This is a genomic window from Cupriavidus sp. 01L45 (assembly GCF_056399885.1).
The window spans coordinates 57,672-103,992 of sequence record NZ_JBFTSG010000031.1 but is presented as its reverse complement, the minus strand read 5'-3'; the positions used below and the strand labels follow the sequence as shown (position 1 = coordinate 103,992).

Sequence of the window (46,321 nt, the reverse complement as noted above, 5' to 3'; positions counted from 1 at the left end):
CAGGCCTCGGGCCCGAAGGACAGCAGCTTCGCCGGCGACAAGTACGGCTATGTGTTCCGCAGCGCCACGCCCGACRCGTTCACCGACGGCGCGCGTAGCGGCAAGGCCGACCCGTTCACCGACGGCGCCCGCGTAGGCAAGGCTGACCCGTACACCGACGGCGCCCGTATCGTCGCCGGCCTGGACCGCACCGGTGTGTCGGCTTCCCCGGCCCGCAGCGTGGATGGCTATACCGATGGCGCCCGCAGCGGCAAGTTCGACCCGTTCACCGAAGGTGCCCGCGTCGGCAAGGCTGATCCGTACACCGACGGCGCCCGTATCGTCGCCGGCCTGGACCGTACCGGCGTGTCGGCTTCCCCGGCCCGCAGCGTGGATGCCTATACCGATGGCGCCCGTAGCGGCAAGTTCGACCCGTTCACCGAAGGTGCCCGTGTCGGCAAGTTCGACCCGTACACCGACGGCGCCCGCATCGTCGCTGGCCTGGACCGTACCGGCGTGTCGGCTTCCCCGGCCCGTAGCGTCGATGCCTACACGGATGGCGCCCGTACCGGCAAGTTCGATGTATTCACCGAAGGCGCCAACGCCTGAACGCGATGCCGTGAAGTGAATCAACCTGTCAGCCAATGAGTCTGGTGGTGCATGCAAAGAGCCGGTAGCACCGGCTTTTTGCCATTGATACCGGGAACAACCTCCGGCCAGGGCACCGCCAACGCTTCCCGAGGGTCCGCCGAAAGGTGGATGTATGCCATATGACCACCCAATCCGTACGCGAACAACTGCTTGAGCACACCCTGGTGCTGGTGCGGCAGCGGGGCTTCAATGGCTTCAGCTATCGGGACCTCGCCGAGAAGGTGGGGGTCAAGACCTCCAGCATCCATTACTACTTCCCCTCCAAGGAGGACCTGCTGACGGCGGCGGTGACGGAATACAGCGCGCGCATCTCCGGGTATGTGCGCGACATCGACACCAGCCTGCCCGTGGCCGAACAGGCTCGCGCGTATCTGAGGCCCTGGCAAGCTACGGCGGGCGGTGACGCGATCTGCCTGGTCGGCATGCTTTCCACGGAAACCTTGCTGCTGCCCGAGGCGGTGCATCGCATCCTCAAGGATTTCTATCGGCTGAATGAAAGCTGGCTCACCCGCTTGCTCGAAAGCGTGCCGCGGAACGGGCGGGCTACGCAGAGCCATGCCATGCCATTGCCTCCTCAGTCGATGGCGCAAGCGGTCTTCGGCGCCCTGCAGAACGGGCTGGTGGTGGCGCGCCTGTTCGGCGCCCCCCAGCGTATCGAAGCCGCGTCGGATCTGCTGATGGCGTCCGTTGCCGCCTAAGCGGTCAGTTGGCGCCGCCGGTTCAGCCAGAGCGGCACGGCACCGGCGGCGATGCCGCCCAGGGCAACCACGCGCGTGGCCAGGTCGAAACTCGGGATGCTGTAAAGCGCGATAAACCACAGGAACGCTGCGCTGCCGGCCGGCCAGAGCACCCGCAACAACAGCCTGGCCGGCGTGCGTGCGGCATGGTGCAGGGAGTGCCAGGCGCAGGCGAATCCTGCCAGTCCGTAATAGAATGCCACCTGGAAGCCGATGGCGTTGACCGAGTCCTGGATGATCTGGCCCACGCTGCTGAAGCCCGCGGACAGGGCCAGCAACAGCAAGCCGAACGATGCAATCGCGGTTGTCGCCACCCACGGCGTGCGCCAGGTGCGATGCAATGCGGCATAGCGCGGGTGCAGCAAGCCATCGCGGCCTTTGGCGTAAAGGGTGCGGGTGAACTGCAGGATCGAGGTTTCCAGCGTACCCACGGTGCTGAGCATGACGGCCAGTACGGCCAGGTAGTCCCACGGGCGCGGCAAGAGCCGGGCGGCGAGGGCGAACACGGTATTGGTGCCGGCACGGCGAATCTCCTCGTCGCTCAGCACCGCCAGGCTGGCGACGACGAAGGCCAGGAACAGCGCAAGGACGATGAGCATGGAAAGCACGGCCCCGTGTCCGGGCGCGTGTTCGGGATCGCGTGTTTCCTCTGTCAGGTTGGCCGTCACGTCCCAGCCCCAGAAGAAGAACAGCGCCACCAGCGCGCCGTTGGCAAACAGTTGCGGCGTAAAGCCGGTTGGCGATAACCATGACAGCGAGATCGGATGCGCAAGCGGCAACGGCGCCCGCAGCAGGGCTGCGAGCACGATTGCCGCCAGCACACCCACCTCGGCCAGCGTCATCGCCACCTGGGTATAGCTGGTCAGCTTGATGCCCTTGATCACGACGGCGCTTACCGCCAGCAGCCAGCCCGCTGCGACCAGCGTGACCACGGGCGGACGTTCGGCCAGCGCCGGATCGAACAGCAGCAAGGTGGCGGTCGCGGCGGGAATGGTGCCCGACACCATGAATACCGCCGAGGCCACCAGCAGCGTCCAGCCCGCGAAGAAACCCAGCACGGGATGAAAGATCTCGGACACCCAGGTATAGCAGGCGCCAGCGTTGGGATGCAGCTTGTTCAGTTGCTGGTAGGACAGCGTCACGCCGAACATGATCAGCCCGCAGTACAGCAAGCTGGCCGGCGCCAGGACCCCCACCGTGGCGACCAGGGTGGCCGTGGTTGCCGCCAGGCTGAAGGCGGGTGCCGTGCCCGCCACGCCCATCACCACGGATTCGCCCAGCCCGAGCGCGCCTGCATCCAGCTTTGCCGGTGAGTCCCGGTCCATGGTGGTGCTCCCGGTGCGGCCGGCTTGCCGGGGGCGGCAGGCCGGCTGGCCAATCATCGCAATGAGCGCGCTACCCGCGCCACGGCGCGTGCCGGCGTGCATTAGCCAACTATACTGCCTGCCCCCGCGCTTTCAACGGATTCCGCCGCCACGGGCGGCATCGGCCAGCGTCCAGGTTGCAAGGTTCAAGGACATTGCCGCAACTCCCCGGCCAGCCAGTCGATGACCGGCCGGAACCGTGAAGCGCCGCGAAATTCCTGCGGATAGGCCAGCCAGATCTCCCGCACCACCTCCGGCACCTCGCGCACCATCGTGAGCCGCGCATCGTCGCGCGCCAGATAATGCGGCAGCAGGCCGATACCTAGGCCGGTGCGGATTGCCTCATGCACCGCCAGCAGATTGTTCGACTGGAAACCCTTGCGCGCTGCCAGCGCCCGCGTCCATTCGGCTTCCGGCAGGGCCAGGCCTTCGTCCAGCAGGCCGCACAGCGGCGCGGCAGCGAGATCCTGCTCGCTCCAGGCGCCGGCACCGGCTGGCCGTGCCGGGGCATAGAGGCCGAAGCTCATGCTGCCGGCGCGCTGCGCGATCACGTCGCTTTCCTGCGGCCGCGCCAGACGCACCGCGATGTGGGCGCGGCGCCGGGCCAGGCTGGCGATACGATTGTCCGTTTCCAGCCGGACTTCCAGTTGCGGGTGCGCGCAATAGAGCGCGAACATGCGCGGCGTCAGGAAGTTGCTGCCGAGCGTCGCGGTGCAGGCAATGCCGACTACGCCGGAAACGCCGCCGCCGGCGTCCTCCACTTCGCGTAGCAGGCGTTCGGCCGAGTTCTCCATCTGCTGCGCCGCGGCCAGTGCCGCGCGGCCGGCGGCGGACAGCGCGAAGGCGCCATCGGTGCGCGTCGCCACGGGCTTGCCGAGCGCGGTCTCCAGCCGGCGGATGCGGCGGATGGCGGTGGCGTGCGTGACCTCCAGTTCGCGGGCGCAGGCCGAATAATTGCCAGTCCGGATCAGCGTGGACAGGGTCAGCAGGTCATCCCAGTGCAGTGAGCGTTTTTGCACAATGGTTGTGAGGCAATTGAGAATTGGCGAACAGGATAGCGCGGCTTATCATCGCTTGCATGGTTGCCGCCACCGTGGCGCCTGCCTGTACCCGATCCATACCCGTTCAGTACCGGCTCACATACCGACTTCGAAAGGAATCACGATGGCCGCACCCTTCACCTTGCTCGACCTCGCCGGCGCCAGCCGCGCTCCTTCGGCCTGGGAGGCAGCCACCCTGGTCTTGATCGACCACCAGCGCGAATACGTGGACGGCAAGCTGCCGCTGACAGGCATGCCGGCGGCCATCGCGGCGTGCGGCGAACTGCTGGCGCTGGCGCGCCGCCACGGCAGCCCGGTGGTGCACGTGGTGCATCACGGCCGGGCCGGCGGCGGCGCCTTCGATCCGGAAGGACCCTACGCGGCCATCGTCGCGGGGCTGGAGCCGCAGGCCGGTGAACATACCGTGGTCAAGGGCCTGCCAAATAGTTTTGCCGGTACGACCCTGGCGGTGTTGCTGGAAAAACTTGGCCGCAAGGAGCTGATCGTGGCGGGGTTCCAGACCCATATGTGCGTGAGCGCAACGGTGCGGTCCGCACTCGATCATGGTTATCGCAGCACCGTGGTGGCCTCGGCCTGCGCCACGCGGGACCTGCCGGACCCGCTGGGCGGAGCGCCCCTCGCGGCGGCGGAAATCCACCGTGGCTCGCTGGCCGCGCTGCATGACCGCTTTGCCACGGTCGTGGCCAGCGCCGCTGCCTGGCGTTGAGCGGTGGGGCGGGCTGCGCGTTAGCGGAAGTCGAAGGAAAAGATGGCATGGCGCGGGCGCGTGGCGAGTGCCGCGCAGACCCCATTACAGGCGGGTGCACATCGGGTAATGCGTGCGCGGGCTATGGCCCTGGTGCATACTACGGCCTCGCCGCAAGCCGGCGAAGCCTGTCCGCAACCCGATCCCCGCCTTATCCATGAAACGCATCCTCCTCATCAAGATCACCTCGCTTGGCGATATGGTGCACACCTTGCCGTTGGTGTCCGACCTGCGCCGCGCTTATCCCGAGGCCAAGATCGACTGGGTGGCCGATGCTTCCTGCGCCGATATTCCCCGCTGGGCCGTGGGCGTCGACCGCGTGATCGCGCCGCCGCTGCGCGGCTTCAAGAAGTCCCGTAGCTGGGCTGACCTGCGTGCCATCTTTGGCGCACTGTGGGCATTGCGTCGCGAAAAGTACGATGTGGTGGTGGATGTGCACGGCGTGTATAAAAGCGCCATCGTGGCCTGGCTGGCGCGCTCGAGCCGGCGTCTGGGCTACGCCGCCGAGTATCTGGGCGAGGCGCGTGCCGTGTTCGCCTATACGCAGATCTTCGGGCCGCACGGAGACGCCACCGCGCGCCACAAGATGCGCATGGTGGTCGCCAACGCGCTCGGCTACGCACTGGATCCCGTTGAGCATTACGCACTGCGCGTGCCTGCGCCCGCCGCACCGCTCAATGCCGACGGCGTGCCACGCGCCATGCTGTTCCACGCTACCTCGGTCGAGGCCAAGAAATGGCCCTCGCAGCGGTGGATCTCGGTCGGCAGGACGCTGGCTGGTCGGGGCTACAAGATTCAGTTGCCCTGGGGCTCGCCCGCCGAGCGCGAGCAATCGGAGGCGCTGGCTGCCGAGATTCCCGGCGCCGAGGTGTTGCCGCGCATGACCATTACCGAATGCGCGCAGCGGGTGGATGCCGCCGCGCTGGTGGTCGGCACCGACACCGGCTTCGTCCACCTGGCCGATGCGCTGGGCAAGCCGTCGGTGATGCTGTTCACGGTGACCGACAGCCAGCATTTCGGGATCGACACGCCGGGCCAGTCTGTCTCCGTGGGCGCCCGCGGCGTGGTGCCCGAAGTTGATGAGGTGCTTGCCGCGATCGACCGGGTCACCGGCGGTCAGGCCAGGCCACAAGTGGCGGCCGCCAGCCTGGGCTGAACCGGTGCCCGATCCGCGGCTGCCCGCGTTGCGGACTGGGGTGATCAGCCAGCCGCCGCGGGCGCTTCAACACGTCACGCGTTGATCGCTTGCCCGCCCCGCGCGCCGGACGCCGGATGTGCCGGGCGGGTACCCCGCCTGGGCGATGGCTTGCCGTCGCACCGGCGCTGCCGCTAAAACTTCATCTAGCCGCCCATCAGCCGAAGCGCGTTCAATTGGTGTTCCAGGCATTCCTGGCATCACCTTCCCGTTGTCCACGTAGATCCCACGATGGCTGTAGCTGCGGCGCTGCGCGCGCAGCGGCGGTTCGCTGTCTGTCTCGACATCATATGCCCGTCCGGGTGGCTTTCACGACGCAATAGCCTGCCACGGCTTCGCACATGTGCCGATACCGCTATCTGGCCGCATTCCATCTTGATCATTTGATGAACGTTCCCCTGGTCCTCTAACGGTCATTTGCATTCACCTTGCGTTCTATATCGTCCGATATATAATCGCTTTTGTATCGTGCGATACAAAACGTATCCATCCAGATCCACCTTAGTCAGCCAAGCCGGAGCAGCAACCATGGCACGACCCCGCGAATTCGACGAACAACAGGTGCTGGAAGCAGCCGGAGATGCCTTCTGGGCGAACGGTTTCGAAGCCACCTCCACGCGCGATCTCGTCAAGTGCACGGGTTTGACGCAGCCCAGCCTCTACAACGCCTTTGGTGACAAGCGCGGGCTGTTCCTGCGCGCGTTGGAGCACTACCTGGAGCGCACGCTGCACGAGCGGATTGCGCGGCTGGAATCGTCGCAAACGCCCGGCCATGCCATCGCGTCCTTTTTCGGCGAGATCGTCGATCGTTCCGTTGCGGACGCGCGGCACCGCGGCTGCATGCTGGTCAATGCCGCGGTGGAGTCGACGCCCGGCGACGCCGCATGCCGCCAGGGCATCGCCGGCGAACTTGCCCAGATCCAGGCTTTCTTCCAGCGCTGCATGGAGGCGGGGCAGGCAAGCGGCGAGGTGCCGACGGTCCTCCCGGCAGCGGACGCGGGCGCGCACCTGCTGGCGGTCCTGCTGGGGGTGCGAGTGCTCGCCCGGGTCAGGCCGGAACGCGCGCTGCTCACCGGCGCCGTCAGTCCGGCGCTGAGCCTGCTCGGCCTGCCGCCGCTGCCCGTCGCGGCCAGCACGGCATGAGCCGCACGCCGGCACAGCGAACCACATATCGAATCCGCAGGAATGCATCATGTCTGAAAACACAGCCACGATCCCAAGCTCCATGGCGTCGACACTCGATGCCCGCGCACTGTTCGCCACCCTCGCCGGGTTGTGCGGCAGCCTGGTAGCCATCGGCCTCGCGCGCTTCGCCTACACGCCGCTGATTCCGCCGCTGATCCAGGCGCATTGGTTCACGTCGTCGCAGGCGGTGACGCTCGGCGCGGCGAATTTCGCCGGCTACCTGGCCGGGGCGCTGCTGGGTCGTCCCATTGCCAATGCGCTATCCAACCGCCATGCGTTGCGGCTGTTGATGCTGATCGCAACGGCCGCCTTCTTTGCCTGCGCGTACCCGTTCTCGGTGAGCTGGTTCTTTGCCTGGCGCTTCGCGTCCGGCGTTTCGGGCGGCGCCATCATGGTGCTGGTGGCGACCACGATCCTGCCGCATATCCCACCCGCCCGGCGCGGCTTTGCCAGCGGCATGATCTTCCTGGGGCTCGGACTCGGCATTGCGGCCTCGGGCACCATCATTCCCAGGTTGTTACAGCTGGGTCTGAAGGACACTTGGATCGGTCTCGGCGTGTTCGCGGCCATCCTGACCGCCGTGAGCTGGTTTGGCTGGCCGGGCTCGGCCCCCGCGGCGCCGGCACCGGCTGCCGGTAGGCAGCCGGTCGGGCGTGGGAACACGGCGTTGCGCGTGTTGTACGCCCAGTACGCCGCGAACGCGCTCGGGCTTGTGCCCGCCATGGTGCTGCTGGTGGATTATGTGGCGCGCGGGCTGGGCCGGGGTGCGGAGACCGGTGCCGGGTACTGGGTCTTGTACGGTGTCGCGGCCATCGCGGGACCTGTCCTGAGCGGCAATGTGGCCGATCGCATCGGCTTTGGCGCGGCTTATCGCATCGCGTTGCTGTTGCAGGCGATTGCCGTAGCCACGCTTGCCTTGTCCGGCAACCCGATTCTCATTGGCGTCGCCACCGTGGCCCTGGGCATTTTCACGCCCGGCATCGTGCCGCTGGTGCTCGGGCGTATCCAGGAAATGGTGCCGCACGACCATCTCGAGCAGCGCGCAGCGTGGAGCCGCGCCACCACGGCCTTTGCCTTGTTCCAGGCCCTCGCCGGCTACGGCTACTCCTACCTGTTCACGCTTTCGCACAACAACTATGCGCTGATCTTCCTGTGCGGCGCGGTGGCGCTGGCCCTGGCGCTGACCGCCGACATCCTCACGGGGCGCAAGCCGCAGCCAGTTGCCGCGTCCTGATGAAAACAGGAAGGCGTCCTAGAATGGACGGGCGCCACGCACGCCACAGACAAACGCCACAGACAAGTGCCAGGAAACAGCAAGGAGTCGTTCCCATGAGTCAAAGCCGGTTATTCCAACCCTTATCCATTGGCAATCTGCGGTTGGAAAACCGCATCGTGATTGCGCCAATGTGCCAGTACTCCGCCGAGGAGGGCTCGGCCGGCGACTGGCACATGATTCATCTCGGCCAGCTTGCGCTGTCCGGCGCCGGAATGATGATCATCGAGGCATCTGCCGTGTCGCCGGAAGGGCGCATCACGCCGGGGGATCTTGGCCTCTATTCGGATGCGAATGAGGCGGCCCTTGGCAAAGTGATCGGCGCAGCCAGGGCACACGCGCCGATTGCGCTTGCGATACAGCTTGCCCATGCGGGGCGCAAGGCATCCAGCCATGCCCCCTGGGACGGCGGCAGCCAGATACGGCCCGAACAGCCGCTGGGCTGGAAGACGGTGGCGCCATCCGCTGTGCCGCACGCGGAGGGCGAGGATGCGCCGCTGGCCCTGGATCGCGCAGGCATGGACAAGGTGCGCGACGATTTCGTCGCCGCCGCCGTTCGCGCGGCGCGTCTCGGGCTCGACGGCATCGAACTGCATTTCGCGCATGGCTACCTGCTGCATCAGTTTCTGTCGCCGCTGGCTAACAAGCGCGAGGACGAGTATGGCGGCAGCCTGGAGAACCGCATGCGTTTCCCCATCGAGGTGTTCGACGCGGTGCGTGCGGCATTTCCCGCCGACAAGCCGGTGTGGGCGCGCATCTCGGCCACCGACTGGGTGCCTGGCGGATGGGATATCGAAGGCACGGTGGCGCTGTCGAAGGCGCTCAAGGCGCGTGGCTGCGCGGCGATCCACGTGACTACCGGCGGCGTCTCGCCGGCGCAGGCCATCAAGCTGGGGCCCGGCTACCAGGTGCCCTATGCGCAGCGGGTCAAGGCTGAGGTCGGCTTGCCGACCATCGCGGTGGGGCTCATCACCGAGCCCGAGCAGGCCGAAGCCATCATCGCCAACGGGGAAGCGGATGCGGTTTCGCTGGCGCGCGCCATGCTCTACGATCCGCGCTGGCCGTGGCACGCCGCGGCCAGGCTTGGCGCGCAGGTCCATGCGCCGAAGCAGTACTGGCGTTCGCAGCCGCGCGAGTACAAGGATCTGTTTTTCGATGCCAGCTTCGGGCAACGCTAGTCACGGTGTCAGCGAAAAATCAACGAAAAACGGCCCGCCGGAAGGGGCGGGCCGTCATCACCTGTTCGCGTCAGTCAGCCTGGATGCCGAACTCCTTGACGATCTTTGCATAGCGCGTCGAATCGGACGCGATCAGCTTGCCCAGCGTGCCGGGTTCGCCGCCAATTGGCGTAACCGCGATGGTGGCCATGCGCGCGACCACGTCGGGCATCTTCAGGATGTCGTTGACGTGCGCGTTCAGCGTCTTCACCAGTTCCGGCGAAAGCCCCTTCGGCGCCAGCAGCGCCTGCCAGGCGCCGACGTCCACATCCTTGTAGCCCAGTTCGAGCAGCGTCGGCACGTTCGGTGCGAACGGCGAGCGCTTCAGGTCGGCCACGGCCAGCGGCACGATGCTGCCGGCCGTAATGTACTGGCCCACCGCGCCGAGCGTGGAGTAGGTCATCGGCACCTGGCCGCCCAGCACGTCGACCACCGCCGGCGCCGTGCCGCGATACGGCACCTGCGAGATCTTCACGCCAGCCGCCTTGTTGAACAGTTCGCCAAGAATGTGCATGGGCGAACCGTTGCCCGGGCTGGCATAGGTTTGCAGGCTGCCGGATTTGGCGCGTGCGACCAGATCGGGCAGCTTGGTGATCCCGGAGTTCTTATTGACGACCACGAAGAGCGACTGGATGCCGATCTGCGCAATGGGCGTGAAATCGTTGCGCACGTCGTAGGCGCCCCCGGTGCCGCTCTTGAGCACCAGCGGCGCGATGGCGACCGTGTTGGGCGCGACCAGCAAGGTATAGCCATCGGGCGCGGCCTTGGCGACGTAGGCGCTGCCGATCGTGCCGGCCGCGCCGGTGCGGTTTTCGACCACGACGGACTGGTGCAGGCGCGCTGAGAGCTTTTCCGCGAGCAGGCGAGCCAGCACGTCGGTATCGCCGCCGGCGGGGTAGGCCACGACCAGCGTAACGGGTTTGTTGGGATAGGCCTGCGCGCAGGCGGTGCCTGCCGCCATCACGGCGGCCGTGGCTGCGAGGGCAGCAAACAGGTTGCGGGTTGCAAACTTCATGATGAGACGCCTCTAGGTAGACTTCGCGCCGGATGGGACGATTCGTGCCATCCGGCTTGCGCCGCATGGCGGCGCGCGGGCTTTAGAACGTGTGCTTGATGCCGATCATCGTGCCCAGCTGGTTGCCGCCGGGCTTGGGGTTGGAGCCCGTCTGGGCGCCGCTGACCGACTGGGCGAGCTGGCCGCCGTTGTCGATGAAGCCGGCCGTGGCATACACGGAGGTGCGCTTGGAGAAGGCGTAGGTACCACGCAGCGCGTACAGCATCGCTTTGTTGTCGCTGTTGTGAAACTTGAGGTAGTAGACCTGGCCGGCCAGCGTGAACGCGGGCGTGATGTCATACGCCAGGCCGGCGTACCAGAGGTCGCTGCGCGGCGTCGGGCTGCCATCGTTGTCGCGGCGGATCACGCCCAGGCCCATCTTGGTCTTGGACAGCAGCACATAGCCGTTGAGCGAGAGCCGGTCGTCCGACTGGTTGCTCCTGGACAGGCCGCCGAATGCTCCGGGTCCGCCGCGCAGCGAGTCATAGGCCGCTGCCACGCCCCACCACTTGTTGTCGTATTGGAGCAATGCCGACCATTCGCGGCAAGCCTTTGAGTCGGCCGGGTTTTCGCCTGCGCAATTGGTGCCGGCCGGGCTCGGGCCCGCATTCACCGTATCGCGGCCAAAGCTGTAGGTGGCGCCCAGCGTGAAACCGCCAAACGTGCCCTTGTAGGAAACGGCGTTGTCGGCGCGCGCGTTCGGCAGATAGCTGTCGAGGGAGCCCGAGCCGTACACGTTGGGGCCGAGGATGTCCGGGTCCAATGTGGCCCAGAACAGCATGGTGTACTGGCGGCCCAGGGCCACCTGGCCCCAGGGGCCGGAGAGGCCCACCAAGGCTTGCCTGCCGAACAGCCGGCCGCCCTGGTTGGACGTGCCAGAGTCAGGCGCGAAACCGGATTCGAGCACGAACAGGCTCTTGAGGCCGCCGCCCAGGTCCTCCGTGCCGCGGATGCCCCAACGTGACGGCACCGTCCCGGTCAGGGTGTTCATGCGGAACACGTTGTCCTTTGCTGCGCCAATATTGTTCACGTACTCGACGCCGGTATCGACCACGCCGTACAGCGTCACCGTCGATTGGGCCGAGGCCAGCAGGGGTACCGTGGCTGCAAGCGCAGCCAGCGCAATCCGTCCAAGTTTCATTGATCGATTCCTCTTCCTTGTCCACCGTATTGTTTCGTTGGCGTCGCCATGCTTCGCCAGACCATTACCCGGTCCGGATGGGTGCATCTCTGGTTGTGCACGTTCCGGCTTTTTGTTTTATATGTGAAACATCAGATTACATAAGAAACAACGAGCAAAATATAGCCGTTCGTTTCCGGAAAAACATGGGCGGGAAATCCCTAGTGATGTGGAGACGCGACGAGATAGCGCCGCATAAGCGGCATCCGCGGCACAGCGGTGCACAAGAACGGTGCGATGGTTCGGTAGGGCAAGACTCCGCCGCGCGCCACGAACCGCACGGCCGCTGGGACCGGCGATAGCCGGCGTGCCGGGGCATGTCCGCCTGCACCAAAACGTGACAGCGCCTCGGTTTACGGAAGTTTTTTTGCGAGGGGTTAACCCTGATCAATTTCCGGCAGCAGGCGGTCTATATTTCCTAGGTTTTATTCGCAAACTACGGTTTCATATATGGAACAAAATGACCCATCCCGGGCAATCCAGCCTGCGGCAGCGCTGCTGCGGGCGCTCGACACCGGCTTTACGGAGCGGCGAGTGGCTACCGGCAGCGACGGCGCGCAAATCGCTTACCGTCGCGGCGGAAGCCACGGGCCGGTCGTGGTGCTGTTGCATGGCATCAGTTCCGGCGCGGCTTCCTGGTTGCCATGCGCGAGCCTGCTGGCGGCCGATGCCCGTGTGATTGCGTGGGATGCACCCGGTTATGGCAATTCGCAAGCGTTGCAAACCGCTGCGCCCACGGCAGCCGACTACGCCCGGAGCCTGGCGGGGCTGCTGCGCGCACTGGACGTGCGGCCCGATGTGATCGTCGGCCATTCGCTCGGCGCGTTGATGGCGGCCGCCTACGTGGCGCAAGCCGGCCCGGCGCAGCTTCCCGGACAACTGCTGCTGCTCAGCCCGGCCCAGGGCTACGGCGGCCCCGGCAAGGCTGAAAAGGCAAAAGAGGTGGCCCGCCAGCGGCTCGACGCACTTGCGGCAGTTGGGGTGGAGGGCCTGGCCGAGCGTGGTCCGGGCCGCCTGCTGAGCGCCGCGGCCGACGCCGATGCGCAGGCCTGGGTGCGCTGGAATATGCGCCGCCTGGACCCGGACGGCTACCGGCAAGCCGTGGCGATGCTGTGCGGAGACGATATCGGCGACTACCTTGCGCGCCGGGACCCGGGCGTCAGTGCGCGGGTCGGCTGTGGTGCACTGGATATCGTGACGCCGCCGCCAGGATGCGCGGCGCTGGCGGAACGCTTCGCCCTGCCGTTCGAACTGGTGCCCGATGCCGGTCATGCCTGCTATGTGGAGCAGGCAGGCTCTGTCGCCCGCTGGATTCGCAGCGCGCTCGCCTGACACGTCCACCGGGCGCGGAAACGGCTGCGCGCAGCCGCGCCGCGCCCTTCCGCACCGTTTTTCCCAGCCCGCTTCCGGCGTGCTTCCGGCCGGTCCCCGGCCCCGTGCCCAGTCCCAAGTGGCATCGGCTTATCTCCAGGGTAAACCCCACTCTATTTTTAAAGTTTCGTTGCCTATAGTGGTGTCTGTGTTCAATATTTAAATCAGCGTTTTATAGGTGGAACAAAACGCTAGATCAGCGGACTGGCAACAAGGTCAAAGGAGCAGCGCAATGGAGAACCTCGCATACAACCCGAACCTGGCGCCCTGGGAGCGTCCGGCGCCGAACAATGTCGCCGGCAAGGGCCACATCGAGCAGCCCGGCAAGGTGGCCAATATCGTGTGGCAGACCCGCGCCGCCGCCCCCACCGCTTATGAAGACGCGCTCGGCGATGCCTTGGAGGCCGCATTCGAGGGCGGTGCCAGGAGCCCGGCGGACATCGTGCGAGCGTTCAACGACGCTGGCCTGCTGGGCGCGGATGGCCTGGCCTGGACCGAAGAGCGCTTCCTCGCCGAAATGCGCCGTCTGGGCGCCTGAGAGGCTGAAGCCAAGAGGCAGTTCAAGAACATCAACGCGATTGCGTCATGACGGGCGGCGAAACAAGGCATGCCCTTCCGAGATAGCGATCCGATCCGGTACCCGCAAGAGAGCAAACAATGGAATCGAACAAGCAAGCGCGTGCTGAGGCGCGCCTGAACGCCGGCCTGCATAACTACTGGTATCCGGTATCGGCCGCGTGGGCGGTCACGCATGCACCGATCGGCATTACGCGCCTGGGCCAGGACATCGTGCTGTGGCGCGACGGCGCCGGCCAAGTGCACGCGCTGGAAGACCGCTGCCCGCACCGCGGCGCGCGCCTGTCGATGGGCTGGAACCTCGGCGACCGCGTGGCCTGCTGGTACCACGGCGTGGAAGTCGGCGGCGACGGCCAGGTCAAGAGCGTGCCGGCCGTGGACAACTGCCCGCTCGAAGGCAAGACCTGCGTGCGCAGCTACCCCGTGCGGGAAAAGGCCGGCGCCATCTTCCTGTGGTTCGGCGAGCGCGCTCCGGTGGAAGGCGAGGGCGGTGCCGATGCGCTGCGCCTGCCGGAAGAACTGGAGAGCGACGAGCACAGCAACTTCCTGTGCGTGGCGCACTGGGACTGCAACTACCGCTACGCCATCGACAACGTCATGGACCCGATGCACGGCGCCTACCTGCATGCGGTGTCGCACTCGATGGCCTCGGGTGAAAAGCAGGCCGTGATGGCCGTGCGCGAAACCGATACCGGCCTGGTATTCGAGAAGACCGGCCAGCGCGGCGTGAACTTCGACTGGGTGGAATTCGGCGAGACCGGCACCCTGTGGCTGCGCCTGGCGATTCCCTACCGCGCCAAGGTGGGCCCCGGCGGCCCGTTCGGCATCGTCGGCATCGCCACGCCGGTCGACGAGGAGCACTGCATGGTGTTCTTCTGGCGTACCCGCCACGTGCAGGGCTGGGAGCGCGATGTCTGGCGCTTCCTGTACCGCAACCGCCTGGAAGGCTTGCACTGGGACGTGCTGGAGCAGGACCGCGTGGTGCTGGAGATGATGGCGCCGAACGCGCGCGAACATGAAACGCTGTACCAGCATGATGTGGGCATCACGCGCGTGCGCCGCCTGCTGCGCCGCCGTGCCGACCAGGAAGTCGCCGACGAGCCGGTCGCCATGCTGAAGCCCGTGGGCGGGGTGGCGAGCCATGCCTGAGATCGACCGCAACAACCTGCTGGCCGGCCGCCGCGTGCTGGTGACCGGCGCGGCGCGCGGGCTGGGCCTGGCCTTTGCCACCGCGATCGCCGAAGCCGGCGCCGCCGTCGCGATGGCCGACATCCTCGCCGATCGCTTGCACGAGGAAGCCGCCGCGTTGCAGGCCCGTGGCCTGACGGCGCTGCCGCTCGCGCTTGACCTCGGCAACCCCGAATCGGTGACGGCCTGCGCCGCCGCCGCCGTGGCCGGGCTTGGCGGCCTGGACGGGCTCGTCAACAACGCCGCGGTCACCGACTCCGGCGGCCGCGACGCCAGTGCCATCGACATCGCCACCTGGGACCGCGTGATGAACATCAACGTGCGCGGCACCTGGTTGATGACCACGGCCTGCCTGCCGGCACTGCGCGCCTCGCGCCGCGGCGCCATCGTCAACCTCGCGTCGGACACGCCGCTGTGGGGCGCGCCCAACCTGCTGGCTTACGTGGCCAGCAAGAGCGCCATCATCGGCATGACCCGTTCGCTGGCGCGCGAGCTGGGCGACGCCCAGGTCACTGTCAATGCCATCGCACCGGGGCTGACCATGGTGGAGGCGACGGAATACGTGCCCCAGAAGAGGCGCGACCTGTATCGCGAGCAACGCGCGATTTCCCGCGAGCAGCTACCCGAGGATGTTTCCGGGGCCGTGCTGTTCGCACTATCCGATCTGTCCCGCTTCGTGACGGGCCAGACGCTGGCCGTCAACGGCGGCTTCGTCATGCACTGAGTCAACAAGGAATCCAAATGAGCGATCTTTCCCAACAAGACAACATCAAGCGTTCCTGGGAGCAGCCGTCCGGCGCTTCCTTCGACCAGTGGATGGAGACCCGCGTCGCGCGCTTCTCCACCCGCCGCTACGACTGGGACGCTCTCAAGTTCCAGGCTGACTACGATCCCAAGTACCGCCGTGCGCAGATGCGTTACCTCGGCACCGGCGGCACCGGCGTGGCCACCGACACCAATACCGTGCCGTCCGAGAATTTCACCTTCTCGACCATGATCATCCCGGCCGGCCACGAAGGCCCGTCGCACCTGCACACGGATGTGGAAGAAGTCTTCTTCGTCATGCGCGGCAAGATCAAGCTGATCCTGGAAAAGGACGGCGAGCGTTACGAAACCATCCTGACCGACCGCGATCTGGTCTCGGTGCCCCCCGGCGTGTACCGCGAGGAAATCAACATCGGCGAGGAAGACGCGCTGATGTGCGTGATGCTCGGCGCCAAGAAGCCGATCACGCCGACGTACCCGCCCGAGCATCCGCTCACCAAGGTCAAGCGCTGAAAAGCGAAAAACCGGCGCGCCAAAGCAACCGCGGCCGTGCGCCGGACCCAGTGGAACACGAACCTCTCATGACTCAAGAACGCCTTCCGGAAGACAGCCAGGACAAGTACATCGTGCCCGGACTGGAACGCGGCCTGCGCCTGCTGGCCGAGTTCAGCCGCCGCGACCGTACCTTGTCGGCGGCCGACCTGGCGCGCCGGCTCAAGGTGCCCCGCTCCACGGTGTTCCGGCTGCTGGCCACGCTGGAGATGATGGGTTTTGTCGAACGCACCGACGGCGGCCGCGACTACCGCCTCGGCATGGCGGTGCTGCGCCTGGGCTTCGAGTACCTGGCTTCGCTGGAACTCACCGAGCTGGGACGCCCGCTGCTGGATCGCCTGCGCGACGACATCCGTTACCCGTGCAACCTGGTGGTGCGCGACGGCCGCTCGATTGTCTATGTGGCCAAGTCGGTGGCGCCCACGCCGTTCAGCAGTTCCGTCACCGTGGGGACCCGCCTGCCGGCGCACGCCACCGTGCTCGGACGCGTGCTGCTCGAAGACCTGACGCTGGCTGAGCTGCGCCAGCTCTATCCGGAGCCGCGCCTGGAAGCGTTCTCGCCCAGCACGCCGGCCACGGTCGAGGAACTGTTCGAGATGGTGCAGCGCGACCGCGAGCGTGGCGTGGTGCTGCAGGAAGCGTTCTTCGAGGCCAGCATCTCGACCATCGCGGCACCGGTGCGGGATCGTACCTGCAAGGTGGTGGCGGCGCTGGGCGTGACCATCCCGGCCTCGCGCATCGATCCGGAGCAACTGGACATGATGGAAGACAAAGTCAGAGACACCGCGGGCGAGCTGTCCCGCCTGCTGGACTACCGGCCGCGTGAGCACGGCAAGGTGGTCAACCTGTATCGGGAGTGAGGACGATGTCCATGATTGAACTCGACGGCAAGGTTGCCGTCGTCACGGGTGGATCCTCGGGCATCGGCCTGGCCACCGTCGAACAACTGCTGGAAGCGCGCGCCGCCGTGGCGCTGTGCGGTCGCAACGAAGCGCGGCTGCGCGAAGCGGAAAGCCAACTGCGCGCACGCTTCCCCGATGCCCGCCTGTACGCCGCCGCCTGCGACGTGCTGGATCCCGCGCAGGTAGCCGCCTTTGCCGCCGCCAGCGAGGCCGCGCTCGGCCCGGCCGACATGCTGGTCAATAACGCAGGGCAAGGCCGCGTTTCCACGTTCGCGAACACCGAGGACGCTGCATGGCTCGAAGAGCTGCAACTCAAGTTCTTCTCGGTGATCCATGCCACGCGCGCGTTCCTTGCCCAGCTGGAGCGCTCGGACAGCGCGGCCATCGTCTGCGTGAACTCGCTGCTGGCCGTGCAGCCGGAGCCGCATATGGTGGCGACGTCCGCGGCGCGTGCCGGCGTGCATAACCTGGTGCGCTCGCTGGCAACCGAATTCGCCCCCAAGGGCATCCGCGTCAACGGCATCCTGCTCGGCCTGGTCGAGTCGGGCCAGTGGCGCCGGCGCTTCGAAGCGCGCCCGGAATCCGAGCGCGATCTCGACTGGGCCGCGTGGACCGCGCGCCTGGCGCAGCAAAAGCATATTCAACTTGGCCGTCTTGGCCTGCCGCAGGAAGCTGCGCGCGCGATCCTGTTCCTTGCCTCGCCGTTGTCTTCGTACACCACGGGCAGCCACATCGATATTTCCGGAGGACTTTCCCGTCATGCGTAACGAACAGCAACAAGTCACGGTGGGCTACGCCATCGCCGCCTTCCTCGAACAATGCGGCGTCAAGGCTGCGTTCGGCGTCATCTCGATCCACAACATGCCCATCCTCGACGCGATGGGCGAGCGCGGCAAGATCCGCTTCGTCCCCGCGCGCGGCGAAGCGGGCGGCACCAATATGGCCGACGCCTGTGCCCGCACCACGGGTGGCCTGGGTGTGTGCCTGACCAGCACCGGCACCGCTGCCGGCAATGCCGCCGGCGCCATGGTGGAAGCGCTCACAGCCGGCACGCCGCTGCTGCACCTGACCGGCCAGATCGAAACGCCGTACTTGGACCAGAGCCTGGCTTACATCCACGAAGCACCGGACCAGCTCACCATGCTGAAGGCCATCTCGAAGGCCGCGTTCCGCATCCGCAGCGCGGATACCGCGCTCAGCACGATCAAGCTCGCCGTGCAGACCGCGCTGACCGCGCCGAGCGGTCCCGTCAGCGTGGAAATCCCCATCGACATCCAGGCCGCGCTGATCCCGATGCCGACCGACCTGCGCCCGCTGGCCGTGCCCACGCATGTGCCCTCGGCCCATGCGCTGGACGAACTGGCCGAGCGCCTGTCCCAGGCCAAGCGCCCGCTGCTGTGGCTGGGCGGCGGCGCGCGCCACGCCGGCGCGCAGGTCAAGCGCCTGCTGGCGCTGGGCTTCGGTGTGGTCACGAGCACGCAGGGTCGCGGCATCGTGGCGGAAGACGATCCGCGTTCGCTTGGCGCCTTCAACCTGCACAAGCCGGTGGAGCAGTTCTATCAAAGCTGCGACGCCATGCTGGTGGTGGGCTCGCGCCTGCGCGGCAATGAAACGCTGAAGTACGAACTGAAGCTGCCGCGCCCGCTGTTCCGCGTGGACGCCGATGCCTCCGCCGAAGGCCGCTGCTACCAGAGCGACTACTTCGCCAGCGGCGATGCGGCGCTGGCGCTCGACGGACTGGCCGACCGCCTGGAAGGCAAGCTGAAGGTCGATCCGAATTTCGCCGCCGACCTGCGCGCTGCGCATGAGGCCGCCATGAACGGCCTGATCGACGGCCTGGGCCCGTACTCGGCACTGGTGGAGGCGCTACAGGGCGCGGTAGGCCGCAACTTCAACTGGGTGCGCGACGTTACCGTCTCCAACAGCACCTGGGGCAACCGCCAGCTGCGCATCTTCGACTCCCGCGCCGGCGTGCATGCGCTGGGCGGCGGCATCGGCCAGGGCCTGGCGATGGGCATCGGCGCGGCAGTGGGCGCGGCGGTGACTTCATCGGGCAAGAAGACCTTCTGCCTGGCCGGCGACGGCGGCTTCATCCTGAACCTGGGCGAACTCGCCACCGCGGTGCAGGAACGCGCCGATGTGGTCTTCGTGCTGATGAACGACAAAGGCTACGGCGTGATCAAGAACATCCAGGACGCGCAGTACGGCGGCCGCCGCCACTACGTGGACCTGCATACGCCTGATTACGCGCAACTGTCGCAATCGCTGGCGCTGCGCCATCGCCGCGTCAGCAACCTGGCGGATGTCGGCGCCGCCCTGGACGAGGCGACCGCCGAACAAGGTCCGTTCCTGCTGGAGATCGACATGCTGTCCATCGGTACCTTCAAGACCGCATTCGCCGGCCCGCCGGTCAACAAGGAAGCCGACGCCGAGAAGACCGCGCGCGCGGCCGAACACAGCACCGTGACTGTCTGAGGGAGACGCAACATGCTGCACGTGTCGATGGTGGGGTGCGGAGCGATCGGGCTCGGCGTGCTCGAACTGCTCAAGAGCGATCCGGATGTCGTGTTCGACGTGGTGGTGGTGCCGGAAGCCCAGATGGACCAGGCCCGCCACGCCGTCTCCGCGCTGGCGCCGCGGGCGCGCGTCGCCACCAGCCTGAGCCAGGCCGACGGACGGCCCGACCTGCTGGTGGAATGCGCCGGTCACCATGCGCTGGAAGAGCACATCGTGCCGGCGCTGGAGCGCGGCATCGCCTGCATGGTGGTGTCGGTGGGCGCGCTGTCGGCGCCGGGCCTGGCGGAACGGCTGGAAGCGGCGGCACGGCGCGGCGGCACCCAGGTGCAGCTGCTGTCCGGCGCGATCGGCGCCATCGATGCGCTGGCGGCAGCGCGCGTGGGCGGCCTCGATGCGGTGGTCTATACCGGGCGCAAGCCGCCTGGCGCGTGGAAGGATACGCCGGCGGAAGCGCTGTTCGATCTCGATGCGCTGACCGAAGCCACGGTGATCTTCGAAGGCACCGCCCGCGAAGCGGCGCGCCTCTATCCCAAGAACGCCAATGTGGCCGCCACGCTGTCGATGGCCGGGCTCGGGCTGGATCACACGCAGGTGAGGCTGCTGGCCGATCCGGGCGTGGACGAGAACGTGCACCATGTGGAAGCGCGCGGCGCTTTCGGCGGTTTCGAGCTGACCATGCGCGGCAAGCCGCTGGCGGCCAATCCCAAGACCTCGGCGCTGACGGTGTTCAGCGTGGTGCGTGCGCTGGGCAACCGTGCCCACGCCATGTCGATTTAAGCAGCGCAGCAAGGCAATCATCATGAAGCAAGAGATTCTCCCCATCTGTATCGCAGGCCAGTGGCGCCTGGGCGGCGGCGAGCGCTACGCCACGCGCTACCCGGCCACCGGCGAAGTCGTCGCGGAACTGAACGCGGCCAGCCTGGACGACGTGGAAGAGGCCGTGCAGGGTGCGCATCGCGCGTTCCTCACCAGCGGCTGGGCCCAGCGCAAGCCGCACGAGCGCGCAGCCGTGCTGCATCGCGTGGCCGACCTGATCCGCGCGCGCGCCGAGCCCCTCGCCCAGCGCCAGCGCCTGGACAACGGCAAGCCCATCAGCGAGACGCGTGCGCTGGTCGCCAGCGCCGCGGGCACCTTCCAGTTCTTCGCCGCGGCTTGCGAGACGCTGGAGGAGACGCTCACGCCCGCGCGTGGTGACTTTCTCACCATGAGCGTGCATGAAGCCATGGGCGTGGTGGCGGCGATCACACCGTGGAACTCGCCCATCGCCAGCGAGGCGCAGAAGCTGGCGCCGGCGCTGGCAGCCGGCAACGCGGTGGTGATCAAGCCCGCCGAGATCACGCCGCTGATGGCGCTCGAACTGGCGGCCATCTGCGAAGAAGCCGGCGTGCCCAAGGGCCTCATCAGCGTGCTGCCCGGCAAGGGCTCGGTGATCGGCGACGCCATTACCAAGCACCCGCTGGTGCGCCGCGTGTCATTCACGGGCGGCACCACCACGGGACGCCATATCGCGCATATCGCCGCCGACAAGATGATGCCGGTGTCGCTGGAACTGGGCGGCAAGTCGCCGACGATGGTGTTCGAGGACGCGGACCTGGATCATGCCGTCAACGGTGTGCTGTACGGCATCTTCAGTTCCTCGGGCGAATCGTGCATCGCGGGCTCGCGCCTGTTCGTGGCACGTTCCTTGTATGAGCCTTTCATGGACCGCCTGGCCGAGGGCGCGGCGCGCCTGCGCGTGGGCGATCCGGCCGACGAGCGCACCCAGATGGGGCCGCTGATCAGCGACCGCCACCGCGACTCGATCGAATCGTATGTGGCGCTGGGCGTATCCGAAGGCGGCCAGTTGCGCACGGGTGGCATCCGCCCGGCGGTGGCGGGCTGCGAGAACGGCTACTTCTACACGCCCACCATCATCGAAGGGCTGGATAACAGCGCCCGCGTGTGCCAGGAGGAAATCTTCGGGCCGGTGCTGGTGGCGATGGCCTTCGACGACGAGGACGACCTGATCGCGCAGGCCAACGACAGCGTGTACGCGCTGGCGGCCGGTGTGTGGACGCGCGACTACAAGCGTGCATGGCGCTTTGCGCGCGCGGTGCAGGCGGGCAACGTGTGGATCAATACGTACAAGCAGTTCTCGATCTCGACGCCGTTTGGCGGCTGGCGCGACAGCGGCCTGGGCCGGGAGAAGGGGAGGCTGGGCATCCTGCAGTACATGGAGCAGAAGAGCGTGTACTGGGGCATGCATGAACAACCGCTGCCGTGGGCTAACTAAGTGAGCACGACGAAATTGGACGCTGCACAAGCGACACAGCAGGAGAGGGTAATGAACACGATTCTGGGCATCGACGAAATCGTCTACGGTGCCGACGACCTGGACGCCTGCCGGCGCTTCTTCGCCGACTGGGGCCTCACGCTGGTGCGCGAGGACGAGGGCGGGCTGGATTTCGAGACGCTGAACGGCTGCCGCGTGCTGGTGCGCCGCACCGACGACCCCGCGCTGCCGGTGGCGATGGAAGACGGCCCGACGCTGCGCGAAGTGGTGTGGGGCGTGGACACGCAGGCCGCGCTGGACAAGATCGCGGATGCCATTCGCGCCGAGCCAGGCTTTGTCAGCTCGGGAGAGCACGGTATGCAGGGCGAGCAAGGCGAGCGCGTGGGCTGCACCGATCCCAACGGCCTGGCCGTGCGCTTCCAGCTGACCCGCAAGCGCGACGTCGAGGTCGAATGCGCCACGATGAACACCTGGAACGACAAGCCGCGCCTGAACCAGCGCAGCCCGATCTACGAGCGTGCCACGCCGATCGAGGTGGGGCACGTGGTGTTCTTCGTCAAGGACGTGGCGGCGACCGAGCGCTTCTACACCGAGAAGCTGGGCTTCGTGCCGTCGGACCACTATCCCGGCCGTGGCGCCTTCCTGCGCTGCGCGCCGGACGGCGGCCACCACGACCTGTTCCTGCTGCAGTTGCCGCAGGCCAAGAGCGGCCTGAACCACGTGGCCTTCACCGTGCGCGATATCCATGAAGTATTCGGCGGCGGCCTGCATGTGTCGCGCAGCGGCTGGGACACGCAGCTCGGCCCGGGCCGGCATCCRATTTCCTCGGCTTACTTTTGGTACTTCAAGAATCCGGCCGGCGGCCTGATCGAGTACTACGCGGACGAGGACCAGCTGGACGCCGGATGGGAGCCGCGCGATTTCGAACCGGGTCCCACCATGTTCGCGGAATGGGCGGTGGAAGGCGGCCTGGACGGTAATACCCGCCGGCAGAAGAACGCGGGCGGCCCGCAGGGCAAGTTCCTGACCGAGAAGCGCTGAATACGGTGTGGCAGGCAGCGTAGCAATACAGGCAGCAAGGCGATACGAAGCAATACGAAGCGACACATAGCGATACAAAGCAACACAAGGAAGTGCCATGAGTACCAGCCAATCCCTTACCCTGCGCGTGCAGGCCATGCGCTTCGAAGCGCGCGGCATTGTCAGCGTGGAGTTGCGCGACCCGGAAGGGCGCGAGTTGCCGGCGTACGCGCCCGGCGCGCATATCGACCTGCATCTGGGCAATGGCCTGGTGCGCAGCTACTCGCTGTGCGGCGCGCCGGAAGTGCGCGACCGCTACGTGGTGGGGGTGTTGCTCGACCGCGCCAGCCGCGGCGGCTCGCGCTATGTGCACGAGCAACTGCGCGTGGGCAGCACGCTTGCCGTGGCGGTGCCCCGCAACCACTTCGCGCTGGAAGAGGGCGCGGCCCACACGGTGCTGGTGGCGGGCGGGATCGGTGTGACGCCCATCGTCTGCATGGCGCGGCGGCTGCATGAACTGGGGCGCTCCTTCACACTGCTCTACTGCGCGCGGTCTCGCGCGGAAGCGGCTTTCGCGGACGAGCTGGCCGCCTATGGCGACGCGGTGCGCATGCACTTCGACGACGAGGCGGGCAGCCCGCCGGACCTGTCCGCGCTGCTGGCGGGGCAAGCGGCCAGCACGCACTTCTACTGCTGCGGCCCCGGCCCGATGCTGAATGCCTTCGAAGCCGCCTGCGCCGGACACGGCTATGCCGAAGTGCATATCGAACGCTTTGCGGCAGACCCGTCGGTGGCGGCCGTGCAGGAAGGCGAGTACACCGTGGCGCTGGCAAGCACGGGCAGCGAGCTGAAAGTGCCGGCAGGCAAGTCCTTGCTGGATGCCTTGCTCGAAGCGGGCATCGCCGTCGAGCACAGCTGCAAGGAAGGCGTGTGCGGCTCGTGTGAAACGCGCGTGCTGGAAGGCATTCCAGAACACCGCGACGGCGTGCTCAGCAAGAGCGAACGCGAATCGAACCAGACCATGATGGTGTGCGTGTCGGGTTGCAAGGGCAAGCGCCTGGTGCTGGACCTCTGAGCGACCTCCAAGCGCTACCGCGCGCCGCATCGGATGCGGCGGCGGCGGTGGTGGCCAGCGCGGGGTAAATCCCGCGATGCGCCAGCGCGAGGCGGCTGCGTGCCTCGGATACTTTTGAAGAGAAACACCGTGTTGATCCAGAGACAAGAGGCCCCGTTCGCCGATGCGAACGCCGAGGGCGTGGCGACCCCATCCAGCAACATCGCGGCAGACGGCGGCGCGAATCGCGCGGCCGGCGCGCCGGCCACGGCCACGCGCGGCGAGATCATCGCGCGTATCGAGCGGCTGCCCAGCAACGGCATGCATGTCCGGGCCCGGTTGCTGATCGGCCTGGCCACGTTCTTCGACGGCTTTGATGTGATCGCGATTGCGGCCACGCTGCCGCTGCTGATCTCGATGTGGTCGCTCACGCCGGCCCAGGTCGGCTTCCTGATCGCGGCGCCGTCGGTGGGGCAACTGATTGGCGCGCTGCTGTTCCCCTATCTCGCCGAGCGCTTTGGCCGGCTGCATTCGATTGGCTGGAGCGCCGGCATCATCGGGCTGATGAGCATTGCCTGCGGCTTCGCGCCATCATTCGAAATCTTCGCCTTGCTGCGCATCGTGCAGGGCCTCGGGCTTGGCGGCGAATTGCCGGTGGCCGCCACCTATATCAACGAGGTCACGCGCGCGCACGGGCGCGGGCGCTTCGTGCTGCTGTACGAGGTGGTGTTCCCGATCGGCCTGCTGATCTCCAATGCCGTAGGCGCGTGGCTGGTGCCGAAGTTCGGCTGGACCGTCATGTACTTCATCGGCGGCGCCCCTGTCATTCTCTTCTTCATCCTGCGCCGGGCCATTCCGGAGTCGCCGCGCTGGCTGGCGGAGAAGGGCCGGTTGGAGGAAGCCGACCGCGCGCTGCAGGCCTTCGAGGCGCGCGCCAAGGGGCCGCTGGCGCCGCTGGGCGATGTGTCCGCCTACGATGCGATGACCCACAAGCACCCGCGCCGCAGCGTGAAGGACCTGCTGGGCAAGGCCTATATCGGGCGCACGCTGGCGGTGTGGATGCTGTGGGCCACCTGTGGCTTTATCCAGTATGGGTTATCGACCTGGCTGCCGACGATCTACAAGACCGTGTATCACGCGCCGCTGCAACTGGCGCTGAATCTCGCCGCCGGCGCATCAGTGCTGGGCGTGGTGGGCTCGCTGGTCTGCGCGATGATCGTCGACAAGGTGGGCCGCAAGCCGGTGATCAACGTCTCGTTTGTCCTGTGCGCGTTGTCGCTTGCGCTGGCCGGCGTGTTCCATGCGGAGTCGGTGTATGTGGTGGCAGGCCTGTGCGCGCTGGCCCTTGGCTTCCTGGCCAGCGGCTTTATCACGGCCTACGTGTACACGCCGGAACTGTATCCCACCAGCATTCGCGCGATGGGCTGCGGTTTCGGGGGCGCCTGGCTGAAACTGGCGGCGATCTTCGCGCCGACGCTGGTCGCCAATACGATCGGCACGGGCAACCTCAGCAGCGCGTTCTATGCGCTCGCGCTGGTGCCGTTCCTGGCCGCGCTGACGATTCACTTCCTTGGCATCGAAACCAAGGGCAAGGTCCTCGAGCAACTCGAGGCCTGAAGCGAGCGGTGCGAGGCCGCGGGCGCTCGGCACGCCAGCGAATGCGCGGCCTGGCTGCGGGAATACCTGAAGGGCTAGGGTCCGCGCACCGGTCTGGTGATTGAAGTGCTGGAGGATCGACGCCGGGCGTGTTATATCGGTCAGTCGCGGGATGGCGCGCCGGGGTCGGGGCGCGGGGCCCGCATCGGGCGGGGCCCGGCCCAAAGCCGGTACCATATAGCAACGCCAAAGCACTTCATTCGCAGAGATATCACCATGACAGACGCTGTCGAGCCAACCGATCTCCAGGACAAGTACATCGTGCCGGGACTTGAACGCGGCCTGCGCTTGCTGGGCGAGTTCAGCCGCAACGAGAAGACCTTGTCCGCGGCCGAACTGGCTCGCAGGCTCCAGGTCCCGCGCTCCACGGTGTTCCGCCTGCTGACCACGCTGGAGATGATGGGCTTTGTCGAGCGCACCGACGGCGGCCGCGAGTTCCGGCTCGGCATGGCGGTGCTGCGCCTCGGCTTCGATTATCTCGCTTCGCTGGAGCTGACCGAGCTGGGCCGCCCGCTGCTGGACCGGCTGCGCGACGAAATCAATTACCCCTGCAACCTCGTGGTGCGCGACGGCCGCTCCATTGTCTATGTGGCCAAGTCCGTGGCGCCCACGCCGTTCGCCAGTTCGGTCAATGTCGGCACCCGCCTGCCGGCGCACGCGACCGTGCTCGGCCGCGTGCTGCTTGAAGACCTGACATTGGAGGCGTTGCGCGAACTCTATCCCGAGCCGCAACTGGAAGTCTTCTCGGACAGCACACCCAAGACCGTGGAGGCCCTGTTCGACATGGTTCAGCGCGACCGCCAGCGCGGCTATGTGCTGCAGGAGGGTTTTTTCGAAACCAGCATCTCGACCATTGCCGCACCGGTGCGCGACCGCAGCGGCAAGGTGGTGGCGGCGCTTGGGGCTACCATCCCGGCTTCGCGGATCGATCCGGAGCGGCTGGATACGATGGTGGAGCAGGTGAGGGGGGCCGCGGCGGAGTTGTCGCGGTTGCTGGACTATCGGCCGCCGATGGGTGGCGTGGTGGCGAATTTCTAAGGTGCCGGGCGAGCGGCGCGAATTCCTGCAGGCCCATCCTGTCCCGCTGGTGGACGGGCGCGGCCAGGCAGGACGATCAGGGAACCCCGGGAAGCGAAATGGCTGAGAAGGTTGGCGGTTGGATTCTAGTGGGGAGCGAAGGCGGTTACCGCCGGCTTGCGCGATACGCAATCGAAGATGAGGGCTCGCTGAATATCCGCTTCGTCCGTGCCGGCACCGTTCAGGAAGGCGCGGGCGCCGATTCTGACCGGATCGGGCAGCCGAAAACCAGGAAGTTGTCGTATCACGCCACCGGGCAAGTCCACCTGGACCACCGGCCCGGCGAAAGCGTCTTCATGGAGCCCTTGAGCCGTATCACCGGCCTGAATCTCTTCGCGGTCTATCGTGTCCCGTCGGCAGGGCGGCTTGATGAGCATGATGAGGCCTTGGGCCCCTCGGACCTGGTGCTGGCTTGTCCTGAGCAGTCCGTCCCGACGCAGTTCCTCTTTGGGATAGGTCCTTGCACCGCGAGCGCTCCCGGCACTTGGGGGAGCATCAGATTGGAAGGCTTGTTTACGCTCAGCGTTGCAATGGCCCCAGAGGCGCCCGACTATCCTGAGCACCTGAAGATTTACTTCTCCATATTCCTGTGGAAGGGCTTGTTTGAGCAACTGCCAATCCAGGAAGATCAGGCCTGCGCGGAGTTCCACCGGAAACTGGATGCCTCGCAAGGATTGACCGTCTTTCCGGCCACGTCCGATACCGCGAAGGGCGGTGGCTGAGGCGGCGGCGCGCGTTGTTGCCGTGCTGGATATCTTCCACAGGAGGCCCTCCCGTCGCCATCCCTCTGGACCGAGGGCCTCTCTAGTGAGCCATTAGCCCTGCGTCAGCGTTTCCAGGCTATCGGCGCGGAGGCGGAGCAGGCGGCCACCTTGCCGGACCAGCTCCTGGTGGTAGTGACCTTGACTAGCTGTTCGTTGACCGGCTCGATCGGCCGTTGCCGGCGCTCGGCCAGGCTGTTGGCTACGCTGGCAAGCGCTGCCTTGCACGCCGCATCGGCCGAGCTGGATCGCACGATGAACTGCGAATAGCGATAGTTGACTATCAGGGTGAAGCCGTCTGGAACGTATTCAACCGTGTATTCGGTGTCCATGTCATACGTCGACATCTGTCGGCCAGCAGATGGCGCGGGCGTGGTCGTAGTGCATGCCGCCGATATCAGGCAGGCTACCGCTGCCAGCACCTTCTTGTATTGCACGGCATGATCTCCAAGGATTTCATTGCAGGAAGCGCGGCGCATCTTGGCTTGTGTACGAGTCTGGGGCTGGATGGTACCAAGGAATGACGGTGGAGGAATCCGGATGGCCATGGTCCCGGCGCCTTCCCGCAGTGGCCGCCGCCGCTTGGGCAATGGACGGAATCGGGGGAGTCGCAGAATCGGGCGCCCACCTGGGTTCGACGGCATCTTCAATGCAAGGTGTCGCGATGGCTTCGGCGGAAATTTTTTCACCCAAAGAAAAAAGGACTTGGGCTGTCGCCGCAAGTCCTTCATTCCTCACCGAATTTTGGTGGGTGGTACAGGGATTGAACCTGTGACCCCTGCCGTGTGAAGGCAGTGCTCTACCGCTGAGCTAACCACCCCTGCTGCTGCGTTGTTGCTGCTGTGCTGCAGAGAAACAAGATTATGTCAGCACGCTTGTATCTTGTAAAGCCCTTTCTGGAGATTTCTGCAAAAAATCGCTTCTGGCTTTCCTGGCAGGCTCACGCGGCTTCAGCCGCGGGCGCATCTTCCTGCCACACCACCTTGCCGCCGCTCGCCTTGTCCAGTTGCTTGAGCACGGCCAGGTGCGCGGTGGTCTCTTCCTCGCTGGCCATCAGCACCGGCAGGTCCAGGCGCGAGAGGTCAGTGGATGCCACGGCGTCGCTCTGCGAGCCGCCGCCGTCAAGCATATCGATGACCAGCGAGTTCTGGCCGCGCGTCATCGCGAGGTAGACCTCGGCCAGCAGTTCCGCATCGAGCAGTGCGCCGTGCAGGGTGCGGTGCGAATTGCTGATGCCGAGGCGGTCGCACAGCGCATCGAGCGAATTGCGCTTGCCGGGGAACATCTGGCGCGCTTCGCGCAGGGTGTCGATCACATTGCCCGCGTGCTCGCGGAACGGGGGCAGCCCGACCAGCTTGAATTCCATGTCGAGGAAGCCAAGGTCGAAGGGCGCGTTGTGAATGATCAGTTCGGCGTCCTGGATGAAATCCCGGATCTCGTGTACCACTTCCGCGAACTTGGGCTTGTCGGCCAGGAATTCGACGGTGATGCCGTGCACCGCGATCGCGCCTTCGTCGATATCGCGTTCCGGGTTGACGTAGAAGTGCAGGTGCCTGCCCGTGAGGCGGCGGTTGAGCAGCTCCACGCAGCCGATTTCAATCAGGCGGTCGCCGGTGGCGGCGCTAAGGCCGGTGGTTTCGGTGTCGAGAACGATCTGTCGCATGGCGGGCATTCTAACCGGAGGGGCGGGGCAGGCGGCCGTCGGGGCCTGTCCTTAACCCTTGAGCGACTCCACGCCGCGGTTGGCGAGGGCGTCGGCGCGTTCGTTGCCCGGATGGCCGTTGTGGCCGCGCACCCAGTGCCAGGAGATATCGTGCTGCTGCGCGAGCTTGTCCATTTCCTGCCAGAGGTCGGCGTTTTTCACCGGTTTCTTGTCGGCGGTCTTCCAGCCGCGTGCCTTCCAGCCCGGCAACCATTCGCCGATGCCTTTCTGCACGTACTGGGAGTCGGTGTAGACCTTGATCCGGCACGGCCGCTTGAGCGCGCGCAGGGCTTCGATCACGGCGGTCATTTCCATGCGGTTGTTGGTGGTCAGGGGCTCGCCGCCGAACAGTTCTTTTTCGTTGCTGCCGGAGACCAGCACAGCGCCCCAGCCGCCGCGGCCAGGGTTGCCTTTGCAGGCGCCGTCAGAGTAGATGATGACGTCTTCGATTTCGTTGGGTTGCATTGCGTTGTCGCTAAGGTTGGCACGGCAATGGCGCGCGGTGCCGACCGGGGTGATTGGGTGTGCGCCGGTGGCGCTCAATGCTCGTCGCCGGGCGCCTTGCCGTGGGTGCCCGTGGGCGAGGCCACCGGCGCGGCGACGGGTGACAGTGCCGTCTTGGGACTCTTCCAGGCGGGGCCGACCAGGCGGATATTGCGCACGCGCTTGACCGCCGAAATCATATAGACTGAGCCGAAGATCGGCCACCAGCGGTCGCCGGCCTTTTCCATGAAGGCGGTGCGCTGCAGCCAGCGCTCTGTGTGGTAGGGCGGGCAATAGCAGCCAAACCGGCCGCGGATGATATCGAAACCCAGCAGTTTGAGCCAGTCCTTGATCCGCACGAAACCGATCGACTGGCTGTCGTTGGGCAGGAAAGGATCGGCGCCCAGCCGCTTGAGGCCCTGGCGCGCGCCCCACAGGCTCATGGGGTTGAAGCAGGTCACCACGACGCGGCCTTCGGGCATCAGCACGCGCGATACTTCGCGCAACACCTCGTGGGGATCTTCCGAAAATTCCAGGATATGGGGCAGGGTGATCAGATCGATACTTTGCGTTTCGAACGGCAATTCGTCGAAGCGGCACAGCAGCTGGCGGGCGTCGGCCTGGGCGCGTGGGCCATGGGGGCCGCTGCCGGGAGCCAGCGCCAGTGCGGAGAACGGCATGCGGTTTTCGCGCAGCGTGTCAATGTGCGGCAGGCCAAGCTGCACCGCGTGGTAGCCGAAGATATCCACGACGGTCCGGTCGTACTGACCCTGCTCCCACTGGAGCATGTATTGCCCGGGAGGCGAGGCAAGCCAGTCTTCCCAATTTATAATCGGACGCTTGGACATAGGAGCACGCATGTTGAAGGTGGAGCCGATTCCCGCATTCCAGGATAACTATATCTGGGCTATCCACGACGGTCACTGCGCCGCCGTGGTGGACCCGGGCGAAGCCGCGCCGGTCGAGGCTTTCCTGGCACGCGCGGGGCTGGTGCTGGGCGCTATTGTAATCACCCATCACCATGGCGATCACCAGGGCGGGGTGGCCGAGCTGCTGGCGGCGCATCCGGTGGCGCCGGATGGCACGCCATTGCCCGTGATCGGGCCGGCCGGCGAACGCATCGGCGGGCGTACCGTGGCCGTGCGCGAAGGCGACACCGTGGAGGTGGCCCATCCCGCGCTGCAACTCAAGGTGCTCGACGTACCGGGTCACACCGCCGGTCACGTTGCCTACGTGGCGGATCTGCCCGGCGCCGGTCCGGCCGTGTTCTGCGGCGATACGCTGTTCGCCAGCGGATGCGGGCGGCTGTTCGAGGGTTCGCCGGCGCAGATGCTGGCCTCGCTGGACAAGCTGGCGGCGCTGCCCGGCGCCACCCGCGTGTTTTGCGCCCACGAGTACACGCGTAGCAATGTGCGCTTTGCGCGGGCGGTGGAGCCGGACAATGCCGCGCTGGCAGCCTGGGAGGCGCGTGTGGATGCATTGCGTGCCGCGGGCACGCCGACCGTACCGACCACGGTTGCGCAGGAGCGGGAGGTCAATCCCTTCCTGCGTTCGCGCGAACCTTCGGTACGCCTGGCGGTGGCCGCCCATGCGGGTGGCCCGGCAGCCAACGACGCGGCGGCCTTCGGCGCGCTGCGTGGCTGGAAAGACAATTTCCGCTGATTCCTTATTGCCATATGCCGGCGTGGCGGACCCGCCAGCCGTTGACCCCGCAAGCCGGGAGGGCGATTTCCGTGTACCCGTTATGTTCCTGGCGGCGCTGCCCTGGCGCCGCCGCAGGGAAAATTTCATTGACGCGAAAGCCGCTTTTTCTTAGCATCAGGCAAATTTTTAGCGTCACGATTTGAGAACTTAATGAAAATTGGTCGATTACTGGCGGTGGTTGCGTGTGCCGCGCTGCTCGCAGCGTGTGCCGGCACGCCAACTCCGCCCGGCGCCGCCGATGGCGTCAGCACGACCGCCTCCGCTTCCAAACCTGCGTATTCGAAGCCCGATCCGCTCAATTCGATCAACAGCGCGGCCGTGATCAACCTGGACCGCGACAGCCTCGACTGGCTGCGCGGCCCGTCAAGCGACATCTGGGACCGTATCCGCCGCGGATTCGGCATGCCGGACCTGGAAGGCACGCTGGTTGACGATCGCACGCAGTGGTACGCGCAGCGGCCGGAATACATGGAACGGATGGTCGCGCGCTCGAGCCGCTACCTCTATCACATCGTCGAGGAACTGGAACGCCGCAAGATGCCCACGGAGCTGGCGTTGTTGCCCTTCGTGGAAAGCGCCTTCAACCCGCAGGCCGAGTCCACCGCCAAGGCGGCCGGCATGTGGCAGTTCATTCCGAGCACCGGCAAGAGCTACAACCTGAAGCAGAACATGTTCCGCGACGAGCGGCGCGATGTGCTGGCGTCGACCGACGCGGCGCTGGATTACCTGCAGCGGCTGTACGACATGTTCGGCGACTGGCAACTGGCGCTGGCGGCGTATAACTGGGGCGAGGGCGCGGTTTCCAGGGCCATCGCGCGCAATCAGGCGCGCGGGCTGCCGACGGACTACGCCAGCCTGAGCATGCCCAACGAAACGCGCTACTACGTGCCCAAGCTGCAGGCGGTCAAGAACATCATTGCCAACCCCCAGATGTACGGGGTGAAGCTGCCCGATATTCCCGACCACCCGTACTTCGTCACGGTGACCACATCGCGCGATATCGACGTCTCGCTGGCGGCCAAGCTCGCCAATATGCCGCTCGACGAGTTCAAGGCGCTGAACCCGTCCTTCAACCGGCCGGTGATCCTCGGCGCGGCGAATCCGCAGATCCTGCTGCCGTTCGATAACGCCGAGCGCTTCCAGTACAACCTCAATACCTACCGGGGCGGCCTGTCGAGCTGGACGGCGGTGACGGTGGACAACCGCGAGCGCATCGAGGCGCTCGCGGCGCGGCTGAATATCGACGCGGACACCATTCGCGAGATCAACCGCATTCCCAAGGGCATGCGGCTGAAGGCCGGCTCCACCGTGGTGGTGCCGCGCTCGGAGAGCCACGGCCAGGATATCAGCGCCACGCTGGCGGAAAGCGCCATGATGGCTGTCGAGCCGGATGTGCCGGACGCGCGCCGCGTGGTGGTGCGCGCGGGGCGGCGCGACACGGTGGTTTCGCTGGCGCATCGCTACGGCGTGTCGGCCGGGCAGGTGCAATCCTGGAACAAGCTTTCCGGCACCAAGCTGGTGGCGGGGCAGAGCCTGGTGTTGATGGTGCCCGCGCGTTCGGCGGCCCGTTTCGCCAGTGCCACCGACACGCCGCCCACTGCGTCCGCCCTGGCGCCGGTTCGCGGCGAGCCGGTGCAGGCAACCGCCAAGGGCCGCGCGGCGGGCCGTCAGCGTGTGACGGTGGAGGCGGCCCCGCGCAAGGCTGCTGCCGGCGCCGGCAGGACGGCCAAAGCCGCTCCGGCGGTCCCGGCAGCCAAGGCCGGCGCCAAACCGTCCGCGAAGCCAGCCGGCAAGGCTGCCGCGGCGCCTGCCAAGACCAAGGCGCACGCGCGCTGACCGGGCTCGGGCCAACGGGTTCGAGCCAGCAAGTTTGAGCCAGATCAAGGGCGTGCCAATGGCACGCCCTTTTGCTTGGTGCGGTGCGTCAGCGGTAAGCGTTGCGTAAGCCGGCGTACCCAGACTGCAGGTACCGGTGGGCTGGCTTGGCTGCGGCAAGCCAGCCGCCATGCGCCTGGAATGGTGGCAAACTAACGGGCGACAGCAGACAGCATCAGGCGGTTCGCCCGGCCAAGACAAACTGCATATGGACAACCCGCATTCAAGCGGAGGAGACAAGCCATGACGGCTACCCGTGCCCTGCACGCACGCTCAGTGAGCGATCCCGAAGGTTTCTGGGCCGAACAGGCTCGCCGCATCGACTGGGAAACCCCGTTCGAGACCGTGCTGGACGATAGCCGTCCACCATTTACCCGGTGGTTCGTTGGCGGGCGCACCAATCTCTGCCACAACGCCGTCGACCGTCACCTGGCGGCGCGCGCGGACCAGCCCGCGCTGATCTACGTGTCGACCGAAACCGGCCAGCATCGCACTTACAGCTACGCCGAACTGCATGACGAGGTCAACCGCATGGCCGCGATCCTGCAGCAGATGGGCGTGGCCAAGGGCGACCGCGTGCTGATCTATATGCCGATGATTCCCGAGGCCGCCTTTGCCATGCTGGCGTGCACGCGGATCGGCGCCATTCACTCGGTGGTGTTTGGCGGCTTCGCCTCGGTCAGTCTGGCCGCGCGCATCGACGACGCGCAGCCGCGTGTGATCGTCAGCGCGGACTCCGGCTCGCGCGCGGGCAAGGTGGTGCCCTACAAGCCGCTGCTCGACGAGGCGGTGACGCTGGCCGCGCACAAGCCCGAACGCGTGCTGCTGGTGGATCGCCAGCTCGCGCCGATGGCGCTCACGCCCGGCCGCGACGAAGACTACGCAGCCTGGCGCGAGCGCGTGGGCGCGGCGCGCGTGCCGTGCGTCTGGCTCGAATCGAGCGAGCCATCCTACGTGCTCTACACCTCGGGCACCACCGGAAAACCAAAAGGCGTACAGCGCGACACCGGCGGCTACGCGGTCGCGCTGGCCACCTCGATGGATTACATCTTCTGCGGCAAGGCTGGCGACACCATGTTCTCCAGCTCCGATATCGGCTGGGTGGTGGGGCACAGCTACATTGTGTACGGGCCGCTGCTGGCCGGCATGGCCACGCTGATGTACGAAGGTACGCCGGTGCGCCCGGACGGCGGCATCCTGTGGCAACTGGTCGAGCAGTACCGCGTGAACATCATGTTCAGCGCGCCCACCGCCATTCGCGTGCTGAAGAAGCAGGACCCGGCCTGGCTCACGCGCTACGACCTCTCCAGCCTGCGCCTGCTGTTCCTGGCCGGCGAGCCGCTCGACGAACCCACCGCCAGCTGGATCCAGCAGGGCATTGGCAAGCCGGTGGTGGACAACTACTGGCAGACCGAGACGGGCTGGCCGATCATCGCCATCCAGCGCGGTATCGATCCGTTGCCGGCCAAGCTGGGGTCGCCCGGCGTGCCGGTCTATGGCTACGACCTGAAGATCGTCGATGAAGCCACCGGCGCCGAATGCGCGCCGGGGCAGAAAGGCGTGGTCGCCATCGACGGGCCGTTGCCGCCGGGGTGCATGACCACGGTGTGGGGCGACGATGAACGCTTCGTCAAGACCTATTGGTCCGGCGTGCCGGGCCGCCGCTGCTATTCGACGTTCGACTGGGGTGTGCAGGACGAGGACGGCTATATCTTTATCCTGGGCCGCACCGACGACGTGATCAATGTGGCGGGCCACAGGCTGGGCACGCGCGAGATCGAGGAGAGCATCTCGTCGCATCCGGCGGTGGCTGAGGTGGCGGTGGTGGGCGTGCACGATGCGCTGAAGGGGCAGGTGGCGATGGCGTTCGTGATCGCGCGCGACGCGGGCCGCATCGAAACCCAGGCCGACCGGCTGGCGCTGGAAGGCGACGTGATGAAGACCGTGGACCGGCAACTGGGCGCGGTGGCGCGCCCGGCGCGCGTGTTCTTCGTCAATGCGCTGCCCAAGACCCGCTCCGGCAAGCTGCTGCGCCGCGCCATGCAGGCGGTGGCGGAAGGCCGCAACCCCGGCGATCTCACCACGATCGAAGATCCCACCGCGCTGGCGCAACTCCAGGCGGCGATGCAAGGCTGACGGCTGTCCAGGCCGCCGCGCGCCGGAGGGCGAGCGGCGGCAGAGGCATGTTTAGGGCTTGAAACGCGGCGTATCCGCCGCTGCCGGGTTGGCTGAGCTGGCCTCCCGGGGCACGCGCTGCACCGCGTCAGAGATTGTGCTTGCACGACGGTCCGATGCGGACTAATATTTTAAGCATCAAATATTTAAGTATGATCTAGATGCGCTCCCGCGCATCGCATGTGCCGCGAGGGGCCGGGCCAGCCGGATCCGGGCCGGCGCGCAGGAGACGACAAGATGCGAGTGCTGTGTATCGGCGGAGGCCCCTCGGGCCTGTACTTCGGTTTGCTGATGAAGCTGCGGGATCCCTCCAACGAGGTCTACGTAGTGGAGCGCAACCGGCCCTACGACACGTTCGGCTGGGGCGTGGTGTTCTCCGACGCCACCATGGACAACCTCAAGCAGGCCGATCCGGTCAGCGCGCAGCAGATCAACGAGGCATTCAACCACTGGGACGATATCGACATCCATATCGGCGGGCGCACCATGCGTTCCGGCGGGCATGGCTTTATCGGCATCGGCCGCAAGCGTCTGCTCAATATCCTGCAGGCACGTTGCGAGGAGTTGGGCGTGCATCTGGTCTTCGAGACCGACGTCACGGATGACCAGGCGCTGGCGCAGCAATACCAGGCCGACATCGTGATCGCCGCCGACGGTATCAACAGCCGCGTGCGCGGCCGCTACGCCGAGACCTTCCAGCCCGATATCGATACCCGTCTGTGCCGCTTTGTCTGGCTTGGCACGCGCAAGCTGTTCGACGCCTTTACCTTCGCCTTCGAAAAAACCGAGCATGGCTGGTTCCAGGCCCATGCCTACCGTTTCGACGACAACACCTCCACCTTTATCGTCGAGGCGCCCGAGCCGGTCTGGCGCGCCGCCGGCATCGAGCAGATGAGCCAGGAGGAGGGCGTGGCCTTCTGCGAGCGCCTGTTTGCCCGCTACCTGGACGGTAACGCCCTGATCAGCAACGCCACTCACCTGCGCGGCTCGGCCAACTGGATCCGCTTTCCGCGTGTGATCTGCGGCACCTGGGTGCACTGGAACACACTGGCCGACGGCCGCCGCGTGCCGGTGGTGCTGATGGGCGACGCCGCGCATACCGCGCATTTCTCGATCGGCTCCGGCACCAAGCTGGCGCTGGAAGATGCGATCGACCTCGCCAACAATATCCGCGATGCCGGGCCGGGCGGCGCCGACGTGCTGCCGCAGGCGCTGGAGCGTTACCAGGCCACCCGCAGCGTCGAGGTCCTCAAGATCCAGAATGCCGCGCGCAACTCCACCGAATGGTTCGAGAACGTCGAGCGCTATGCGGGCATGGCGCCGGAGCAGTTCGCCTATTCCCTGCTGACGCGCTCGCAGCGCATCTCGCACGAGAACCTGCGCGTGCGGGATTCCGGCTACGTCGAGGGCTTCGAGCGCTGGCTCGCGGCACAGGCGGCGGCCAACGTTGCCAATGCCGGCCAACCCGCCGATGCGCGCGCGGTGCCGCCGATGTTCACGCCGTTCCGTGTACGCGGCGTCACGCTGAAGAACCGCGTGGTGGTGTCGCCCATGGCCATGTATTCCTGCGAGGACGGCGTGCCCGGCGACTTCCACCTGACCCACCTGGGCGCGCGCGCGCTCGGTGGCGCCGGCATGGTGGTGGCGGAGATGACCTGTACTTCTCCGGATGCGCGCATCACCCCGGGATGCCCGGGTTTGTGGAACGACGCGCAGCGCGACGCCTGGCGCCGCATCGTCGATTTCGTGCACGCCAACAGCGATGCGCGCATCGCCATGCAGATTGGCCACGCCGGGCGCAAGGGTTCGACCCAGCTCGGCTGGGAAGCGATGGACTACCCGCTTGCCAGCGGCAACTGGCCGGTGATGTCGGCCTCGCCGCTGCCCTATATGCCGGGCGTGTCGCAAGTGCCGCGCGAGATGAGCCGCGCGGACATGGATCAGGTGCGGGACGATTTCGTGGCCGCCGCGCGGCGTGCCGCGCAGGCGGGTTTCGACTGGCTCGAGCTGCACTGCGCCCACGGCTACCTGCTCTCCAGCTTTATTTCGCCGCTGACCAACCAGCGCAGCGACGAATACGGCGGCTCGCTGGCCGCGCGGCTGCGCTACCCGCTCGAAGTCTTTGCGGCGGTACGGGCTGTGTGGCCCCACGAGCGCCCGATGTCGGTGCGGATTTCGGCGCACGACTGGGTCGAAGGCGGCATCACGCCGGACGATGCGATCGAGATCGCACGTGCCTTCAAGACTGCGGGCGCCGATATGATCGACTGTTCTTCGGGGCAGGTGAGTCCTGACCAGGCGCCGGTGTACGGGCGCATGTACCAGACGCCGTTTGCCGACCGCATCCGCRACGAGGCCGGCATTGCCACCATCGCTGTCGGCGCGATCTTCGAAGCCGACCACGTCGACAGCATCATCGCCGCCGGCCGTGCCGACCTGTGCGCGATTGCCCGCCCGCACCTGGCGGACCCCGCCTGGACCATCCACGAGGCAGCGCGGCTGGGCCATCGCGACCTGGCATGGCCCAAGCAATACCAGGCCGGCAAGCGCCAGCTGGAAACCAACCTGGAGCGGGCCGCGCAACAGGCACGGCAAGCCCGTCAGCCCGAGGATCACTGAGCATGAGCGCCAATCTTTCCCTGCAGGGTCGGCACGCGCTGGTCACCGGTGGCGGACGCGGCATCGGCGCGGCCATTGCGCGCCGCCTGCTCGCGCAAGGCGCCAGCGTCACCTTGCTGGGGCGCGACGCGGCCACGCTGGCAGCGACAGCCGATGCGCTCGCCGAGGCGGTCGTCGCGCCCGCCATGCTCGGCACGGTGACGGCGGATATTTCGCAGGCCGACAGCGTGGCGGCGGCGTTCGCGGAAGCGTCCGGCCGCGCGGGCCCGATCGACCTGCTGATCAACAATGCCGGGCAGGCGCGCAGCGCGAGCTTCGCCAGGACGGATCTCGCCCTGTGGCAATCCATGCTCGAGGTCAACCTGACCGGCACTTTCCTCTGCACGCAGGCAGCGCTGCCGGGCATGCTGGAACGCGGCTGGGGCCGCATCGTCAATGTGGCCAGCACGGCCGGGCTGGTTGGCTACGGCTATGTCAGCGCCTACTGCGCGGCCAAGCATGGCGTGATCGGACTGACCCGCTCGCTGGCGCTGGAAGTCGCGAGCAGCGGCGTGACCGTCAATGCGGTCTGCCCTGGCTATACCGAGACCGACATCGTGCGCGACGCGGTCGCCAACATCATGGGCAAGACCGGCCGCACCGAGGCGCAGGCCCGGGCCGAGTTGTCCAAGGGCAATCCGCAGGGCAGGCTGRTGCAGCCGGGCGAGGTGGCTGACGCGGTCGCATGGCTGTGCCAGCCCACCGCCAGCGCGGTCACCGGCCAAGCCATCGCAGTGGCCGGTGGCGAGGTCATGGCGGGTTGATCCCGAACGAATTCGAGAAAACCAGAACAGGCAAGCGAGAAACGAGATGAGTGAAATAGCACTGGACATGCGCCACCACAAGCGCAGCTTTGCCGGCTACCAGCCGCAGCACTTCCTGTGGTCGGTCTCGGCCGACGGCAAGGTTGGCACCGTGACGCTGAACCGCCCCGAGCGCAAGAACCCGCTCACCTTCGATTCCTACGCCGAACTGCGCGATCTGTTCCGCGCGCTGTGCTACGCCACGGACATCAAGACCGTGGTGATCACCGGCGCCGGCGGCAACTTCTGCTCGGGCGGCGACGTCCACGAAATCATCGGCCCGCTCACCCGCATGACCATGCCCGAGCTGCTCGAGTTCACGCGCATGACCGGCGACCTGATCAAGGCCATGCGGGCCTGCCCGCAACCGGTCATCAGCGCCGTCGACGGCATCTGCGCGGGCGCCGGCGCGATGATGGCGCTGGCCTCGGATATGCGGCTGGGCACCGAGCAGGCGAAGACCGCCTTCCTGTTCGTGCGGGTAGGCCTGGCGGGCGCGGACATGGGCGCCTGCTCGCTGCTGCCGCGCGTGATCGGACAAGGCCGTGCCAGCGAGTTGCTGTACACCGGCCGGGCGATGACTGCGCAGGAAGGGCTGCAATGGGGCTTCTTCAACGCGTTGCACGCACCGGACGCGGTACTCGCCGAAGCCCAGTCGCTGGCCGCGCAAATCGCCGCCGGGCCCACCTTCGCCCACGGCGTGACCAAGAAGCTGCTGCACCAGGAATGGAACATGGGCCTGGACGAAGCCATCGAGGCCGAGGCCGAGGCGCAGGCCATCTGCATGCAGACCAAGGACTTCCGCCGGGCCTACGACGCGTTCGTGGCCAAGACGCGGCCCGTGTTCGAAGGCGACTGAAAGGGTACAAACTTCATGTCCGACAAAAGCTATCTCGCCCTGCCGTTCTTCGGCGACGCGCACCGCGAACTGGAACAACGGCTCGACGCGTGGGCCACGGCCTCGCTCGCGGTCGATCACAGCGACACCGACGCCGCCTGCCGCGCGCTGGTGCGCCAGCTTGGCGAGGCCGGCTGGCTGCGCTACTGCGTGCCCGCTGCTTATGGCGGCGCGCTCGAAACGCTCGACTCGCGCTCGCTGTGCCTGCTGCGCGAGACGCTTGCCCGTCACGATGGCCTGGCCGATTTCGCCTTCGCCATGCAGGGCCTGGGCAGCGGCGCCATCACGCTGGCCGGCAGCGACGCCATGCGCGAGCGCTACCTGCCGCGCGTGGCGCGCGGCGAGGCGATCGCTGCGTTCGCCCTGTCCGAGCCCGACGCCGGGTCCGACGTGGCGGCAATGCAATGCCGCGCGGTACTGGACGGCGATCATTACGTGATCGATGGCGAGAAGACCTGGATCTCCAACGGCGGCATCGCCGACTTCTACTGCGTGTTCGCCCGCACCGGTGAAGCGCCGGGCGCGCGCGGCATCTCCGCCTTCGTGGTGGACGCGGACACGCCGGGCCTGACCATCGCCGAGCGGATCGATGTCATGGCGCCGCACCCGCTTGCCACGCTGCGTTTCGAGAACTGCCGGGTGCCGGTTGGCGCGCGGCTGGGCGAAGCAGGGCAGGGCTTCAAAGTGGCCATGATGACGCTGGATATCTTCCGCGCCTCGGTGGCGGCCGCCTCGCTGGGCTTCGGCCGCGCCGCGCTTGACGAAGCACTCGCGCGCGCCACCGCGCGGCCCATGTTCGGCGGCGTGCTGGCCGACCTGCAACTGACCCAGGCGGCAATCGGCGACATGGCCACCGCCATCGACTCGGCCGCGCTGCTGACCTACCGCGCCGCGTGGCTGCGCGATGTGGCGGGTGTGCGCACCACGCGCGAAGCGGCGATGGCCAAGATGGTGGCCACCGAGAACGCGCAGCAGGTCATCGACCGCGCCGTGCAGATGTTCGGCGGGCTCGGCGTCAAGGTGGGCACGCGCGTGGAGAGCCTGTACCGGGAGATCCGCTCGCTGCGGATCTACGAAGGCGCCACCGAAGTGCAGAAGCTGATCATCGCGCGCGAAACGCTGGCACAGCATCGCGCATAGCGTGATCGACGCGGCCGGACAGCCCTTACCAGCATCACCAGAATGAAGGAAGCGGAGACAACCATGGCGAGCACAGCCCACCTAGATACCTTTGCACGCGACCGCCTGCCGCTCCCGCAGCAGTGGCCGGAACTGCTGTTCAACGCGGACACGCAATATCCGGAGCGCATGAACTGCGCGCTGGAACTGGTCGAGCGCCATGTGCGCGAAGGGCGGGGCGAGCGCATCGCGATCCGCTACGAGCAGGACGGCGCCCATCGCACCGTCAGCTATGCCGAACTGGCAGCGCTCTCCAACCGCATCGCCCACGTGCTGACCGGCGATATGGAGCTGGTGCCGGGCAATCGCGTGCTGCTGCGCGGCCCCAACAACCTGATGATGGCAGCGTGCTGGCTGGCGGTGGTCAAGGCGGGGCTGATCGCGGTGCCGACCATGCCGTTGCTGCGCGCCAAGGAACTCAAGCAGGTGATCGACCGTGCCGCGGTCAGCGCGGCGTTGTGCGACGAGCGCCTGCGCGAAGAACTCGAAGCCAATCTGGATCCCGGCAACGAGCACTATTGCCCGAGCCTGGCGCAGGTGCGCTACTTCAACGGCAGCGGCGCAGACTCGGTGGAAGCCGCCATGGCCGGCAAGCCCGAGTCGTTCGACGCGTGCGATACCGCTAGCGACGACATCTGCCTGATCGCCTTCACCAGCGGGACTACCGGCCAGCCCAAGGGCACGGTGCATTTCCACCGCGATGTGATTGCCATGTGCGACCTGTTCCCGCGTCATGTGCTCAAGCCGGGGCCGGACGACATCTTCTGCGGCACCCCGCCGCTGGCCTTTACCTTCGGCCTGGGCGGCATCCTGTGCTTTCCGCTGCGGGTCGGGGCGTCCACCGTGCTGGCCGAGCGGCTCACGCCCGAGAGCCTGCTTGCGTTGATCCAGTCCTGGCGCGCGACGATCGTGTTCACCGCGCCGACCTTCTACCGGCAGATGGCGGCGCTGGCGCCGGGGTATGACATCTCCAGCCTGAAGAAGAGCGTCTCGGCCGGCGAGGCGCTGCCCGATGCGACGCGCCAGAGCTGGAAGGCGGCCACGGGCATCGAGATGACAGACGGGATCGGCGGCACCGAGATGATGCATATCTTCATTTCCAGCGCCGGCGCGCAAGTCCGGCCGGGCGCCATCGGCAAGGTGGTGCCGGGCTATGTCGCGCAGATTGTCGACGAGTCGATGCAACCGGTGCCGCCCGGCACGGTCGGCAAGCTGGCGGTGCGCGGTCCCACCGGCTGCCGCTATTTGGACGACCCGCGCCAGGCCAGCTATGTGAGGGACGGCTGGAACCTGCCGGGCGACACCTTCATGGCCGATGCCGACGGCTACTACTACTACCAGGCGCGTTCCGACGACATGATCGTCTCGGCCGGCTACAACATTGYCGGGCCGGAAGTGGAAAGCGCGCTGATGCGGCACGAAGCGGTGGCCGAATGCGGCGTCGTCGGCATGGCCGATCCCGAGCGCGGGCAGGTCGTCGCCGCCTACGTGGTGCTGCGCCCCGGCGTGGTGGCCGGCGAGGAGATGTGCGCCGTGCTGCAGGCCTACGTCAAGGCCGAGATCGCGCCGTACAAGTATCCGCGCCGGGTGATCTTCGTCGATGCGCTGCCGCGCACCGAGACCGGCAAGCTGCAGCGCTTCCGGTTGCGGCAGATGGCGGAGCAGGCCGGCGCGGCCGGAGGAGGGCGCCAGCCGTGAGCGAAGTGTTCACCAACACCGTGCGGGTGCGCTTCAAGGACTGCGACGCCGCCGGCATCGTGTTCTTCCCGCGCTACTTCGAGATGCTTAACGACCTGGTCGAGGACTGGTTTCGGGAGGCACTGGGCTGGTCCTTCGACGCCATGCATGGCGCGGCACAGGCCGGCGTGCCGACGGCGGAAGTGTCCTGCCGCTTCGTGGCGCCCAGCCGGCTGGGCGAGTTGCTGACGCGGGAGCTGCGTGTGACGCGGCTGGGGCGCACCAGTTTCTCCTTGYAGGTGCGCTTCGTCGGGCCTGCCGCGGACCTCCGCGTGGAGATCGCCCAGCGCCTGGTGTGCGTCGATACCGGCGAAATGATGCCGCGCGCGCTGCCGCCGGAGGTCCGCGCGGGCATGGAGCGCTTCCTGGCGCCAGGGCAAGAAGCCGCGGCGCGGTAAGCGCGCCACCTGACATCCCGCACCCATGCGCCCGTCCGGGGCGTGGTGCGAACCAACCAGATCCCAATCACTGATTACGGAAGACCGACCATGAAGATTCTCCAGCCACCAGACTGGGCCGCGCCGCGCGGCTACTCGAACGGCATCATGACCGAGATGCAGGTGGGCAGCCGCCTGCTCTTCGTCGGCGGCCAGATCGGCTGGAACGGCCAGTGCGAGTTCGAAACCGATGACTTCGCCGAGCAGGTCGGCCAGGCGCTGCGCAACATCGTGGCGGTGCTGGCCGCGGGTGGGGCGCGTCCCGATCACATCGTGCGCATGACCTGGTACGTGAAGGACAAGGTGGAATATGTCGCCGCCTACCGCGCCATCGGCGAGCACTACCGGGCCACCATCGGGCGTCACTTCCCGGCCATGACGGCGGTCGAGGTCGCCGATCTGGTGGAGGCCCGCGCCAAGGTGGAGATCGAGGTGACGGCGGTGGTGCCTGCCAGCGAATGAGCGGTGCCGGCCGGGCGTTCCGGCCTGCCGGCGGGCGCGCGCAGCGGCCCTGCCGCGTCCGCAAGTCCTTGATAACTTGAGAAAATGGGTGGCGCGGGGTATAATCCAAAAGTTTCGCTTTCAGAACCCCTCACCCTAGCGCCTACCGAATTCCACCTTCCGCCGCCCCCATTTCGCCTTGGCTCCGCTGCACTAATTTGTGTGGCGTATCGAGCACCAGGCGAACGGCCCCGGCGACAAGCATCGCGTCCATCACGCTGCCTGTCGCCCCGCCGGACAACGGGGCAAGAGGCGTTGAGCAGGTCGGTCACGGGGTGAATCCAGCAGGAGCCTACCCGTGTTACCGTCTTTTCCGTCCGCCATTCTCGCGCTTGCAGACGGCACGGTCTTTCGTGGCTATTCCATTGGCGCTTCCGGCCATACCATCGGCGAAGTGGTGTTCAACACCGCTCTGACCGGTTACCAGGAAATCCTCACCGACCCCAGCTATTCCCGGCAGATCGTCACGCTGACGTATCCGCATATCGGCAATGTCGGGGTCAATTCTGAGGATGTCGAAGCCACGAAAGTCCATGCCGCCGGCCTGATCATCAAGGATCTGCCGCTTCTGGCCTCCAACTTCCGCAAGGAACATTCCCTCGGCCATTACCTGAAGCAGGAAAAGGTGGTGGCGATCGCCGGCATCGATACCCGCAAGCTGACCCGTATCCTGCGCGAGAAGGGTGCCCAGAACGGCTGCATCCTGGCTGGCGAGGACAATGTGCAGAAGGCCATCGACCTGGCGCGCTCCTTCCCCGGCCTGGCCGGCATGGACCTGGCCAAGGTGGTTTCGGTCAAGGAACCGTACGAGTGGAGCCAGACCGAATGGGCGCTGGGTGCCGGCTACGGCAAGCTGGCGTCGCCGCGCTTCCACGTGGTGGCTTTTGACTACGGCGTCAAGTTCAACATCCTGCGCATGCTGGCTGAACGCGGCTGCAAGGTGACCGTGCTGCCGGCGCAAGCCAGCGCCGCCGACGCGCTGGCGCTCAACCCGGATGGCATCTTCCTGTCGAACGGCCCCGGCGACCCCGAGCCTTGCGACTACGCGATCCGCGCTACCCGCGAGTTCATCGAACGCGGCATCCCCACCTTCGGCATTTGCCTGGGGCACCAGATCATGGCGCTGGCAGTTGGCGCCAAGACGCTGAAGATGAAGTTCGGCCATCATGGCGCGAACCATCCGGTGAAGGACGTGGACGACGGCCGTGTGGTGATCACCTCGCAAAACCACGGTTTCGCGGTGGACGCCGATACCCTGCCTGCCAACGTGCGCACCACCCACGTGTCGCTGTTCGACGGTTCGTTGCAAGGTTTCGCGCTGACCGACAAGCCCGCCTTCTGCTTCCAGGGCCATCCGGAAGCCTCGCCGGGCCCGAACGACGTGGCTTACCTGTTCGACCGCTTCACCAAGATGATGGCGGACGCACGCCAGTAAGCGCGCAGCGAAGAAGTCAAGACGAGAAGATTAGTAGACAGGCAGACCGCAGGACGATCCCATGAACGCCTTCATGCATACCGCGCTGGGCATTACCGATTTCTGGACCTTTGTGCTCGGCACGATTTTTATCGTGCTGCTGCCGGGCCCGAATTCGATGTATGTGCTTTCCGTCGCCGCGCAGCGTGGCGTGCGCGAAGGCTACAAGGGCGCCTGCGGGGTGTTCCTGGGCGATGCCATCCTGATGGTGCTGTCGGCAGCGGGGGTGGCCTCGCTGCTGAAGGCCAGCCCGGGCCTGTTCTACGTGGTGAAGTACATCGGTGCCGCTTACCTCGGCTGGATCGGTTTCCAGATGCTGCGCGGTGCCGTGCGCGGCTGGTCCAGCCGCGGCAGCGATAGCGGGACGGCGGCACAGGGCGAGATGCCCGTGGACCGTGCCGTCAGCCCGTTCCGCAAGGCGCTGGTGGTGAGCCTGCTCAACCCCAAGGCCATCCTGTTCTTCATCTCCTTCTTCATCCAGTTCGTCGATCCGCAGTTCGGCTATCCGGCGCTGTCCTTTGTCGCGCTGGGGCTGGTGTGCCAGTTGTGCAGCTTCGCCTACCTGACCGCGATTATCTTCGTGGGCGCCAGGCTGGCCGAGGCGTTTCGCCGCCGACGGCGCCTGTCGGCGGGCATGGCGAGCGGTGTGGGCGCCATGTTCATCGGCTTCGGCGCCAAGCTGGCGACGGCCACCCTGAACTGAATCGAATCCTGATATCCGGTGCGGTCCGCGCGAACGTGGGGACCGGCCAATAATGAGAGCGTGCAATGCCAAAGCGCACAGACATAAAGAGCATCCTGATCATCGGCGCCGGCCCCATCATCATCGGGCAGGCGTGCGAGTTCGACTATTCCGGCGCCCAGGCCTGCAAGGCGCTGCGCGAGGAAGGCTTCAAGGTCATCCTGGTCAACTCCAATCCGGCCACGATCATGACCGATCCCAACACGGCCGATGTGACCTACATCGAGCCGATTACCTGGGAAGTGGTCGAGCGCATCATTGAGAAAGAGCGTCCCGACGCGATCCTGCCGACCATGGGCGGCCAGACCGCGCTGAACTGCGCGCTGGACCTGCACCGCCATGGCGTGCTGGACAAGTACAAGGTCGAGCTGATCGGCGCGTCGCCGGAAGCCATCGACAAGGCCGAGGACCGCCAGAAGTTCAAGGAGGCGATGACCAAGATCGGCCTGGGTTCGGCCAAGTCCGGCATCGCCCACTCGATGGAAGAAGCACTGGCCGTGCAGACGCAGATCGCCAAGGAAACCGCGACCGGCGGCTACCCCATCGTGATCCGCCCGTCGTTCACGCTGGGCGGCTCCGGCGGCGGCATCGCTTACAACCG

Annotated in this window: 43 protein-coding genes and 1 tRNA gene (1 of these 44 running past the window's edge); 35 read left to right on the top strand and 9 right to left on the bottom strand. The window is 66.6% G+C overall.

Annotated features, from left to right (window positions below; translation table 11 throughout):
* A partial coding sequence (locus tag AC1DT6_RS21620) for a hypothetical protein (protein WP_477114887.1) occupies positions 1–588 on the top strand: 588 nt, incomplete at its 5' end.
* Positions 589–749: 161 nt separating this feature from the next.
* Positions 750–1,328, top strand: a complete 579-nt coding sequence (locus AC1DT6_RS21615; protein WP_441627534.1) for a TetR/AcrR family transcriptional regulator — start codon at positions 750–752, stop codon at positions 1,326–1,328.
* Here AC1DT6_RS21615 and AC1DT6_RS21610 read toward each other — a convergent pair.
* Together AC1DT6_RS21610 and AC1DT6_RS21605 are read right to left on the bottom strand one after the other, a co-directional pair.
* Positions 1,325–2,692 carry an APC family permease gene (locus AC1DT6_RS21610; RefSeq protein WP_441627532.1) on the bottom strand — a complete coding sequence of 456 codons (1,368 nt, stop codon included), beginning with the start codon at positions 2,690–2,692 and terminating at the stop codon, positions 1,325–1,327. The genes AC1DT6_RS21615 and AC1DT6_RS21610 overlap by 4 nt on opposite strands.
* A 185-nt stretch (positions 2,693–2,877) precedes the next feature.
* Positions 2,878–3,750 carry a LysR family transcriptional regulator gene (locus tag AC1DT6_RS21605; protein ID WP_441627530.1) on the bottom strand — a complete coding sequence of 291 codons (873 nt, stop codon included), beginning with the start codon at positions 3,748–3,750 and terminating at the stop codon, positions 2,878–2,880.
* 145 nt (positions 3,751–3,895) lie between these two features.
* On the opposite strand from AC1DT6_RS21605, the gene AC1DT6_RS21600 reads away from it, so the two are divergent.
* From AC1DT6_RS21600 to AC1DT6_RS21580, 5 genes are all read left to right on the top strand, one after another.
* Positions 3,896–4,498, top strand: a complete 603-nt coding sequence (locus AC1DT6_RS21600) for a cysteine hydrolase family protein (RefSeq protein WP_441627528.1) — start codon at positions 3,896–3,898, stop codon at positions 4,496–4,498.
* A 196-nt stretch (positions 4,499–4,694) separates the two neighbouring features.
* Positions 4,695–5,693, top strand: a complete 999-nt coding sequence (gene waaC, locus AC1DT6_RS21595) for a lipopolysaccharide heptosyltransferase I (protein WP_441627526.1) — start codon at positions 4,695–4,697, stop codon at positions 5,691–5,693.
* A gap of 567 nt (positions 5,694–6,260) precedes the next feature.
* Positions 6,261–6,875 carry a TetR/AcrR family transcriptional regulator gene (locus AC1DT6_RS21590; RefSeq protein WP_441627524.1) on the top strand — a complete coding sequence of 205 codons (615 nt, stop codon included), beginning with the start codon at positions 6,261–6,263 and terminating at the stop codon, positions 6,873–6,875.
* 49 nt (positions 6,876–6,924) lie between these two features.
* The gene (locus AC1DT6_RS21585; protein WP_441627522.1) at positions 6,925–8,151 is read left to right on the top strand and encodes a YbfB/YjiJ family MFS transporter; all 1,227 of its coding nucleotides are present in this window, start codon (positions 6,925–6,927) and stop codon (positions 8,149–8,151) included.
* Positions 8,152–8,246: 95 nt separating this feature from the next.
* On the top strand, positions 8,247–9,368 hold the full coding sequence (locus tag AC1DT6_RS21580; protein ID WP_441627520.1) for an NADH:flavin oxidoreductase/NADH oxidase: 1,122 nt from the start codon (positions 8,247–8,249) through the stop codon (positions 9,366–9,368).
* 70 nt (positions 9,369–9,438) lie between these two features.
* Here the strand turns inward: AC1DT6_RS21580 and AC1DT6_RS21575 are convergent, their stop codons facing one another.
* Both AC1DT6_RS21575 and AC1DT6_RS21570 read right to left on the bottom strand, forming a co-directional pair.
* Positions 9,439–10,422 carry a Bug family tripartite tricarboxylate transporter substrate binding protein gene (locus AC1DT6_RS21575; RefSeq protein ID WP_441627518.1) on the bottom strand — a complete coding sequence of 328 codons (984 nt, stop codon included), beginning with the start codon at positions 10,420–10,422 and terminating at the stop codon, positions 9,439–9,441.
* Positions 10,423–10,504: 82 nt separating this feature from the next.
* Positions 10,505–11,602, bottom strand: coding sequence for a porin (locus tag AC1DT6_RS21570; RefSeq protein WP_441627516.1), 1,098 nt, complete (start codon positions 11,600–11,602; stop codon positions 10,505–10,507).
* A 489-nt stretch (positions 11,603–12,091) separates the two neighbouring features.
* Between AC1DT6_RS21570 and AC1DT6_RS21565 the strand changes: the two genes are divergently transcribed.
* From AC1DT6_RS21565 to AC1DT6_RS21495, 15 genes are all read left to right on the top strand, one after another.
* Positions 12,092–12,973 carry an alpha/beta fold hydrolase gene (locus AC1DT6_RS21565; RefSeq protein ID WP_441627514.1) on the top strand — a complete coding sequence of 294 codons (882 nt, stop codon included), beginning with the start codon at positions 12,092–12,094 and terminating at the stop codon, positions 12,971–12,973.
* A 271-nt stretch (positions 12,974–13,244) separates the two neighbouring features.
* Positions 13,245–13,550 (top strand): recombinase-like helix-turn-helix domain-containing protein, encoded by a 306-nt coding sequence (locus AC1DT6_RS21560; protein ID WP_441627512.1) that lies wholly within the window; start codon positions 13,245–13,247, stop codon positions 13,548–13,550.
* A gap of 119 nt (positions 13,551–13,669) precedes the next feature.
* Positions 13,670–14,737, top strand: a complete 1,068-nt coding sequence (locus AC1DT6_RS21555; RefSeq protein ID WP_441627510.1) for a Rieske 2Fe-2S domain-containing protein — start codon at positions 13,670–13,672, stop codon at positions 14,735–14,737.
* Positions 14,730–15,500: an SDR family oxidoreductase gene (locus AC1DT6_RS21550; RefSeq protein ID WP_441627508.1), complete on the top strand. Its 771-nt coding sequence runs from the start codon at positions 14,730–14,732 to the stop codon at positions 15,498–15,500. Before AC1DT6_RS21555 ends, AC1DT6_RS21550 begins: the two co-directional genes overlap by 8 nt.
* A gap of 17 nt (positions 15,501–15,517) precedes the next feature.
* The gene (locus tag AC1DT6_RS21545; RefSeq protein ID WP_035860623.1) at positions 15,518–16,054 is read left to right on the top strand and encodes a cupin domain-containing protein; all 537 of its coding nucleotides are present in this window, start codon (positions 15,518–15,520) and stop codon (positions 16,052–16,054) included.
* A 68-nt stretch (positions 16,055–16,122) separates the two neighbouring features.
* Positions 16,123–16,953, top strand: coding sequence for an IclR family transcriptional regulator (locus tag AC1DT6_RS21540; protein WP_441627505.1), 831 nt, complete (start codon positions 16,123–16,125; stop codon positions 16,951–16,953).
* A gap of 5 nt (positions 16,954–16,958) precedes the next feature.
* Complete coding sequence (locus AC1DT6_RS21535; protein WP_045238404.1) at positions 16,959–17,762, top strand: SDR family oxidoreductase; 804 nt, start codon at positions 16,959–16,961, stop codon at positions 17,760–17,762.
* A complete protein-coding gene (locus AC1DT6_RS21530; protein ID WP_477103533.1) occupies positions 17,755–19,470 on the top strand; it encodes a thiamine pyrophosphate-binding protein in 1,716 nt (571 codons plus the stop codon). Before AC1DT6_RS21535 ends, AC1DT6_RS21530 begins: the two co-directional genes overlap by 8 nt.
* 12 nt (positions 19,471–19,482) lie before the next feature.
* Positions 19,483–20,289, top strand: coding sequence for an aspartate dehydrogenase (locus AC1DT6_RS21525; RefSeq protein WP_441627501.1), 807 nt, complete (start codon positions 19,483–19,485; stop codon positions 20,287–20,289).
* 22 nt (positions 20,290–20,311) lie between these two features.
* On the top strand, positions 20,312–21,784 hold the full coding sequence (locus AC1DT6_RS21520; protein ID WP_441627499.1) for an aldehyde dehydrogenase: 1,473 nt from the start codon (positions 20,312–20,314) through the stop codon (positions 21,782–21,784).
* Positions 21,785–21,835: 51 nt separating this feature from the next.
* Positions 21,836–22,825 carry a VOC family protein gene (locus tag AC1DT6_RS21515; protein ID WP_441627497.1) on the top strand — a complete coding sequence of 330 codons (990 nt, stop codon included), beginning with the start codon at positions 21,836–21,838 and terminating at the stop codon, positions 22,823–22,825.
* A gap of 97 nt (positions 22,826–22,922) precedes the next feature.
* Positions 22,923–23,879 (top strand): PDR/VanB family oxidoreductase, encoded by a 957-nt coding sequence (locus AC1DT6_RS21510; protein ID WP_276287907.1) that lies wholly within the window; start codon positions 22,923–22,925, stop codon positions 23,877–23,879.
* Between the two features lie 300 nt (positions 23,880–24,179).
* Entirely contained in the window at positions 24,180–25,475 is a 1,296-nt protein-coding gene (locus AC1DT6_RS21505) for an MFS transporter (protein WP_441627542.1), read from the top strand.
* A 255-nt stretch (positions 25,476–25,730) separates the two neighbouring features.
* The gene (locus AC1DT6_RS21500) at positions 25,731–26,552 is read left to right on the top strand and encodes an IclR family transcriptional regulator (protein ID WP_441627493.1); all 822 of its coding nucleotides are present in this window, start codon (positions 25,731–25,733) and stop codon (positions 26,550–26,552) included.
* A gap of 98 nt (positions 26,553–26,650) precedes the next feature.
* The gene (locus AC1DT6_RS21495; RefSeq protein ID WP_441627491.1) at positions 26,651–27,313 is read left to right on the top strand and encodes a hypothetical protein; all 663 of its coding nucleotides are present in this window, start codon (positions 26,651–26,653) and stop codon (positions 27,311–27,313) included.
* A gap of 104 nt (positions 27,314–27,417) precedes the next feature.
* On the opposite strand, the gene AC1DT6_RS21490 is transcribed toward AC1DT6_RS21495, so the two are convergent.
* The 5 genes from AC1DT6_RS21490 to AC1DT6_RS21470 all read right to left on the bottom strand — a co-directional run bounded on the left by AC1DT6_RS21490 (position 27,418) and on the right by AC1DT6_RS21470 (position 30,385).
* On the bottom strand, positions 27,418–27,789 hold the full coding sequence (locus AC1DT6_RS21490; protein ID WP_441627489.1) for a hypothetical protein: 372 nt from the start codon (positions 27,787–27,789) through the stop codon (positions 27,418–27,420).
* 308 nt (positions 27,790–28,097) lie between these two features.
* Positions 28,098–28,172, bottom strand: a tRNA-Val gene (locus AC1DT6_RS21485).
* 120 nt (positions 28,173–28,292) lie between these two features.
* On the bottom strand, positions 28,293–29,015 hold the full coding sequence (gene dnaQ / locus AC1DT6_RS21480) for a DNA polymerase III subunit epsilon (RefSeq protein ID WP_441627487.1): 723 nt from the start codon (positions 29,013–29,015) through the stop codon (positions 28,293–28,295).
* A gap of 51 nt (positions 29,016–29,066) precedes the next feature.
* Positions 29,067–29,504 (bottom strand): ribonuclease HI, encoded by a 438-nt coding sequence (gene rnhA, locus AC1DT6_RS21475; RefSeq protein WP_441627540.1) that lies wholly within the window; start codon positions 29,502–29,504, stop codon positions 29,067–29,069.
* Between the two features lie 89 nt (positions 29,505–29,593).
* Entirely contained in the window at positions 29,594–30,385 is a 792-nt protein-coding gene (locus AC1DT6_RS21470; protein WP_035860582.1) for a class I SAM-dependent methyltransferase, read from the bottom strand.
* 10 nt (positions 30,386–30,395) lie between these two features.
* Between AC1DT6_RS21470 and gloB the strand changes: the two genes are divergently transcribed.
* The 13 genes from gloB to carB form a co-directional block, all read left to right on the top strand.
* Positions 30,396–31,199 (top strand): hydroxyacylglutathione hydrolase, encoded by an 804-nt coding sequence (gene gloB / locus AC1DT6_RS21465; protein ID WP_441627484.1) that lies wholly within the window; start codon positions 30,396–30,398, stop codon positions 31,197–31,199.
* Positions 31,200–31,391: 192 nt separating this feature from the next.
* Positions 31,392–33,077: a transglycosylase SLT domain-containing protein gene (locus AC1DT6_RS21460; protein WP_477111528.1), complete on the top strand. Its 1,686-nt coding sequence runs from the start codon at positions 31,392–31,394 to the stop codon at positions 33,075–33,077.
* Between the two features lie 282 nt (positions 33,078–33,359).
* Positions 33,360–35,252 (top strand): propionate--CoA ligase, encoded by a 1,893-nt coding sequence (locus AC1DT6_RS21455; RefSeq protein WP_441627480.1) that lies wholly within the window; start codon positions 33,360–33,362, stop codon positions 35,250–35,252.
* A 276-nt stretch (positions 35,253–35,528) separates the two neighbouring features.
* Positions 35,529–37,910, top strand: a complete 2,382-nt coding sequence (locus AC1DT6_RS21450; RefSeq protein WP_477114886.1) for a bifunctional salicylyl-CoA 5-hydroxylase/oxidoreductase — start codon at positions 35,529–35,531, stop codon at positions 37,908–37,910.
* A gap of 2 nt (positions 37,911–37,912) precedes the next feature.
* Entirely contained in the window at positions 37,913–38,713 is an 801-nt protein-coding gene (locus tag AC1DT6_RS21445) for an SDR family NAD(P)-dependent oxidoreductase (RefSeq protein WP_477114885.1), read from the top strand.
* Positions 38,714–38,759: 46 nt separating this feature from the next.
* A complete protein-coding gene (locus tag AC1DT6_RS21440; RefSeq protein WP_441627474.1) occupies positions 38,760–39,611 on the top strand; it encodes an enoyl-CoA hydratase family protein in 852 nt (283 codons plus the stop codon).
* A 15-nt stretch (positions 39,612–39,626) separates the two neighbouring features.
* Positions 39,627–40,790, top strand: coding sequence for an acyl-CoA dehydrogenase family protein (locus tag AC1DT6_RS21435; protein WP_477103526.1), 1,164 nt, complete (start codon positions 39,627–39,629; stop codon positions 40,788–40,790).
* Between the two features lie 63 nt (positions 40,791–40,853).
* Entirely contained in the window at positions 40,854–42,527 is a 1,674-nt protein-coding gene (locus AC1DT6_RS21430) for an AMP-binding protein (protein WP_477114884.1), read from the top strand.
* Positions 42,524–42,964, top strand: coding sequence for an acyl-CoA thioesterase (locus tag AC1DT6_RS21425; protein WP_477114883.1), 441 nt, complete (start codon positions 42,524–42,526; stop codon positions 42,962–42,964). Before AC1DT6_RS21430 ends, AC1DT6_RS21425 begins: the two co-directional genes overlap by 4 nt.
* A gap of 90 nt (positions 42,965–43,054) precedes the next feature.
* A complete protein-coding gene (locus AC1DT6_RS21420; RefSeq protein ID WP_035860557.1) occupies positions 43,055–43,465 on the top strand; it encodes a RidA family protein in 411 nt (136 codons plus the stop codon).
* A gap of 337 nt (positions 43,466–43,802) precedes the next feature.
* Positions 43,803–44,939: a glutamine-hydrolyzing carbamoyl-phosphate synthase small subunit gene (gene carA, locus AC1DT6_RS21415; protein ID WP_441627466.1), complete on the top strand. Its 1,137-nt coding sequence runs from the start codon at positions 43,803–43,805 to the stop codon at positions 44,937–44,939.
* A 61-nt stretch (positions 44,940–45,000) separates the two neighbouring features.
* On the top strand, positions 45,001–45,681 hold the full coding sequence (gene leuE / locus AC1DT6_RS21410) for a leucine efflux protein LeuE (protein WP_441627464.1): 681 nt from the start codon (positions 45,001–45,003) through the stop codon (positions 45,679–45,681).
* Positions 45,682–45,746: 65 nt separating this feature from the next.
* Positions 45,747–46,321: the 5' portion of a carbamoyl-phosphate synthase large subunit gene (carB, locus tag AC1DT6_RS21405; RefSeq protein WP_441627462.1), read on the top strand. It continues 2,674 nt past the right edge of the window; the window shows 575 of its 3,249 coding nt (coding positions 1–575); the start codon lies at positions 45,747–45,749; its stop codon lies off the right edge, out of view.

What these genes read in the sequence shown, in the direction of transcription:
- AC1DT6_RS21615 (WP_441627534.1), top strand. Translation starts at nt 750, where the DNA reads ATGACCACCCAATCCGTACGCGAACAACTGCTTGAGCACACCCTGGTG.
- AC1DT6_RS21610 (WP_441627532.1), bottom strand. Translation starts at nt 2,692, where the DNA reads ATGGACCGGGACTCACCGGCAAAGCTGGATGCAGGCGCGCTCGGGCTG.
- AC1DT6_RS21600 (WP_441627528.1), top strand. Translation starts at nt 3,896, where the DNA reads ATGGCCGCACCCTTCACCTTGCTCGACCTCGCCGGCGCCAGCCGCGCT.
- waaC (WP_441627526.1), top strand. Translation starts at nt 4,695, where the DNA reads ATGAAACGCATCCTCCTCATCAAGATCACCTCGCTTGGCGATATGGTG.
- AC1DT6_RS21590 (WP_441627524.1), top strand. Translation starts at nt 6,261, where the DNA reads ATGGCACGACCCCGCGAATTCGACGAACAACAGGTGCTGGAAGCAGCC.
- AC1DT6_RS21585 (WP_441627522.1), top strand. Translation starts at nt 6,925, where the DNA reads ATGTCTGAAAACACAGCCACGATCCCAAGCTCCATGGCGTCGACACTC.
- AC1DT6_RS21580 (WP_441627520.1), top strand. Translation starts at nt 8,247, where the DNA reads ATGAGTCAAAGCCGGTTATTCCAACCCTTATCCATTGGCAATCTGCGG.
- AC1DT6_RS21575 (WP_441627518.1), bottom strand. Translation starts at nt 10,422, where the DNA reads ATGAAGTTTGCAACCCGCAACCTGTTTGCTGCCCTCGCAGCCACGGCC.
- AC1DT6_RS21570 (WP_441627516.1), bottom strand. Translation starts at nt 11,602, where the DNA reads ATGAAACTTGGACGGATTGCGCTGGCTGCGCTTGCAGCCACGGTACCC.
- AC1DT6_RS21565 (WP_441627514.1), top strand. Translation starts at nt 12,092, where the DNA reads ATGGAACAAAATGACCCATCCCGGGCAATCCAGCCTGCGGCAGCGCTG.
- AC1DT6_RS21560 (WP_441627512.1), top strand. Translation starts at nt 13,245, where the DNA reads ATGGAGAACCTCGCATACAACCCGAACCTGGCGCCCTGGGAGCGTCCG.
- AC1DT6_RS21555 (WP_441627510.1), top strand. Translation starts at nt 13,670, where the DNA reads ATGGAATCGAACAAGCAAGCGCGTGCTGAGGCGCGCCTGAACGCCGGC.
- AC1DT6_RS21550 (WP_441627508.1), top strand. Translation starts at nt 14,730, where the DNA reads ATGCCTGAGATCGACCGCAACAACCTGCTGGCCGGCCGCCGCGTGCTG.
- AC1DT6_RS21545 (WP_035860623.1), top strand. Translation starts at nt 15,518, where the DNA reads ATGAGCGATCTTTCCCAACAAGACAACATCAAGCGTTCCTGGGAGCAG.
- AC1DT6_RS21540 (WP_441627505.1), top strand. Translation starts at nt 16,123, where the DNA reads ATGACTCAAGAACGCCTTCCGGAAGACAGCCAGGACAAGTACATCGTG.
- AC1DT6_RS21535 (WP_045238404.1), top strand. Translation starts at nt 16,959, where the DNA reads ATGTCCATGATTGAACTCGACGGCAAGGTTGCCGTCGTCACGGGTGGA.
- AC1DT6_RS21530 (WP_477103533.1), top strand. Translation starts at nt 17,755, where the DNA reads ATGCGTAACGAACAGCAACAAGTCACGGTGGGCTACGCCATCGCCGCC.
- AC1DT6_RS21525 (WP_441627501.1), top strand. Translation starts at nt 19,483, where the DNA reads ATGCTGCACGTGTCGATGGTGGGGTGCGGAGCGATCGGGCTCGGCGTG.
- AC1DT6_RS21520 (WP_441627499.1), top strand. Translation starts at nt 20,312, where the DNA reads ATGAAGCAAGAGATTCTCCCCATCTGTATCGCAGGCCAGTGGCGCCTG.
- AC1DT6_RS21510 (WP_276287907.1), top strand. Translation starts at nt 22,923, where the DNA reads ATGAGTACCAGCCAATCCCTTACCCTGCGCGTGCAGGCCATGCGCTTC.
- AC1DT6_RS21505 (WP_441627542.1), top strand. Translation starts at nt 24,180, where the DNA reads ATGCATGTCCGGGCCCGGTTGCTGATCGGCCTGGCCACGTTCTTCGAC.
- AC1DT6_RS21500 (WP_441627493.1), top strand. Translation starts at nt 25,731, where the DNA reads ATGACAGACGCTGTCGAGCCAACCGATCTCCAGGACAAGTACATCGTG.
- AC1DT6_RS21495 (WP_441627491.1), top strand. Translation starts at nt 26,651, where the DNA reads ATGGCTGAGAAGGTTGGCGGTTGGATTCTAGTGGGGAGCGAAGGCGGT.
- dnaQ (WP_441627487.1), bottom strand. Translation starts at nt 29,015, where the DNA reads ATGCGACAGATCGTTCTCGACACCGAAACCACCGGCCTTAGCGCCGCC.
- AC1DT6_RS21470 (WP_035860582.1), bottom strand. Translation starts at nt 30,385, where the DNA reads ATGTCCAAGCGTCCGATTATAAATTGGGAAGACTGGCTTGCCTCGCCT.
- gloB (WP_441627484.1), top strand. Translation starts at nt 30,396, where the DNA reads ATGTTGAAGGTGGAGCCGATTCCCGCATTCCAGGATAACTATATCTGG.
- AC1DT6_RS21460 (WP_477111528.1), top strand. Translation starts at nt 31,392, where the DNA reads ATGAAAATTGGTCGATTACTGGCGGTGGTTGCGTGTGCCGCGCTGCTC.
- AC1DT6_RS21455 (WP_441627480.1), top strand. Translation starts at nt 33,360, where the DNA reads ATGACGGCTACCCGTGCCCTGCACGCACGCTCAGTGAGCGATCCCGAA.
- AC1DT6_RS21440 (WP_441627474.1), top strand. Translation starts at nt 38,760, where the DNA reads ATGAGTGAAATAGCACTGGACATGCGCCACCACAAGCGCAGCTTTGCC.
- AC1DT6_RS21435 (WP_477103526.1), top strand. Translation starts at nt 39,627, where the DNA reads ATGTCCGACAAAAGCTATCTCGCCCTGCCGTTCTTCGGCGACGCGCAC.
- AC1DT6_RS21420 (WP_035860557.1), top strand. Translation starts at nt 43,055, where the DNA reads ATGAAGATTCTCCAGCCACCAGACTGGGCCGCGCCGCGCGGCTACTCG.
- leuE (WP_441627464.1), top strand. Translation starts at nt 45,001, where the DNA reads ATGAACGCCTTCATGCATACCGCGCTGGGCATTACCGATTTCTGGACC.